Annotated in this window: 52 protein-coding genes (1 of these 52 running past the window's edge); 25 read left to right on the top strand and 27 right to left on the bottom strand. The window is 72.1% G+C overall.

The features are described 5' to 3' along the window. The 6 genes from ACIHEJ_RS32105 to ACIHEJ_RS32080 form a co-directional block, all read left to right on the top strand. On the top strand, positions 1-90 hold the end of the coding sequence (locus ACIHEJ_RS32105) for an asparagine synthetase B family protein (protein ID WP_400140714.1). 1755 nt of this gene lie to the left of the window's left edge; the window shows 90 of its 1845 coding nt (coding positions 1756-1845); its start codon lies beyond the left edge, outside the window; its stop codon occupies positions 88-90. Next, positions 29-1129: a hypothetical protein gene (locus ACIHEJ_RS32100; RefSeq protein ID WP_400140712.1), complete on the top strand. Its 1101-nt coding sequence runs from the start codon at positions 29-31 to the stop codon at positions 1127-1129. Before ACIHEJ_RS32105 ends, ACIHEJ_RS32100 begins: the two co-directional genes overlap by 62 nt. Next, a complete protein-coding gene (locus ACIHEJ_RS32095; RefSeq protein ID WP_400140710.1) occupies positions 1126-2529 on the top strand; it encodes an aldehyde dehydrogenase family protein in 1404 nt (467 codons plus the stop codon). The genes ACIHEJ_RS32100 and ACIHEJ_RS32095 overlap by 4 nt, the downstream gene beginning before the upstream one ends. A gap of 6 nt (positions 2530-2535) precedes the next feature. Next, positions 2536-3594 (top strand): threonine aldolase family protein, encoded by a 1059-nt coding sequence (locus ACIHEJ_RS32090; RefSeq protein WP_400140709.1) that lies wholly within the window; start codon positions 2536-2538, stop codon positions 3592-3594. An 80-nt stretch (positions 3595-3674) separates the two neighbouring features. Continuing rightward, positions 3675-4130: a pyridoxamine 5'-phosphate oxidase family protein gene (locus ACIHEJ_RS32085; RefSeq protein ID WP_400140707.1), complete on the top strand. Its 456-nt coding sequence runs from the start codon at positions 3675-3677 to the stop codon at positions 4128-4130. Between the two features lie 150 nt (positions 4131-4280). Beyond that, on the top strand, positions 4281-6032 hold the full coding sequence (locus ACIHEJ_RS32080) for an FAD-dependent monooxygenase (RefSeq protein WP_400140705.1): 1752 nt from the start codon (positions 4281-4283) through the stop codon (positions 6030-6032). Between the two features lie 170 nt (positions 6033-6202). On the opposite strand, the gene hemG is transcribed toward ACIHEJ_RS32080, so the two are convergent. The 3 genes from hemG to ACIHEJ_RS32065 form a co-directional block, all read right to left on the bottom strand. Beyond that, positions 6203-7693: a protoporphyrinogen oxidase gene (gene hemG / locus ACIHEJ_RS32075; protein WP_400140703.1), complete on the bottom strand. Its 1491-nt coding sequence runs from the start codon at positions 7691-7693 to the stop codon at positions 6203-6205. A gap of 131 nt (positions 7694-7824) precedes the next feature. After that, positions 7825-9282 carry an FAD-dependent monooxygenase gene (locus ACIHEJ_RS32070; protein WP_400140701.1) on the bottom strand — a complete coding sequence of 486 codons (1458 nt, stop codon included), beginning with the start codon at positions 9280-9282 and terminating at the stop codon, positions 7825-7827. 44 nt (positions 9283-9326) lie between these two features. After that, entirely contained in the window at positions 9327-10811 is a 1485-nt protein-coding gene (locus tag ACIHEJ_RS32065; protein ID WP_400140700.1) for an FAD-dependent monooxygenase, read from the bottom strand. Between the two features lie 240 nt (positions 10812-11051). Here ACIHEJ_RS32065 and ACIHEJ_RS32060 point away from each other — a divergent pair, with 240 nt between their 5' ends. The 3 genes from ACIHEJ_RS32060 to ACIHEJ_RS32050 all read left to right on the top strand — a co-directional run bounded on the left by ACIHEJ_RS32060 (position 11052) and on the right by ACIHEJ_RS32050 (position 13054). Continuing rightward, on the top strand, positions 11052-11780 hold the full coding sequence (locus ACIHEJ_RS32060; protein WP_400140698.1) for an SDR family oxidoreductase: 729 nt from the start codon (positions 11052-11054) through the stop codon (positions 11778-11780). Between the two features lie 35 nt (positions 11781-11815). Continuing rightward, positions 11816-12085, top strand: a complete 270-nt coding sequence (locus tag ACIHEJ_RS32055; protein WP_400140696.1) for an acyl carrier protein — start codon at positions 11816-11818, stop codon at positions 12083-12085. A 90-nt stretch (positions 12086-12175) separates the two neighbouring features. Beyond that, positions 12176-13054 (top strand): NmrA/HSCARG family protein, encoded by an 879-nt coding sequence (locus ACIHEJ_RS32050; protein WP_400140694.1) that lies wholly within the window; start codon positions 12176-12178, stop codon positions 13052-13054. Between the two features lie 9 nt (positions 13055-13063). Here ACIHEJ_RS32050 and ACIHEJ_RS32045 read toward each other — a convergent pair whose 3' ends face one another. After that, a complete protein-coding gene (locus tag ACIHEJ_RS32045; RefSeq protein ID WP_400140692.1) occupies positions 13064-13681 on the bottom strand; it encodes a DsbA family protein in 618 nt (205 codons plus the stop codon). A 35-nt stretch (positions 13682-13716) separates the two neighbouring features. Next, on the bottom strand, positions 13717-14502 hold the full coding sequence (locus tag ACIHEJ_RS32040; RefSeq protein ID WP_400140690.1) for an SDR family NAD(P)-dependent oxidoreductase: 786 nt from the start codon (positions 14500-14502) through the stop codon (positions 13717-13719). Positions 14503-14763: 261 nt separating this feature from the next. Between ACIHEJ_RS32040 and ACIHEJ_RS32035 the strand changes: the two genes are divergently transcribed. From ACIHEJ_RS32035 to ACIHEJ_RS32010, 6 genes are all read left to right on the top strand, one after another. Next, entirely contained in the window at positions 14764-15792 is a 1029-nt protein-coding gene (locus ACIHEJ_RS32035) for a methyltransferase (RefSeq protein ID WP_400140688.1), read from the top strand. Positions 15793-15842: 50 nt separating this feature from the next. After that, positions 15843-17318, top strand: coding sequence for an FAD-dependent monooxygenase (locus ACIHEJ_RS32030; protein ID WP_400140686.1), 1476 nt, complete (start codon positions 15843-15845; stop codon positions 17316-17318). Between the two features lie 128 nt (positions 17319-17446). After that, positions 17447-18406: an aromatase/cyclase gene (locus ACIHEJ_RS32025; protein WP_400140684.1), complete on the top strand. Its 960-nt coding sequence runs from the start codon at positions 17447-17449 to the stop codon at positions 18404-18406. Further along, positions 18403-19554, top strand: coding sequence for an FAD-dependent monooxygenase (locus tag ACIHEJ_RS32020; protein WP_400140682.1), 1152 nt, complete (start codon positions 18403-18405; stop codon positions 19552-19554). The genes ACIHEJ_RS32025 and ACIHEJ_RS32020 overlap by 4 nt, the downstream gene beginning before the upstream one ends. Before the next feature lie 33 nt (positions 19555-19587). Then, a complete protein-coding gene (locus ACIHEJ_RS32015) occupies positions 19588-21078 on the top strand; it encodes an FAD-dependent monooxygenase (RefSeq protein WP_400140680.1) in 1491 nt (496 codons plus the stop codon). A gap of 95 nt (positions 21079-21173) precedes the next feature. Then, positions 21174-21917, top strand: coding sequence for an antibiotic biosynthesis monooxygenase family protein (locus ACIHEJ_RS32010; RefSeq protein ID WP_400140678.1), 744 nt, complete (start codon positions 21174-21176; stop codon positions 21915-21917). 65 nt (positions 21918-21982) lie between these two features. Here the strand turns inward: ACIHEJ_RS32010 and ACIHEJ_RS32005 are convergent, their stop codons facing one another. From ACIHEJ_RS32005 to ACIHEJ_RS31980, 6 genes are all read right to left on the bottom strand, one after another. After that, complete coding sequence (locus ACIHEJ_RS32005; RefSeq protein WP_400140676.1) at positions 21983-23863, bottom strand: hypothetical protein; 1881 nt, start codon at positions 23861-23863, stop codon at positions 21983-21985. Next, positions 23860-24195: a 4Fe-4S dicluster-binding protein gene (locus tag ACIHEJ_RS32000; protein WP_400140674.1), complete on the bottom strand. Its 336-nt coding sequence runs from the start codon at positions 24193-24195 to the stop codon at positions 23860-23862. The genes ACIHEJ_RS32005 and ACIHEJ_RS32000 overlap by 4 nt, the downstream gene beginning before the upstream one ends. Before the next feature lie 29 nt (positions 24196-24224). Continuing rightward, entirely contained in the window at positions 24225-25019 is a 795-nt protein-coding gene (locus ACIHEJ_RS31995; RefSeq protein WP_400140672.1) for a DUF3050 domain-containing protein, read from the bottom strand. Positions 25020-25093: 74 nt separating this feature from the next. After that, positions 25094-26596, bottom strand: coding sequence for a glutamine synthetase family protein (locus tag ACIHEJ_RS31990; protein WP_400140670.1), 1503 nt, complete (start codon positions 26594-26596; stop codon positions 25094-25096). A 2-nt stretch (positions 26597-26598) separates the two neighbouring features. Further along, positions 26599-26877 (bottom strand): hypothetical protein, encoded by a 279-nt coding sequence (locus tag ACIHEJ_RS31985; protein WP_400140668.1) that lies wholly within the window; start codon positions 26875-26877, stop codon positions 26599-26601. Positions 26878-26879: 2 nt separating this feature from the next. After that, on the bottom strand, positions 26880-28184 hold the full coding sequence (locus tag ACIHEJ_RS31980) for an amidase (RefSeq protein WP_400140666.1): 1305 nt from the start codon (positions 28182-28184) through the stop codon (positions 26880-26882). 279 nt (positions 28185-28463) lie between these two features. Between ACIHEJ_RS31980 and ACIHEJ_RS31975 the strand changes: the two genes are divergently transcribed. Genes ACIHEJ_RS31975 through ACIHEJ_RS31965 form a run of 3 tightly spaced genes read left to right on the top strand, consistent with a single transcriptional unit; the run spans position 28464 to position 30218 of the window. Continuing rightward, entirely contained in the window at positions 28464-28904 is a 441-nt protein-coding gene (locus ACIHEJ_RS31975; protein ID WP_400140664.1) for a carboxymuconolactone decarboxylase family protein, read from the top strand. Between the two features lie 18 nt (positions 28905-28922). Further along, positions 28923-29585 carry a sulfotransferase family protein gene (locus ACIHEJ_RS31970; RefSeq protein WP_400140662.1) on the top strand — a complete coding sequence of 221 codons (663 nt, stop codon included), beginning with the start codon at positions 28923-28925 and terminating at the stop codon, positions 29583-29585. A gap of 18 nt (positions 29586-29603) precedes the next feature. Further along, on the top strand, positions 29604-30218 hold the full coding sequence (locus ACIHEJ_RS31965) for a dTDP-4-dehydrorhamnose 3,5-epimerase family protein (protein ID WP_400140660.1): 615 nt from the start codon (positions 29604-29606) through the stop codon (positions 30216-30218). 101 nt (positions 30219-30319) lie between these two features. Here ACIHEJ_RS31965 and ACIHEJ_RS31960 read toward each other — a convergent pair whose 3' ends face one another. Next, complete coding sequence (locus ACIHEJ_RS31960; protein ID WP_400140658.1) at positions 30320-31318, bottom strand: Gfo/Idh/MocA family protein; 999 nt, start codon at positions 31316-31318, stop codon at positions 30320-30322. 199 nt (positions 31319-31517) lie between these two features. Here ACIHEJ_RS31960 and rfbA point away from each other — a divergent pair, with 199 nt between their 5' ends. Together rfbA and ACIHEJ_RS31950 are read left to right on the top strand one after the other, a co-directional pair. Next, on the top strand, positions 31518-32387 hold the full coding sequence (rfbA, locus tag ACIHEJ_RS31955; protein ID WP_400140656.1) for a glucose-1-phosphate thymidylyltransferase RfbA: 870 nt from the start codon (positions 31518-31520) through the stop codon (positions 32385-32387). A 41-nt stretch (positions 32388-32428) separates the two neighbouring features. Further along, positions 32429-33505 (top strand): nucleotide disphospho-sugar-binding domain-containing protein, encoded by a 1077-nt coding sequence (locus ACIHEJ_RS31950; RefSeq protein ID WP_400140654.1) that lies wholly within the window; start codon positions 32429-32431, stop codon positions 33503-33505. Positions 33506-33675: 170 nt separating this feature from the next. Here ACIHEJ_RS31950 and ACIHEJ_RS31945 read toward each other — a convergent pair whose 3' ends face one another. Then, entirely contained in the window at positions 33676-34851 is a 1176-nt protein-coding gene (locus ACIHEJ_RS31945) for a glycosyltransferase (RefSeq protein ID WP_400140652.1), read from the bottom strand. Positions 34852-35088: 237 nt separating this feature from the next. Here ACIHEJ_RS31945 and ACIHEJ_RS31940 point away from each other — a divergent pair, with 237 nt between their 5' ends. From ACIHEJ_RS31940 to ACIHEJ_RS31930, 3 genes are all read left to right on the top strand, one after another. Next, a complete protein-coding gene (locus tag ACIHEJ_RS31940; protein WP_400140650.1) occupies positions 35089-35352 on the top strand; it encodes a hypothetical protein in 264 nt (87 codons plus the stop codon). Positions 35353-35417: 65 nt separating this feature from the next. Then, positions 35418-36689 carry an adenylosuccinate lyase gene (purB, locus tag ACIHEJ_RS31935; RefSeq protein WP_400140649.1) on the top strand — a complete coding sequence of 424 codons (1272 nt, stop codon included), beginning with the start codon at positions 35418-35420 and terminating at the stop codon, positions 36687-36689. Further along, a complete protein-coding gene (locus ACIHEJ_RS31930; protein WP_400140647.1) occupies positions 36673-37074 on the top strand; it encodes a GNAT family N-acetyltransferase in 402 nt (133 codons plus the stop codon). Before purB ends, ACIHEJ_RS31930 begins: the two co-directional genes overlap by 17 nt. Positions 37075-37127: 53 nt before the next feature. On the opposite strand, the gene ACIHEJ_RS31925 is transcribed toward ACIHEJ_RS31930, so the two are convergent. The 14 genes from ACIHEJ_RS31925 to ACIHEJ_RS31860 form a co-directional block, all read right to left on the bottom strand. Further along, positions 37128-39140: a multicopper oxidase family protein gene (locus ACIHEJ_RS31925; RefSeq protein WP_400140645.1), complete on the bottom strand. Its 2013-nt coding sequence runs from the start codon at positions 39138-39140 to the stop codon at positions 37128-37130. A gap of 80 nt (positions 39141-39220) precedes the next feature. Continuing rightward, a complete protein-coding gene (locus ACIHEJ_RS31920) occupies positions 39221-41014 on the bottom strand; it encodes an ABC transporter ATP-binding protein (protein ID WP_400140643.1) in 1794 nt (597 codons plus the stop codon). 47 nt (positions 41015-41061) lie between these two features. Next, a complete protein-coding gene (locus ACIHEJ_RS31915) occupies positions 41062-42282 on the bottom strand; it encodes a ketosynthase chain-length factor (RefSeq protein WP_400140641.1) in 1221 nt (406 codons plus the stop codon). Continuing rightward, positions 42279-43553, bottom strand: coding sequence for a beta-ketoacyl-[acyl-carrier-protein] synthase family protein (locus ACIHEJ_RS31910; RefSeq protein WP_400140639.1), 1275 nt, complete (start codon positions 43551-43553; stop codon positions 42279-42281). The genes ACIHEJ_RS31915 and ACIHEJ_RS31910 overlap by 4 nt, the downstream gene beginning before the upstream one ends. After that, entirely contained in the window at positions 43550-43876 is a 327-nt protein-coding gene (locus ACIHEJ_RS31905) for a TcmI family type II polyketide cyclase (RefSeq protein WP_400140637.1), read from the bottom strand. Before ACIHEJ_RS31905 ends, ACIHEJ_RS31910 begins: the two co-directional genes overlap by 4 nt. A gap of 31 nt (positions 43877-43907) precedes the next feature. Beyond that, positions 43908-44123 (bottom strand): hypothetical protein, encoded by a 216-nt coding sequence (locus tag ACIHEJ_RS31900; protein WP_400140635.1) that lies wholly within the window; start codon positions 44121-44123, stop codon positions 43908-43910. A 210-nt stretch (positions 44124-44333) separates the two neighbouring features. Continuing rightward, positions 44334-47015 carry an FAD/NAD(P)-binding protein gene (locus ACIHEJ_RS31895; RefSeq protein WP_400140633.1) on the bottom strand — a complete coding sequence of 894 codons (2682 nt, stop codon included), beginning with the start codon at positions 47013-47015 and terminating at the stop codon, positions 44334-44336. Further along, positions 47012-48367: a sulfate adenylyltransferase subunit 1 gene (locus tag ACIHEJ_RS31890; RefSeq protein WP_400140631.1), complete on the bottom strand. Its 1356-nt coding sequence runs from the start codon at positions 48365-48367 to the stop codon at positions 47012-47014. The genes ACIHEJ_RS31895 and ACIHEJ_RS31890 overlap by 4 nt, the downstream gene beginning before the upstream one ends. Positions 48368-48369: 2 nt before the next feature. Then, on the bottom strand, positions 48370-49308 hold the full coding sequence (gene cysD / locus ACIHEJ_RS31885; RefSeq protein ID WP_400140629.1) for a sulfate adenylyltransferase subunit CysD: 939 nt from the start codon (positions 49306-49308) through the stop codon (positions 48370-48372). Beyond that, on the bottom strand, positions 49305-49883 hold the full coding sequence (gene cysC, locus ACIHEJ_RS31880; protein ID WP_400140843.1) for an adenylyl-sulfate kinase: 579 nt from the start codon (positions 49881-49883) through the stop codon (positions 49305-49307). Before cysC ends, cysD begins: the two co-directional genes overlap by 4 nt. Before the next feature lie 111 nt (positions 49884-49994). Continuing rightward, positions 49995-50771 carry an alpha/beta fold hydrolase gene (locus ACIHEJ_RS31875; RefSeq protein ID WP_400140627.1) on the bottom strand — a complete coding sequence of 259 codons (777 nt, stop codon included), beginning with the start codon at positions 50769-50771 and terminating at the stop codon, positions 49995-49997. Positions 50772-50883: 112 nt separating this feature from the next. Beyond that, positions 50884-51498 (bottom strand): DNA-binding response regulator, encoded by a 615-nt coding sequence (locus ACIHEJ_RS31870; RefSeq protein WP_400140841.1) that lies wholly within the window; start codon positions 51496-51498, stop codon positions 50884-50886. 67 nt (positions 51499-51565) lie between these two features. Then, positions 51566-53608 carry a histidine kinase gene (locus ACIHEJ_RS31865; RefSeq protein WP_400140625.1) on the bottom strand — a complete coding sequence of 681 codons (2043 nt, stop codon included), beginning with the start codon at positions 53606-53608 and terminating at the stop codon, positions 51566-51568. A 173-nt stretch (positions 53609-53781) separates the two neighbouring features. Then, entirely contained in the window at positions 53782-55986 is a 2205-nt protein-coding gene (locus tag ACIHEJ_RS31860) for a TOMM precursor leader peptide-binding protein (protein ID WP_400140623.1), read from the bottom strand. Positions 55987-56322: 336 nt separating this feature from the next. On the opposite strand from ACIHEJ_RS31860, the gene ACIHEJ_RS31855 reads away from it, so the two are divergent. Together ACIHEJ_RS31855 and ACIHEJ_RS31850 are read left to right on the top strand one after the other, a co-directional pair. Continuing rightward, positions 56323-57207 carry a BTAD domain-containing putative transcriptional regulator gene (locus ACIHEJ_RS31855; RefSeq protein ID WP_400140621.1) on the top strand — a complete coding sequence of 295 codons (885 nt, stop codon included), beginning with the start codon at positions 56323-56325 and terminating at the stop codon, positions 57205-57207. Positions 57208-57371: 164 nt separating this feature from the next. Continuing rightward, a partial coding sequence (locus ACIHEJ_RS31850) for a glycosyltransferase family 2 protein (protein ID WP_400140619.1) occupies positions 57372-57671 on the top strand: 300 nt, incomplete at its 3' end.

Here is a 57671-nt window from a genome sequence, read left to right as displayed (position 1 = left end):
GCGGAGCTGAGAACCGACCCGAGGAGTCATGGTGAGCAGTACCGTCCCTCCGTGGCGCTGGCAGATTCTGGCCGGCGCGGCCGACCTTGACCCGGTGCCCCCGGCGCTGACGGAGGCCGAGGCCCAGGACTGGTGCAACTTCGTGCTGTGGCGGCCCTCCGCCCTGCCCGAGGGCTGCGACACCAGCGTCGGCACGCTGCGCCGCGAGGCTCCTCCGGGACGCGTCGACGCCGTGGGCCGCACCCCCTGGAGCGACGCCAACCCGGCCGGCTACCGCACCGAGATCTCCGGCGGCGGCCGTCGGCTGCGGCTGAAGCAGTTCCTGTACGACTGGGCGTTCCCGGCCGCGGACCACCCGTGCCTGTGGGGCAGCGAGACCCGGCCGTTCGAGATCGGCGAGGGCCGCGTGGCGTGGCTCGGCACCGACTACCTGGGCCACCCGGCCGGCAGCGCCCGGCTGGCCCGCACCACCGTCGAACTGTCGGTGCTGGAGGGCGAGTTCTCCGACGAGGAGATCGTCGCCCTGTTCGCCGCGCTGCGCCCGGCCGTGCCGGAGGCGGTGCCGCGGGTGCTGGGCACGCCGTTCGCCGAGCTGAGCTACTGGGCCCGGTACCCGGCCGACATGGTGTCGGTGCCCACCGGTGTCTTCTCCTTCCACCGGCGCGGGAGGCAGCACGAGGGCGACTGGGTCCCGTCGGCGGACGTCACCGCGTTCCTCACCCGGCAGGGAGTGCCGGTGTCGGTGGGCGGATTCCGTGCCGAGAGCGCCGCGGTCTTCGGCGACGGCGCCGCCGTACGCGAACTGGACGTCGTCTATCTGTCCGCGTCCGGCGACGAGGTGCGGCTCACGGCGCAGCGGACCGGCGGCGGTCGTCTGGAGTTCCCGCCGCAGCGGGACAAGCACCCGGCGAGCGACGAGCTGCGCGACCTCGACGGCCGCCCGGTCCATCTCGGTCACCTGAGCGCCGAGTTCGGCGCCTGCGACGCCTGGTGGCAGCACCCCGACGGGTACGACCTCAGGCTGCTCGGCAGCGCGGGCGCGGGCCTCGGACGGGAGGCGTTCCTCGGCCTGGTCGCCGAGCTGGACGCCGGGCTGCGGCTCGCCGGCCGCGCCGAGGTGCTGGGATGAGCGCGGCGGGACGGCCGGTCCTCGACCCCGCCACCGGCCGCGCCCTCACCCAGGTGCCGGACACCGACGGGCCCGGCGTCGCGGACGCCGTGGCCCGGGCGGACGCGGCCTTCCACGAGGGCTGGGCGGACACCTCCCCGGCCCGCCGCGCCGGCCTGCTGCGCGACCTCGGGCAGCTGCTGCGCGAGGACCGTGACGAGCTGGCCGCGCTGGAGCGGAGCAACGCGGGCAAGCCCACGGAACGCGCCCTCGGCGAGGTGGACTTCGCCGCCCAGGTCGTCGACTGGTTCGCCGCGGCGGCCAGGTACCCGGTGGGGGAGACCCATCCGGCCGGGCCCGGCATGCGCACCTACACCGACCGGGTGCCGGTCGGCGTGTGCGCGGCGATCGTGCCGAACAACTACCCGCTCCTGCTGGCCGTCTGGAAGATCGCCGCGGCGCTCGCGTACGGCAACACGGTCGTCGTCAAACCGGCGCCCGAGACCCCGCTCTCGCTCGGCCGCCTGGTCGACCGGGCCACCGAGGTGCTGCCCGAGGGCGTGCTCACGGCCGTCCACGGCGGCGCCGAGCCCGGCCGGCTGCTCTGCGACCACCCGGCCGTCGGCATGGTCTCCTTCACCGGCTCGACGGCGGCCGGCCGCGAGGTCGCGCGCCGCTGCGCCGACGGCCTCAAGCCCGTCTCGCTGGAGCTGGGCGGCAAGAGCCCGGTGGTGGTCTTCCGCGACGCCGACCTCGACGCGGCGGCGCGGGCGGTCGTCACCGGCTTCACCGGCAACACCGGCCAGGTGTGCGTGGCGGGCAGCCGCCTGATCGTCGACCGGGCGGTGCACGCGGAGTTCGTGGGCCGCGTGGCCGAGCTGGCCGGTGCCCTCCGGGTCGGCCGGCCCGCGGACCCGGGCACCGATCTGGGGCCGCTGATCAGCCGGGCCGCCGCCGACCGTACGGCCGAGGTGGCCGAGGAGGCGGCGGCGCGGGGCGCGCGGATGATCCTGCCGCCCGGCCGCTCCACGGTCCGACACGACCTCGACGGCGGGTTCTACGTCCATCCGGTCGTCCTGGACGACGTGCCGTACGACAGCCGTGCCTGGCGCGAGGAGATCTTCGGTCCCGTGCTCTCCGTCGCCTCGTTCGACGAGGACACGGAGGCCCTGGCCCTCGCGCACGACACCGCGTACGGCCTGTCCGCCTCGGTCTGGACCTCGGACGCCGACCGCGCCGAGCGGTTCGGCCGGGCCCTGCGCGCCGGCATGGTGTGGGTCAACACCTGGGGGGACACCGAGGAGACGGTCAGCGTCTCGGGGCTCGGCCAGTCCGGATACGGCCGTGAGCTGGGCATCCACGCGGTGGAGGGCTACACCAGGCCCCGCGCCGTCTGGGTGGCCCATCGGACGGGGAGGTAGGCGGCGATGGACCAAGGCACGTTCCCCTGGCTCGACTTCCGCAGCGACACCCGTACCGTGCCGGACGCCCGGATGCGGGCGGCGATGTCCGGCGCGGAGGTCGGCGACGACGTGTACGGCGACGACCCCACGGTCACCGCCCTGGAGGAGCAGGTCGCCGAACTGCTCGGCGCAGAGGCGGCGTTGTTCGTCCCCACCAGCACGATGGCGAACCTGCTCGCCCCGCTCGCCGTACCCGGCCCGGGGGCGCCCGCACCACGGGTGATCGCCGGTGCCGACACCCACATCGCGTTCCTGGAGGCGGACGGGCTGCGCCGCTTCGGCGGGGTCGACCTGCTGACGGTGGAGCAGCTCCCCGACGGCCTGCCCGACCTCGACGCCCTGGAGGCGCTGCTGTCCGCCGGTGCGGACGCGCCGACCGTGGTCTGTCTCGAGAACACGAGCATGATGCGCTCCGGCAACGCGCTCGACGCCGAGGCGACGCGCACCGTGGCCGCGCTGGCCCACCGGTACGGCGCCCACCTCCACCTGGACGGCGCCCGGCTCGCCAACGCGGCCGTGGCCCTCGGGGTCCCGCTCCGGGAGCTGGCCGAGCCGGCGGACAGCGTCACCTTCTCGGTCTCCAAGGGGCTCGGGGCGCCGGTCGGCGGACTGCTGTGCGGCACGGCCGAGTTCGTGGCCCGGGCCCGCGGGTCGAGGACGTGGCTGGGCGGCTCGCTGCACCAGGCGGGGGTCGTCGCGGCGGCCGCGCTGGTCGCCCTCGGCCGGCTGCCCGACCTGGCCGGCGACCATGCGACGGCCGCCGCGCTCGCCGCCGGCCTGGAGTCGGTGCCCGGCGTGGAGCTGCTGCGCCCGCCCCGGCCGACCAACATCGTCATGGCGCGGATCGCCGGGCTCACCCCGGACGCGTGCGCGGAGCGCCTGGCCGGCCACGGGGTCCGGGTGCTGCCGCTGCCGAACGGCTGTGTGCGCTTCGTGACGCACCGGTCGCACGACCTGACCGGCGTCCGCGAGGCCGTCAGGGCGCTGGCGGCCGTGGCGGAAACGGCGTCCACGTTCAGGTGACATGAGTGCCCGACGTGCTTGTCTGGCCCGAGACATGACATGAACTACCGCATGGCACAACCGACATGGATGGAGGAAACATGACGGAGGCAGCACCACCGCGCAGCCTGGAGGAGCGGCTGCGGGACACCCGCGCCCGCCTGGAGAAGGACGTCGACCTGTGGGTGGCGACATCGGGCGGCTCGACCGGCGTCCACCTCGTCCCGCTCTCGTACCTCTGGGACGGGACCGCGATCCTCATCTCGACGCCGCGGACCTCGGTCACCGGCCGCAATCTGCTGGCCGACGGCCGGGTGCGGCTCGGGGTCGGACCGACCCGTGACGTCGTGATCATCGAGGGGACCGCGGAGCCGGTGGACGTCGCCGAGCTGGGTGCGGACACCGGTGACGCGTTCGCGGACAAGACCGGCTTCGACCCGCGCAAGCTCGACGACTACCAGTACTTCCGGATCGTGCCGCGCCGCATCCAGGCCTGGCGCGAGGCGAACGAGCTGGCCGGGCGCGGCCTCATGCGCGACGGCGCCTGGCTCGGCTGATCCCCGGGCCCGGGCCTCACGACGCCCGTGCCGGCCGGTCACGCGGGTGACCGGCCGGCACCGGCGGAGTCCACCCGTTCTTGACCGGAGCTGAAGAGGGCTTTGCCACGCTGCGAGCGCTAGGCATCCGTCTTTTCTGGAAGGGCGAACATGGGAGCAATCGAGGTTCCGGTCCTGATCGTCGGCGGCGGCGGATGCGGTCTGTCCGCCTCCGTCTTCCTGTCCGACCAGGGCGTCGATCATCTGCTGGTGGAGCGGCACCCGGAGACGTCCAGGATCCCGAAGGCGCACTATCTCAACCAGCGCACGATGGAGATCTACCGCCAGCACGGGATCGCCGAGGACGTGCTCGCCGAGGCGGCACCGCTGGACAAGTTCGGCAAGGTGCGCTGGATGACCACGCTCGCCGGCGACGGACCGCTGGACCGCCGCCTGATCCATGAGATGGACGCCTTCGGCGGCGGTGAGCTGGAGGAGACCTACGCGGCGGTCGGACCCGTCCTGCCCGCCAAGCTGCCCCAGATGTGGCTGGAGCCGATCCTGCGCCGGCACGCGGAGGACCGCAACCCCGGGCGGATCCTCTTCCACCACGAGGTGACCTCCTTCTCCGACGAGGGCGACCACGTCCTCGCCGAGGTGCGCGACACCGAGACCGGGGAGATCACCACGGTCAAGGCGCAGTACCTGATCGGGGCCGACGGCGGCCGCTTCGTCGGCCCCGCCGTCGGCATCAAGATGCAGGGGCCGCCCGGGCTGGTCAACACCACCACCGCCTACTTCTCCGCCGATCTGTCCGAGTGGTGGGAGGAGGGCACGCTCATCACGCACTTCCTCAGCCCGGAGGACCCCGACCTGTCCAGCAACCTCATCGAGATGGGGCCGAGCTGGGGCAAGTCCTGCGAGCAGTGGGGCCTGCACTTCGCCCCCGGCCCGCCCGGACGCTGGGACAACGAGACGGTCGTCCCCCGGATCCGTGAACTGCTGCGCATACCGGACCTGGAGATCACCGTCCACAAGGTGACGGACTGGATCGTGGACTCGCTCCTCGCCGACCGCTACCGGGTCGGCCGGGTGCTGATCGCCGGTGACGCCGCGCACAAGCAGCCGCCCGCCGTCGGCCTCGGCCTCAACACCGGTATCCAGGACGCCCACAACCTCGCCTGGAAGCTGGCCGCGGTGCTCGGTGGCTGTGCGCCCGACAGCCTGATCGACACCTACGAGGCCGAGCGCCGGCCCGTGGGCCGGCAGAACGTCGACTGGGCGGTGTCAGCCGCCGTCCACCACCAGGCGGTCATCGACGCCGTCGGCGTCGGCCACAACATCCCGGCGGGGCGCCGCAAGCAGCGGCTGGAGGCGTACTTCGACCCGTCCCCGCTCGGCGACACCGTGCGGGCGCGCGCCCTGGAGATCTTCCACACCCACCGGGGCGGCTGCCAGTCGCTCGACATGGAGATCGGCTTCCACTACGAGGACGGCGTGGTCCTCCCCGACGGCACCGAGCCGCCGGCTCTCGTCCCGATGCGCAACGAGCACACGCCGACGTCCCGCCCCGGGCACCGGCTGCCGCACGCCTGGCTCACCCGGGACGGCCAGCGCCTGTCCACCCTCGACGTGGCGAGCCGCACCGACTTCACGCTGATCACCGGCCCGGAGGGGACGCCGTGGTGCGAGGCGGCGGCGCGGGTGGCGGAGAAGTTCTCCATCCCGGTCGTCACGGCCCGCATCGGCGCCGGCGAGGAGTACGCCGACGTGGACGGCGGGTGGGAGGCCGTCCGGCAGATCGGCGACGCCGGCGCGCTCCTGGTCCGCCCCGACCACCACGTCGCCTGGCGCAGCACGGACGGCGCCGCGGACGCCGAGCAGGTCCTGGTGGAGGCGTTCCGCTCCCTGCTGGACCGCTGACACCCGGCCGATCGACGCCGGCTCGTCCGAGCCGGCGTCGATCGCTGTGCGCACACACGGACGCGGGCAGCGGCACGAAGGCGTGGGGAGCAAAGAGAAGTGGCCGTGCCCGGTCGTCGGGCACGGCCACCGGTGTGCCCGGAACGACGGACCGTTCCGGGCGGGCTCGCTCAGACGGCTGCCGCGACCGTACGGCCGGCGGCGTCCCTGTCCTTGTCCTTCTTCAACCAGGTGAGCACCTGGTCGGTGGCCTTGCGCGCGGTGGCCATGCAGACACCGACGCCCACGCCGTCGTACAGCGCACCGCACACCGCGAGGCCCGGCTGGGCCGCCACCGCGTCCCGGATCCGCTGCACCCGGTCCAGATGGCCGACGGTGTACTGCGGCAGGGCGTCGGCCCAGCGGCTCACCCGGCTCGCCACCGGGGCACCGGTCACACCGGTGGCCTCGGCGAGCTCGGCCGTCGCCAGTGCGACCAGATCGGCGTCGTCGCGCTCCAGCAGGTGCTCCTCGCCGAGCCGGCCGAGCGAGCAGCGGACGATCTCCACCTCACCGGCCAGGTGCGGCCACTTCACCGTCGTGAAGGTGACCTCCTTGACCGCCTTGCCCTCCACCGCGGGCACCCGGTAGGCGGCGTAACCGCGGCCGGAGAGCCCGCCGGGGAACGCCGAGCGCGGGTAGGCGAGGGTGACCGTCGCGACACTCGCGTACGGCACCTCGGCGAGCGCCGAGACGGCGGGCGAGGTCCCGGGGACCTGGCCGAGCAGCCGGCTCGCGGGGCCGGCCGGTACGGCGACGATCACGGCGTCCGCGTCGATGTACTCGGGGTCGCCTGCCGTGCCGACGGTCACCCGCCAGCCGTCCGCGGTGCGCTCCAGCCCGCTGACGGGGGCCCCGGTGCGAAGCGACGCGTCCGGCGCCGCCGCAAGGACCTCGCGGACCAGCACCGGAGGCAGCGAGCCGAAGCCGCCCTCGAGCGTGGCGACGCTCACGGGCGGCAGCTTCTCGCCCTCCTGCAGCTGCGGCGTCAGCGAGCCGGCCGCGTCCGCGAGCGAGACGTGGCTACGGGCCGCCATGGCCAGCGGGGTCAGCGTGGCCTCGAACGACAGATCCTCGGCACGGCCGGAGAACACACCGGCGAGGAACGGTTCGACGAGACGGTCCACGACCTCCTGACCGAGCCGCCCTCCGACGAACGACGCGACCGAGACGTCACCGTCCCGGTCGAACGAGGGCAGCACGAGGTCCTGCCGTGCGCGGTCGAGCCCTTCCGCGGACAGCACGCCGGACCGGGCGAGGTCGTCCATGTCGCACGGCACGCCCATGAACTGGCGGTTGGGCTGCTCGCGGATCTCGCCCCTGGTCCAGATCGCCGACGCGGTGACGCCGGCCGACATGATCCGCTCGCCGAGCCCGGCGTCCTTGATCAGCCCGGTGGTCTTGCGGCGGTTGGCGTACAGCGACTCGGCGCCCTCGTCGACCGCGACCCCCGCCACCTCGGAGACCAGCAGTTTCCCGCCGATCCGGGACGACCCCTCCAGGAGCGTCACCCTGACCGGCGCGTTCCGCAGATGGAACGCCGCCGACAGTCCCGCGATACCTCCACCGACGATGACCACATGAGGCTTCCCGCTCACCTGATCCCGTTCGCTGCCAGCCATTCCACCAGCTCCTTCATGGTTACGGTGTCGTAGGGCCCGCCTCGGCGCCGACGGTCGACGCCGAGACGGGCGTTCGCAGTGTGACCGGGGGCTCCGGAACCCCGGTCGAGGGCGACTGGACCCCGGCAGCCCTAGGTCCGCGGGGTGCCGAACCAGCGGCCGAGCGCCTCGCGGAGGTCTTCGGTGCTGCCGGGGGAGGTCCAGGCGACGTAGCCGTCGGGGCGTACGAGTACTGCGTCCAGGGGTGCGTCGGCGTCGGTGGTCCAGGTGCCGGTGACGACGTCGAGCCGGTCGTCGAGGCCTTGGGCCTGCCGGGCGAGGGTGGTGTCGGTGGTGAGGAGCAGGCCGTGTCCGGCGTGCAGCAGTTCGGCGACGTGGGTGCGGGTGCCGTCGGGCCGGGTGAGTTCGGTGTGCGGCGGCATGCGCAGGCCGAGCAGCGGGTGGTCGCCCTTGCCGACCTCGTAGCGGATGCCGAGGTTGCTCAGCATGCCGGCCAGGTACGCGGCGGCGTCCGGGTGCGCCACCAGCTCGGTCATGATGCCGCGGACCGGGTCCATGTCCTCGCCGGTGAGCCGCAGTTCGATCGCCGCGCGGGCGTTGCGGGCCAACTGGGCTCCCACCGGCCGGCGTTCGGCGTCGTAGGTGTCGAGCAGGCCCTCCGGGGCCCAGCCCTTGATCGTCGCCGCCAGTTTCCAGCCGAGGTTCACCGCGTCCTGGATGCCCACGCTCAGCCCCTGCGCCATGGCAGGCGGCTGCACGTGCGCGGCGTCGCCGGCCAGGAACACCCGGCCGCGCCGGTACTCCGCGGCGGCCCGTGAGGCGTCGGTGAAGCAGCTGATCCAGCGGCACTGTCCGTGGTGGATGGACTCACCGGTGAGCCGCTGCCAGGCGTCGGCGAGGTCGTCGTAGGTGAGGGAGGCGCGGTCGCGCGGCGCCGTCCCGGCCTCGTGGACGACGACCCGGGTCACGCCGTTCTCCAGGTCCATCGCCATGATCATGCTGCCGCCGGGCAGGTTCTCGCCGATGCGCCGCTTACGGGTCTCGATCCCGGTGACGTCGGCGGTGAGGAAGCCGCGCGTGCCCTCGGTGCCGGGGAAGCCGATCCCGGCCAGCTTGCGCACCGCACTGCGCCCGCCGTCGCAGCCGATCAGATAGCCGGCGCTGTCCTCGCGGGTGCCGTCGGGGCCGTCGACGCTCACCACGACGCCGTCGGCGGTCTCCTGGAAGCCGGTCACCTCGTGGCCGCGCAGGACCGGCACGCCCAGCTCGGTCACCCAGTCCTCCAGCATCCGCTCGGTGCGGAACTGGGAGACGCCGCGGTGGCCGTAGTGGTCCTCCGCCAGCATGCCGAGGTCGATCCGGACCCCGCCGAAGTGGCTGTCGGCGCGCTCGGTCTCGCCGAGCCGGCCGAGCAGGCCCCGCTGGTCGAAGCACTCGGCGGTGCGCTTGGTGAAGCTCGCGCCGCGCGACTCGCGGGGCGGGGTGGGAAGCCGCTCGTACACGACGACGTCCACGCCGCGCAGCCTGAGTTCGCCCGCGGCCATCAGCCCCACCGGGCCGGCGCCGACGACGATCACATCCCTGGCCATGTGTAACGCTCCTCTTCCGATGGGGTTCTCGTCGATGCCGCCGGTCACCGGCCGGCGGGCTGGGGGACGCGGGGGGTGCCGAACCAGCGGCCGAGCGCCTCGCGGAGGTCTTCGGTGCTGCCGGGGGAGGTCCAGGCGACGTAGCCGTCGGGGCGTACGAGTACTGCGTCCAGGGGTGCGTCGGCGTCGGTGGTCCAGGTGCCGGTGACGACGTCGAGCCGGTCGTCGAGGCCTTGGGCCTGCCGGGCGAGGGTGGTGTCGGTGGTGAGGAGCAGGCCGTGTCCGGCGTGCAGCAGTTCGGCGACGTGGGTGCGGGTGCCGTCGGGCCGGGTGAGTTCGGTGTGCGGCGGCATGCGCAGGCCGAGCAGCGGGTGGTCGCCCTTGCCGACCTCGTAGCGGATGCCGAGTCCGCTCACGATCCCGGCGACCTGCTCCGCCGCGTCCTTGTGGGCCAGCAGCTCGCCCATGACCTCGCGGACCGGGTCCATGGCCGAGTCCCCGAGGTAGACCTTCGACGCGGCCTGGGCATTGCGGATCAACTCCCGCCCGACCGGGTGCCGTTCGGTGTGGTAGGTGTCGAGCAGGCCCTCGGGCGCCCAGCCCTTGACGGTCGCGGCGAGTTTCCAGCCGAGGTTGGCGGCGTCCTGCAGTCCGGCGCTGAGCCCCCACGCCGCCAGCGGCGGGATCTCGTGCGCGGCGTCGCCCGCCAGGAGCACCCGGCCGCGCCGGTACTCCTCGGCCAGCGCGGCGGAGTTGCCGGTGGCCCACAGCCACTGGGGCTGCGCGTGGTCGATGGACTCACCGGTGAGCCGTCGCCAGGCGTCGGCGACCTCGGCGAACGTCAGGGCGCCCGGGTCGGGGCGGGTGGGCAGGGACAGGTCGTGGACGACGATGCGGAAGCGGCCCTCGCCCACCGGGGTGCACACCACCATGCTGCCGCCGGGCAGCCGCTCGCCGATCGGCCGGGGCCGCAGGGCGACGCCGGTGATCTCCGCGGTGTACATGCCCCGGGTGGGCTCCCAGCCGGGAGCGGGGATGCCGGCCAGGGTCCGCACGGCACTTCCCGCTCCGTCGCAGCCGACCACGTACGCGGCGCTCTCCTCACCGGGTCCGTCGGGGCCGGTGAAGGAGACCACGACGCCCTCGGCGGTCTCGCGGAGCCCCGTCACCTCGTGGCCGCGGCGCACGGGCACGCCGAGGTCGGCCAGCCAGCCGCTCAGCGCCTCCTCGGTCCGGGCCTGGGACAGGCCCAGCACCCCGCTGTGGTCGTCGTCGAGCATGCCGAGGTCGAAGCGGACCCCGCCGAAGTGCCCCATCGGGCCCCAGCGGAACTCGCCCAGCCGGGCCAGCAGCCCGCGCTGATCCAGCGTCTCGGCGGCCCGCCGGTTGAACCCGAGGGCACGGGACTCCCCGGACGGGACGGGCAGCCTGTCGTGGACGACGACGTCCACCCCGGCCAGGCGTAGCTCGCCGGCGAGCAGCAGGCCGACAGGCCCGGCACCGACCACTATGACGTCAGTATTTCTCATATTCAGGCCCTCTGCGCTGTGGCAATGGTTGGCCATTGTGAAGCTACCGAGGGCCATGTTCGACCGCAATGAAAGGGAATGCGGGAACGCCGTCTAGCGTTCGACCGCGGATTCAGCACGCTTGAACGCGGATTCTGAACAGTTGAACGCCGGGTTCAATGGCAATGTCAGAGGTGCCTCCGGCTTTCGCCTCTTACTACCGTGAATGCGAGAGCAATTCGGACCGCGAAAGGAAAAGACGTGCCGGCTCAGAAGGTCGCGCTCATCACGGGCGCCAACAAGGGCATCGGCTTCGCCGTCGCACGACAGCTCGGTGAGCAGGGGATCGTCGTCCTCGTCGGCGCGCGGGACGAGGTGCTCGGCAAGCAGGCAGCCGAGGCGCTCACCGCTGACGGCATCACGGCGGAGCCGCTCCGGCTCGACGTGACGGACCCGGCCTCCGTGGCCGCGGCCGCCGCCGAGATCGAACGGCGCCACGGCCGCCTGGACATCCTGGTCAACAACGCGGGCGTCGCCGGCGGCTTCACCGGGGCGCCGAGCGAGGCGACCGCCGCCGATCTGCGGGAAGTGTACGAGACCAACGTCTTCGGCGTGGTCACCGTGACGCACGCGCTGCTGCCGCTGCTGCGCCGCTCCCCGGCCGGCCGCATCGTCAACCTGTCCAGCCACACGGCGTCCCTGACCCTGACGACGACCCCGGGATCCCCGCTGGCCGGCCTCAACATGATCGCCTACCAGTCCTCGAAGACCGCGCTGAACGCGGTCACGGTCGCCTACGCCAAGGAGCTGCGCGACACCCCGGTCAAGGTCAACGCCGCCCTCCCCGGAGTGGTGGCCACGGACATCAACCACCACCGCGGTCACCGCACACCCGCCGAGGGAGCGGGGATCGCGGTCCGGCTCGCCCTGCTGGACGAGGCCGGCCCGTCGGGCCAGTGCCTGGCGGACGAGGGACCCGTTCCGTGGTAGCGCGGGACGGTACCGACTAACAGAGAGGCACGGCATTGCTCCAGATCACGATCAGCGACCTGCAGACCATCATGCGCGAGTGCGCGGGAGAGGCCGAGGACGCGCTGCCGCTCGAGGAGGCGCCCGACCGTCCTTTCGAGGAGCTGGGCTACGACTCCCTCGCGCTGCTCGAGACGTACAGCAGGATCGAGCGGGACTACGGCATAGAGCTCTGTGAGGACGAGCTCGGCGCGATCAACACCGCTCAGGCACTCGTCGACCTCACCAACTCGCTGCTGCAGCTGAAGGTGATGTCGGCGGCCTGATCCCGCACGGGCCCGGGGCCGTTCGCGGCCCGCACATCTGATCGCCGGGCCGGGCGAGGACCCGGCGGACACAAGACATGGAGACGGAAAGTGGCGGTTGAAGGAACGATCCTGGTGCTGGGCGGTACCGGCCGGCAGGGCGGGGCGGTGGCCCGTGAGCTGCTGCGGCGCGGGCACACCGTGCACGCCCTGGTCCGCGACCCGGAGAAGGCCGAGGCCAGGGAGCTTCAGGAGGCGGGCGCGCAACTGGTCCGCGGTGACATGGACGACGAGGCGTCGCTGGCGGCGGCGATGGAGGGCGTCCACGGAGTGTTCAGCGTCCAGACGTTCCGGGGCCCCGGCGGCGTCGAGGCCGAGGAGCGGCAGGGCCGGGCGGTGGCCGACGCGGCGGTCCGGGCCGGCGTACGGCACTTCGTGTACAGCTCGGTCGGCGGCGCGGACCGGGACACCCGGGTGCCGCACTTCGAGAGCAAGCTGAGGATCGAGCGGTACCTGGAGACCCTGGACCTGCCGACGACGGTGCTGCGGCCGGTCATGTTCCACGACATTCTCCTCGACATCGCTCCCCGCCCGGTGGAGGGCGAGCTGGTGCTGGCCATGTGGCTGGACCCGAACACCCCGGTGCAGCTCATCGCCACCAGCGACATCGGCGCGTTCGCCGCGGACGCCTTCGACGACCCTCGGGCCTGGATCGGACGGGTGGTGGAGATCGCCGGTGAGGAACTGACCGGACCGCAGATGGCCGCGGCGTTCGAGGCCGCGTCCGGGGTCCCGACCCGCTTCCAGCAGCTGCCCATCGAGCCACTGCGCGCCGCCCGCCCGGACCTCGCCAACATGTTCGACTGGTTCGAGCGCGACGGCTACCACGCCGACCTGCCGGAACTCCGCCGGAACAGGCCGGACCTGGTGTCGCTGGAGACCTGGCTGAGCGCCAACTGGACCGCCCCCCTGGTCGGTTCCCGGAACTGACCGCGGTGGTCAGGTGAAGATCGGGTCGCGGGTGCGGGTGCGCTTGAGTTCGAAGAAACCGTCGGTCCCGGCCACGGCGAGGAAGCCGTCCCAGAGCCGCAGCGCGGCCTCGCCGCGCGGGGTCGGGGTGACCACGGGCCCGAAGAACGCCACGTCCCCCACCGCGATGACAGGGGTGCCCACGTCGGTGCCGACGCGGTCGATGCCGTCGTTGTGAGAGGCGCGCACCGCGCCGTCGAACGCGTCGGAGCCGGCCGCGTCGGCCAGGGCGGGATCCAGGTCCGCGGCGGTCAGGGCCGCCGCGTACGTGGACCGCTCCTTGGGCGCCTTCTGAAGATGGAACCGGGTGCCGAGCTCGGTGTAGAGCCGTCCCAGCACCTTCGAGCCGTAACCCTGCTCGGCGGCGGCGCAGACCCGCACCGCCTCCATGCGCAGGGCCAGGTCCCGGTGCCAGCGCTCGGGCAGGTTCTCGCGCCCTTCGTTGAGCACGGTCAGGCTCATCAGGCGCCAGCGCACGTCGAGGGGCCGCTGCCGCGCGACCTCGAGGATCCAGCGGGAGGTCAGCCAGGCCCAGGGACAGGTCGGGTCGAACCAGAAATCCACCGGGATCGGGGTGTCGTGCGGCAACGTCGGCCTCCTTGATGGGTCCGGTCGGATCGCGATCAGTAGTTTCCGAGGCCGCCGCAGACGTTGATCGCCTGCGCGGTCACCGGCGCCGCGGCGTCGGAGACCAGGTAGGAGACGAGGCCGGACACCTCCTCGGGGGTGGAGTAGCGGCCGAGCGGGATCTTCGCCTGGAAGCGCTCCAGGATCGCCGCCTCGGTCGTCTCGTGGTGGGCGGCGTACCCCTGCCGCACGCGCTGCGCCATCGGCGTCTCGACATAGCCGGGGCAGACGGCGTTGACCGTCACGCCCGTCTTGGCGAGCTCCAGCCCGAGCGCCTTGGTGAAGCCGACGACACCGTGCTTGGACGCCGAGTAGGGGGCGCCGAGCACGACACCCTGCTTACCGCCCGTGGAGGCGATGTTGATGATGCGACCCCAGCCCCGCTCGACCTGCCCGCCCGCCTTGAGGACGGCGCGCGTCATCAGGAAGACGCTGTTCAGATTGGTGTCGATGACGTCGTACCAGAGCTCGTCGTCGATCTCCGAGGTCGTGCCGCCGCCGCTGCGGCCGGCGTTGTTGACCAGGACGTCGACGCGCCCGTAGCGCTCCACGACCGTGTCGACGAGCGTGGCGACCTCGGCCGGCCTGCGGACGTCGGTGGCCAGGCCGTCGGCGTCGTGACCGTCCGCCCGCAGCTTGTCGACCGTCTCCCGGACGGTCTCGGGGTTCCGCGCGCACAGGAAGACCCTGAGCCCCTGGCCCGCGAGCTGCTCGGCGATCGCGAGGCCGATTCCGCTCGTGCCGCCGGTGATCAGCGCCACCTTCTGTCCGTTGTCCGCCATTCCGCGTGCTCCTTCTCGGGTGTATGCCGGGCCCGAACAACCTGGCAACGAGGGCCGGATTCCCGGTCGAGGGCCGGTGGAGGTGCTTTCCGTTCAACCGCCCGGATTCGCCACTTGAACGTTCGAGAACCCTTGAGAACGGCCGGAAACGTTCGAGAACGTTCGAGGTGGCAATTTCCAATAATTCACGCGGTTGCGGGGCCGAGAAGTGGCCACCTATCGTCGGGGAATACGTGAAAAAGGCGCTCTGAAGGGAAAGCAATGTCCGTATCGCCCGAGGTCCGCGACCAGTCCGACTCGTACGCGCTGCTCAATATCATTCAGGGTGCCGTGATTACCCAGGCGATTTTCGTCGTCGCCAAGCTGGGTGTCGCGGACGTGCTCACCGACGGGCCGCTGTCCGCCCGGGACATCGCCCAGCGGGTCGGCTCGGACCCCAAGGCGACCCACCGGATCCTGCGCGCGCTCGCCGGCCACGGCGTCTTCGCGGTCCGCCCGGACGGCCGCTACGAGAACACCGCGCTGTCCGAGAAGCTCCGCGAGGACGCGCCGGACTCGATGCGCGGCTTCGGCCTGCTGATGGGACACCCGCTGCTGTGGGAGGAGTTCGGCCACCTGATCACCACCGTGCAGACCGGTGAGGCCAACCTGCCCAAGCTGCGCGGCAAGGGCGCGCTGGACTTCTTCCACGCCACCCCGGAGTACGCGGCCGTGTTCTTCCAGGCGTTCGGGCAGCTCTCCGAGTCGGAGACCGACCCGATCCTGGCCGCCTACGACTTCTCGCAGTTCGGCACGGTCGTGGACGTCGTCGCCGGCCGCGGCAACCTGCTGGCGGGCATCCTCAAGCAGGCGCCCGACGTCAAGGGCGTGCTGTACGACTCCGAGATCGCCACCGTGGACTCGCAGGCCTACTTCGAGGCGGCCGGTGTCGCCGACCGGCTCACCATCACGCACGGCGGCTACCTCGACAAGCTGCCGGCCGGCGGTGACGCCTACCTGTTCAAGCACATCATCCACGACTTCTCCGAGGAGGACGCCGTGACGGCCCTGCGCAACGCGCGCGAGGCGATCGGCCCCGACGGCAAGCTGCTCGTCATCGAGTACGTGCTCCCGGAGAACAACGAGAACCACCTCGGCCACACCATCGACCTCTGGCTGATGCTCATGCTCGGCGCCCAGGACCGCACGCTCGCCGAGTACACCGAGCTGTTCGCCAAGGCCGGCTTCAAGGTCACCAGGGCCGTCCCCACCTCCGCGCCGATCTCGATCATCGAGGCGATCCCGGTCTGATCCCCGACGGGCCCCCGTCGCGGAAGTCGAGGCTCAGGACAGGAAGAATCATGGATACCGATGTCATTGTGGTCGGGGCGGGTCCGGCGGGACTGACGCTCGCGGCCGAGCTCCGCCTCGGCGGCGTCGACGTCATCGTCTTCGAGCAGCGGGCCGAGCGCAGCTGGGAGTCACGGGGCATCGGCTTCACCGCGCGCGCCACCGAGATGTTCCACCAGCGCGGGATCCTCGAACGCCTGGAGAACATCGAGATCACCCGGCGGGGGCACTTCGGCGGCCTTCCGATCGACTACGGGGTGCTGGAGGGCTCGCACTTCGGCGTGCGCGGCGCACCCCAGTACAAGATCGAGGAGATGCTCGAGAACCGGGCGCTGGAGCTGGGCGCCTCCCTGCGCCGGGACCACGAGCTGACCGGTCTGACCGACACCGGGGACGGCGTCACCGCGCTCGTGCGGGGGCCGGACGGACCCGAGGAGTGCTCCGCCCGCTACCTGGTGGGCTGCGACGGCGGCCGGAGCACGGTCCGGCACCTGGCGGGCTTCGAGTTCGCCGGCTCCGACGCCACCCGCGAGATGTATCTGGCGGACGTCCGCGGCTGCGACATCAAGGCGCGGATGATCGGCGAGCTGCTGCCGAACGGCATGATCATGGCCGCGCCGCTGGAGCAGGGCTACACCCGCATCATCGTCTGCGAGAACGGCACCAGGCCGGACCCCCAGCGCGAAGTGACGTTCACCCAGGTCGCCGACGCCTGGCAGCGGTTGACCGGTGACTCGATCCACCACGGCGACGCCCGCTGGGTGAGCCGCTTCACCGACGCCACCCGGCAGGCCACCGAGTACCGGCGTGGCCGGGTGCTGCTGGCCGGGGACGCCGCGCACATCCACCTGCCCGCCGGCGGCCAGGGGCTGAGCGTCGGGGTGCAGGACGCCTTCAACCTCGGCTGGAAGCTGGCGGCGACGGTACGCGGCCGGGCGCCCGAGGGCCTGCTGGACACCTACCACGCCGAGCGCCACCCGGTCGGCGCGCGCCTGCTGCGCAACACCCTCGCCCAGGGCACGCTCAACCTCACCGGCAGGTCGGTCCAGCCGCTGCGGGCCGTGCTGGCCGAACTCATCGAACTCCCGGCGGTGGCACGCCATCTGTCCGGCATGGTGAGCGGTTTCGACATCCGCTACGACCTGGGCGGAACCGACCCCGGCCGGCCGGCGCACCCGCTGCTCGGCACCCGTATGGCCGACCGGGAGCTGGACCTCGCCGACGGCGGCCACGACCGGATCGCGCGGCTGCTGCACCCGGCCCGGGGCGTCCTGATCACCTCCGACGCCTCGACCGGGACGGCCGCCTCCGGCTGGACCGACCGGGTGGACGTGGTCCGGGTGCGCGGCTTCCCGCCCGGACCGGAGGAGGGCGGAGCCGCGACCGAGTCGGTGCTGCTGCGTCCCGACGGCTACGTGGCCTGGACGGCACCGGACGGAGGCGACCTCACCGCGGCGCTGCGGCGCTGGTTCGGCGAGCCCGGCTGAAAGCGCCCCTGAGGGGCGCGGGGCCGTACCGACATGCGGCTCCGCCGCGTGAGCGCGACCAGCCACGACGGACGCGCAGACGGTCGACGCGCCATCGCGGCGACCCCCTTACCGATTGGAGAAGAGACGTGACCGAGACCCCGGTCCGTGAAACCGAACACGCCATCGACGTGGCCGCCCCCGCGGAAACGGCGTACGCCCTCGTCGCGGACGTCGGCAGATGGCCCGAGATCTTTCCCCCGACCGTGCACGCCGAGGTCGTCGAGAAGGACGGCGACGCGGAGCTGATCCGGCTCTGGGCGACCGCCAACGGTGCCGCCAAGACCTGGACCTCCCGGCGCGTGCACAACCCGGCGCGGCTGAGCGTGTCGTTCCGTCAGGAGCGCTCGCAGCACCCGGTCGGCGGCATGGGCGGCGAGTGGGTGGTGGAGCCCGTCTCCGCGACCTCCTGCCGGGTGCGCCTGCTGCACGACTTCCACGCGGCGACCGACGACCCCGCCGACCTCGACTGGATCAGCCGGGCGGTCGACCGCAACAGCGCCTCGGAGCTGCAGGCGCTGAAGGCGAGCGCCGAGGCGGCCGGCTCGGACGAGCTGCTCACCTTCGACGACACCGTGACGGTCGACGGCAGCGGCAAGGACGTCTACGACTTCCTCAACGAGGCGAACCTCTGGCGGGAGCGGCTGCCGCACGTCGCCCGGGTGTCGCTGGAGGAGGACGAACCCGGCCTGCAGATCCTGGAGATGGACACCCGCACCAAGGACGGCAGCACCCACACCACGCGGTCCGTGCGTGTGTGCCGGCCGGCGACGAGCATCGTGTACAAGCAGATCGTCCTGCCCGCGCTGATGACGCTGCACACCGGGCGCTGGCTCATCGAGGAGCGCGCCGGCGGCGGGGTGTCGGTGACCTCCCGGCACACCGTGCGGATCAACACGGAGAACATCGCCGGGGTGCTCGGCGCCGACGCCACGGTCGAGACCGCGCGGCAGTTCGTCCGTACCGCGCTGAGCGGCAACAGCCTGGCCACCCTGGGCCTGGCGAAGGCCTACGCCGAGAGTGCCGGCGGCGGGCGCACGGAGTCGTGAGCCCGACCCGGGCGGCGGCGCCGGTCGTGGTGGTCGGCGCGGGCCCCGTCGGGCTGCTGCTGGCCTGCGAGCTGAGGCGGGCCCGGGTCCCGGTGGTCGTCGTGGAGCGGCTGGCCGAGCCGATGACCGAGTCCCGGGCCAGCCAGCTCACCACACGTACCGCCGAGCTGCTGCACGAGCGCGGGTTCGACGCGCTGCTCGCCGAGGCCGCGCACGAACCCCGGACGCACTTCGGCGGGCTGGGGTTCGCGCTGTCCGAGGTGGACAGCGCCTACGCGGGCCACTGGAAGGTGCCGCAGTACCGCACCGAGGCCGCGCTGGGCGCGCGCGCCGCGGAGCTGGGCGCGACGGTACTGCGGGCCCACGAACTGACCGGCCTGGACCCGGACCCGGACCACGTCCGCTGCGCGGTCCAGGGGCCCGACGGCCCGCTGCGGATCCGGGCGCCGTACGTCGTGGGCTGCGACGGCGCGCACAGCACCGTACGCCGGCTGGCCGGGTTCCCCGTGACGGCCACGGCGGCGACCAAGGAGCTGCTGCGGGCCGACCTCACCGGCCTCGGCATCCGCGACCGCCGGTTCGAACGGCTTCCCGGCGGCTTCGCGGTGGCGGCGACCCGGAACGGCGTCACCCGGGTGATGGTGCACGCGTTCGGCACCGACGTGCGCGACCGTCCGGGACCGCCCGCGTTCGAGGAGGTCGTCCGGGCCTGGGCGCGGGTGACCGGCGAGGACATCTCCGGCGGCACGCCCCGGTGGCTGGACGCCTTCGACAACGGCAAGGGCCAGGCCACCGAGTACCGGCGCGGCCGGATCCTGCTGGCGGGCGACGCCGCCCACTGGCATGCGCCGGTCGGCGGCCAGGCGCTCAACATGGGCCTGCAGGACGCCGTCAGCCTGGGCCGGCACCTCGCCGCGGCCGTGCACGACCGGACGGCACCCGGATCTCTGGACGCCTACCACGACGAACGGCATCCCGCCGCCGCCCGGGTGCTCGACCATGTCGCGGCCCAGGAACAGCTGATGTTCGGCGGCCCCGAGGCCGAGCCGCTGCGCGCGGTGCTCTCCGAGCTGATCGGCCTCGACCAGGTCCGCGCCCATCTGACGGCGCTGGCGAGCAACCTCGACCACCGGTTTCGACAGTTTTGACGGACAGATACGGACAGATACGGACACCCAGGGATGGCGGGACAGACAGTGCAGGACTTCGACACAGACGTGATCATCGTGGGGGCCGGCCCCACCGGGCTCATGCTCGCGGGCGAACTGCGCCTCGCGGGCATCGAGGCCGTCGTACTGGAACGGCTGACCGAGCCGATGCGGCAGTCGCGTGCGCTCGGCTTCTCGGCCCGGACCATGGAGGAGTTCGCCCAGCGCGGGCTGCTGGAGGACTTCGGTGACCTCGGTGTCATCCCGATCGGTCACTTCGGCGGTATGCCGCTCGACTACACCATCGTGCCGGGCGGCAACTTCGGCGTGCGCGGGGTGCCGCAGGCGCTCACCGAACGGATCGTCCACAAGTGGGCGGCCGGCCTCGGCGCCGAGATCCGCCGCGGCTGGGAGCTGACCGGGCTGACCGCCACGGACGACGGCGTGGAGGTGCAGGCCGACACCCCGGACGGGCCGCGCACCCTGCGGGCCGCCTACGTGGTGGGCTGTGACGGCGCCCGCAGTGCGGTGCGCGGCCTGGCCGGCATCGAGTTCCCCGGCTACCCGGCCACCCTCGAGATGCTGATGGCCGACGTCACCGACGTGCAGGTACGGCTGCGTCCCACCGGTGAGCTCGGCGAGGCGGGCATGGTCGTCGTGCTGCCCGTCGGCCCGGACACCACCCGCGTCGTCGTCTTCGAGCGGGGCGCCGGCGTACGCCCGACGTCGGAGCCGCCCGCCTTCCAGGAGGTGGCCGACTCCTTCAAGCGGGTGACCGGCGACGACATCAGCGCCGGCACCCCCGTGTGGCTCAGCTACTTCACCGACGCCAGCCGTCAGGCCGCCCAGTACCGCAAGGGACGGGTCTTCCTGGCGGGCGACGCGGCGCACATCCACATGCCGATCGGCGCGCAGGGCATCAGCGCGGGCGTCGGTGACGCCGTCAACCTCGGCTGGAAGCTAGCCGCCGAGATCCGCGGCCACGCCCCGGAGGGGCTGCTGGACACGTACCACACCGAGCGGCACCGGGTCGCCGACCGCATCCTGGCCAACACGCTCGCGCAGCGCAGCCTGTACCTCGGCGGCCCCGAGATGGAGCCGATGCGGGCGGTCTTCGCCGAACTGCTGGGCTACCAGGACGTCCAGGAGCACCTGGTCGGCCTGGTCTCCGGCCTCGACATCACCTACGACGCCGCACCCGGCGACCACCCCCTGCTCGGCCGGCGGCTGCCGGACTTCCCGCTCGCCGGCCCGGACGGCGGGACGACCGCCTACGCGCTGCTGCACGGCGGGCGCGGTTACGTCCTCGACCTGCGCGGCGACGGCGACGTGCGCGCCGCGGCCGAGCCGTGGACGGACCGGATCGATGTCGTCACCACGGCCTCCCGGCCCGAGGGCGCGCTCGCGGACGCCGAGGCGGTGCTGGTCCGGCCCGACGGCTACATCGCCTGGATCGGCTCCGGCGGATCCGGGGCGGCCGGGCTGACGGACGCCCTGAGCCGCTTCTTCGGCGCCGCCCGCTGACCTACGGCGCCCCTCGACCTACGGCGCCCCTCGACCGGCGCCGCTCGCCGACCAAGCCCGACGCAAACCGAGCAACTGCCAACCCAGGAGAGACCATGCCGTTCATCAACCCCGAGGACGGGCACCTGACCGTCCTCAACCTGTTCAAGACCGACACCCGCCCCCGCGTGGACACGCTGGTCAAGGAGATGTCGAAGATCGTCGACACGGCGGCGTTCCCCGGCTGGATCTCCAGCACCGTGCACCGCGGCGAGGAGAAGCCGGGCACCTTGAACTTCATCCAGTGGCGGGGCATGCAGGACCTGGAGTCGCGTTACAACGACAGCGAGTTCAAGCACCACACCGTCCCGGTGTTCCGGGAGATCACGACGTACGTCCGCCTGATGCAGACCGAGGTGGAGTCCAGCCTGCGCCACCCCGCGCTGGGCGACGTCACGGAGGTCTCGCCGGCCCGCGACGACTACACGGTCATCGAGGTCCTCGGTGTGGACCCGGCCGAGCAGGGCGCGCTGGTCGCCGCGCAGGCCGGCGCGCACGACTGGCTGGTGGACGTCCCCGGCTACCGGTCGCAGACCGTGCTGCGCGGCATCCGCTCGCGCAACCTGGAGGGCGGCGACCGCACCCTGGCCACCGTGGGCACGGACCGTGACTTCGTCGTGGTCTACTCCCAGTGGGACGGCAAGGAGGCCTACGACGCCTTCCGCACGCAGGCCGAGTCCGAGTGGTCGGCCGTCCGGCGCACCTTCCGGGCCAAGCGCGACTCGCTGACGACGAGCGCCGACTGGAACAGCTACCGCGCCGTGCACACCCGCTCCGCGACCGAGCCCGCGGCGGTCTGACCCGACGGACACCGGCACACACGAGGGCCCCTGGCGGAACGCCAGGGGCCCTCGGTGTCGTCCGCTCAGCCGGCGATCTTGTCGCGGTGCCAGGCGGAGTCGAACGCGGTGACCTCGATGCGCGCACCGCCGGCGACCAGCGTGGCGGCCAGGCTCGTCGCCTTCGCGACGAACGCGGACACCCGGTGCGCCGCCAGCAGGTCCTGTTCGTCGAACGGCAGCCCCTCGCAGCGCAGCAGCCGCAGGTCCATGAAGCCGTTGAACGTGCGGCCCAGCACCTGCACCGCCTGCGGGCTGCGGACGGTGAAGCGCACCCGGGCCGCGACATGGCCGTTGTGGTGCTGGTCGGAGTAGTACGCGATGTCCGGGATCACCGGCGGCACGAAGTGGTCGCGCGCCGCGATCTCGGGGATCTTCGGCAGGTTGCCGACCAGGAAGTGCCACGAGTTGTACTGCATCCGCGAGGAGATGGCCCACGAGGTGTCGGCCAGCCGCGCGGCGGAGCCGCCGAAGAGCCGGCGGGAGTCCTGCGACGGGACGACACAGCAGAAGAAGTGCGGGATCTCCCACCCGGCGATCGTGGCGTACTCCTCCGCGCGCAGCGCCTCGATCAGCGCGGGCAGCGACCGCATCCCCCGGCTCATCGCGAAGTCGGCGTCGAACACCGCCGTCGCCGCGCGCACCGTCTCGTAGACCAGGGACTCCAGGCCGGTGCCGAACTCGCCGTGCGGCTCGGCCAGCCAGCCGGGGGACGCCGTGAGCTGCGCGGTCAGCCCGGCGAGATCGGCGCCGGTGACCGGGAGCCGCTCGCGCAGGCGTGCGCACAGCGCGGCCTCCAGCCGTGCCGCGTCGTCCTTGACGGGCCCGGCGGTCCGCTCGATCTTGTGCATCAGCGGGCCGTAGATCTCCCGGTAGAGCTGCACGCTCCCCATGAGTTCCCGGCGTCGCACCGCCAGCGCGCCCGCCAGTTCGTCGAGCGCGGCCACCGTGTGCGCGGCCGCGGCCGGCACCGGGGGCAGCGTGCCGGAGGCCGCGTTGTAGGCGGTGCGGGTCCGCTCCAGCAGCAGGGCCACATGGTCCGGTGTGAGCTGTGTGCCGTTGGCCTCCTCGATCCGGGCGTACCCGGCCGACCGCACCAGCAGCGTCAGGCACACCACCAGGAGCACGTCGCTGTCGGACCACAGCTCCAGCGGCACGGAACCCAGGGTGCTGAGCACGCAGTCGGGGTGGCCCGGCCGCAGCGTCTTGCCCGCCAGGGTGTTCCGGTCACGGAAGTTGGTGTACTGGCGGTCGCCGGCGTACAGGATGAACGGCGCCGTCCTGATCGCCGCCTCCGTCAGATCCCGCAGCAGGGTACGGCGGCCGTCGGCGCCGGCGGTCAGCAGCCACTGCCGGCAGTCGGCCACCGACTCCTGCAACCGGTCTGCCGCCAGGGCGAGTTCGACCTGGAAGTCGGCGAGGTCCTCGGCGGTCCAGGGCACCCGCAGCACGCCGTCGACCAGGTCCGCCGCGCCGCTCAGCGGGGGCTTGGACGGGACCCGGACGACGAGCCGGCCGCTGCGGTCCAGCCCGATCTCGCCGAGGAACGCGGTGGCGGCGCCGGCCCGGTCGGGGGACCGGCCGTCTGCCCGCCACGACCGGCCGACCAGGACCTTCAGCGCCGTCTCGTCCTCCACGGGCAGCGCCCGCAGCTGGATGTCCGCCGGGACGTGCCCGGCGAGCGTGAGCAGCGTGTCCACGGCCGTGGCCAGGTCCGGCGCCGCGAGCGCCTGCTGCCAGGTCTGCCTGAGCAGCGTCGGGAACCCGGCGTCCTGCGCCATCGGATAGTCCGGCTCGCCCGCGGCACCGGCCGGCCGGCCGAGCCTGCTGGGTCTGCGGCTCTGCCGGGCCTTCGCCAGCGCGGCCCTGCGGGAGAGCGTGGCGTCCGGCTCGGTGGGGAGAGTCATGCGCTTCCCCCGACCGTCAGGTCGATGTGGTCCCACATCCGGGCTTCCGTTGCGGTCCAGTCCTCGTCGACGTAGATGCAGTCGACGGGGCAGACCATCACGCACTTCGGGCAGCCCGAGCAGAGCTCGGGCACGATCACGACGTTGAGACCGTCGTCGAAGATCGCGCCGAACTCGGACGGGCAGCTGCGCAGGCACGTGTCACACGTGATGCACTCCGACGTCTCGATCCGGCGCGGTGGCTTCTTCCAGTTGTCGTCGCGGGACCGCCGCGCGATCCGCTCCGCGCGTCCGTCGGCGGCCACGGACGGCGTGTCCTTCACCTTCGACATGGTGTTGTCCCCTCCCAAGTGACGTCTCCTCAGCGGGTGTTCTCGGTGATGGCGTGCGAGATGCCGTCCCACAGCCGGGCCCGGGCCGCGAGCGCGCGGTCGATGGTGTCCCGGCACTCGGCCCACTTGGTCTCGTCGTCGCCGCACAGGTCGGCGAGCATCTGCATCGCCATCGGCGTGTGCTCCTCGGCGTCCACCTGGATGTGCCGGCGGAGGTAGTCGACGAAGGTGGACAGCGAGCCGTGGCCGGCGTCGAGCGCGGCGACCTGGTCGAACATGTCGGGGATCAGGTCCTCGCGGCCGAAGGCGAACGCCGCGGCCTGGCAGTGCACGGGCGCGTTGTCGATGAAGTCCCAGGTGGTGCCCACGAACGCGGCCACCGGCTCGGGCACGCCCGCCTCCCGGAGCGCGGCCGGGACGTCACGCCCCGCACGCAGCAGGCCGATGAAGGCGTCGATGCGCGCGGTGTCGGCGCCCGACTGGCGCATGCCGTCGAGGTACAGCTCGAAGTGACTGATGAAGCCGTCACCGAGTTCGTCGCTCTCCTCGACGAGCACGATGTCGTTGATGAGCCGGCGGCTGCCGGTGGCGGCGGACGGCACCCACGGCACCTCCACGCAGGTCAGCTGCCGCTGCAAAGCCTTGAGCAGCGACATGAAGTCCCACACGGCGAAGACGTGGTGCTCCATGAAGGTGACCACCGCGTCCACGCTGGTCAGCTGGGAGTAGATCGGGTGGCTGAGCACCTTCTGCCGGGACGGCTCGATGGCGTCCTTGAGCGTCTCGATGGCGGGGTGGGTGCCGTCCCATTCGTACCTGGACATGTCAAACATCGCCTCTTCTCGGGGTCGGTTGTGCGGGGTGGGCTGGGTGTGCGGTGCGGGTGAAGCGGGTGGGGCTAGAAGGCACCGAAGTACTCGCGGTGCTCCCATTCGGTGACGTCACCTGCGGCGGCCTCCGGACGCTCGGCCGCGCACCAGGCGTCGAACCGGGCGGCCTCGCTCTCCTTCAGCTTCGCCAGGCAGGACTTGAGCGGCGCGCCGAGCAGCCGTTCGGCGCTCTCGCTCGCGCGGAACGCCTCCAGCGCCTCGCGCAGGGTGCGGGGCAGGGCCGGGTACGGGCCGCGGCCGGCCGGAACTCCGGCGAGCAGCCCTTCGAGGCCGGCGTGCAGCTGGGCGGCGATCAGCAGGTAGGGGTTGGCGCACGGCTCCCCGACCCGGTTCTCGACATGGGTCGAGCTGCCGCCGGCGAGCACCCGGACCATGGCGCTGCGGTCCTCGAAGCGCCAGTCGACGGAGGTCGGGGCGAGCGAGAACTCCGGGGCGAGGCGCCGGTAGCCGTTCACCGTCGGTACGGACAGCAGACAGAACTCCCGCGCGCGGGACAGCAGTCCCTCGATGTAGGCCTGGCCCTGCGCGGAGACGGCGTCCTGCAGCCCGTCGCCCTCGGCGAACAGGTTGCGGCCGGTCTTGGTGCCGGCGACGGACTGGTGCAGATGCCACCCGCTGGCGTCGAAGCTGTCGAGCCGCGGCAGGGTCATGAACGAGGCGTGGTAGCCGCGCCGCCTGCACTCCTGCTTGAGCTGGGTGCGGAACAACAGCATCGCGTCGGCGGCGTCCTGCGCCAGCATCGGGTTGAAGGTCGTCTCCAGCTGACCGGGGCCCGACTCGTGCTCGAACGAGCGCAGCGGCAGGCCGAGTCTCAGCAGCATCGCGGCCAGCGGGTCGGCGACGTCGGCGACCGAGTCGTAGTAGCTGTCGAGGTTGAACTGGTAGCCGGGGTTCACGGCCGCCACCTCGGGGGCCGGCCCCTGCAGACCGAACCCGTTGCCCGCGTTGCCCACCGGGCCGCCGGTCAGCCGGGTCAGGTACCACTCGACCTCGAGACCGATGACCGGGGACAGCTCGTGCCGGTCGTACTCGGCGCACACCCGGCGCAGCACGCCTCGGGGGGAGAGCGGGTGCGGGGTGCCGTCGCGCAGGTACTCGTCGCCGAGCACCCAGGCGGTCCTCGGCTCGCTCCGGGGCAGCACCTGGAAGGTGCGCGGATCGGGGACGAGCACGAAGTCCCCGGCGCCGAGCAGTTCACCGACCCCTACACCGGCGTCCTCGAGGAAGTCGACGGCGACGGCGTGGCCGGTGTCGAAGAGGAACGGACCGGCGCTGAAGTCCATGCCGTTGCGCAGCACCGAGCGGAAGACGTCCGCGGGCACCGTCTTGGACCGGGCGAGACCGTGCGGGTCGCAGAAGGCCACCCGGACGAGGTCGACCTCGGCGAGCTGCAGTTCGACCTGCTCGGCCGCGGCGGCCTGCCGGTCGTCCCAGAGCCCGAACTCGGCGACGAACGAGGGGCGTCCGACGCCGCTCTCGCCGCCGTGCAGGGACCACGACCTGGACACCATGATCAGACTTCCTTTCGCTGTGCTGCCGGGGGAGTCAGGCTGAGGCCGAGCACCGTGCCGAGCAGCCCGGCGGCCGACAGCACCAGGTCGTCGGCGCCGGCCGGGGCCGGGAACTCGGCGGCGGACGGGGGCCGCTGCGGGGGGACGAGGCGGAGGCCGAGCGTCGTCTCGAGGAGTCCCGCGACGGAGAGCGCGAGATCGCCGTGGCCGTCCCGGCCCACGGGCTCGCCGAGGGTGTCGCCGAGCGTGTCGCCGTGCAGGGAACGCGACCTGAGCGCCATGATCATGTTCCTTCCGTTGTGCTGCCGGGGGGAGTGAGGGTGAGGCCGAGCGCCGTCTCGAGGAGGCCGGCGGCCGAGAGCACGAGGTCGTCGGCGCCGACGGCGCCCACGAGTTGCAGCCCCACAGGGAGCCCGGCCGGCGTGAGGCCGACGGGCAGCGACAGGGCGGGCTGACCGGTGAGGTTGAAGGGGTGGGCGGCCGGGGACCACGACAGCCAGCGCAGGTCCGCCGGGTCGGCGGCCCAGGGCGGGCCGATCGCGTCGGCGGCGAAGGGCTCGATCGGGACGGTCGCCATGGCCAGCAGGTCGTAGGACTCCATCACCATGGCGAGCCGCGCGCGCAGGGCGAGCCGGGCCTCCTCGGCACGGGCCACCGCGGCTGCGCTCAGCGAGCGCCCGTACCGCACGATCGCGAGCCGGCCCCGGTCGCAGCGCGAGTCGTCCGCCGGTGGGGTGCCGTGCGCGTCGGCGGCGGCGAGGATGTCCACCAGGGCGCCGTACGGGTCGGGGAACGGGACCTCGATGCGGTCGACGCGGTGCCCCAGCGCGGTCAGCACGGGCAGCACGCCCTCGGTGACGTCGCGGACCGGGTCCGCCGTGCCCGGGAACTCGATCCAGCCGATGCGCAGCGGGGCGGGCGGTGCCGTGGGCGGCGGTGGCACGGTCCCCGAGTCGGGGTCGCGGTGGTCGGGGCCCGAGAGCACCGGCATCAGCTCGGCGACGTCCGCCACACTGCGCGCCAGCGGCCCGACGTGGGACAACCGCTCGGCGCACGGCGGCACATAGGGGATCCGCCCGTAGGAGGGCTTGAACCCGACCACGCCGCAGAACGCCGCGGGGATGCGGACCGAGCCGGCTCCGTCGGTGCCGAGCGAGACGGTGCACAGACCCGCCGCCACGGCGGCCGCCGAACCCCCGCTGGAGCCGCCGGCGGTCCGGTCCGGCGCCCAGGGGTTACGGGTGGGGGCGGACACCCGGCTGACGGTGGACGCGCTCCAGCCGTACTCCGACGTCGTCGTCTTCCCCACGACGATCGCGCCGGCCGCCCGCAGCCGGGCCACGGCGGGAGCGTCGGCGGCGGTACGGCGGTTCGGCAGCAGCGATCCCCGCCGGGTGGGCAGGTCCTCGGTCTGGACGAGGTCCTTCACCGACACCGTGACGCCGAGCAGCGGCCGGTCGCGGAAGGCGGCCTCGCCGACGGCGGCGAGGAGGCGGTCGGCCGCCTCGGCCTCCCGCAGCGCACGGGTGTGCGCGACCTCGACGTACGCGCCGATCCCCGGGTCCGTCTCACGGATGGCGGTGAGCACGCCGGACACCTGCTCGACGACCGTGGAACGACCTTCGAGAAGAAATTGCCGTGTTTCATGAATGCCGCGGCGTACCGGCTGCCTACTCTTCGTTGTGGTGGAGTCTGACACGAGACCACTACAAGTCATCGCCCGAATTCAACGCAACTTACGGATTGCGGGTGTTGCATCTGCGCGCAATCCGCAGTTGAACAAGATTTCTTGCCGATTGGTCCGCGTGCGGAGCAGCATGTTTCCGAGGTAATTCAGACGCTTCTTAATCGCACAGGAGAAGACCCGATGACTCCACGGATGGACAACCCTTCCCTGGTCGTTCCCGGCGCCCTGCAGCCCCTGCTCGACCTGACCGAGGTCATCGGCAAGGTCGGCGTGCCGCAGACCACCCTCGACCTCGTCCGGCTGCGCGTCAGCGAGATCAACGGCCGTGTCTACACCTTCGACGACGAGGCGAAGGGGAAGCTCGACGAGCGCCTGCTGCGGGTGACCGGCTGGCAGACCGAGACCTGCTTCACCGATGCCGAGCGGGCCGCGCTGGCCATGGCCGAGGCCGTCACCCTGATGACCGACCCGCAGGACATGGCGTCGGACGAGGTCTGGGAGGACTCCTCCCAGTACTACACCGACGAGCAGCTCGGCGCGCTGGTCATGCACATCGGCCTGGTCAACTTCTGGAACCGCGTCAACGTGGCCACCGACCAGGAACCCGCGGCCTGGCGCTGACGAGGAGGACACCGCACCGTGTTGAAGCTCATCAACGCCGGCCTGGGCAGGACCGGCACCACGTCCCTGCAGGTGGCCCTGGACCGGCTCGGTCTCGGCCCCTGCTTTCACATGTTCGACATCGTCGGCGACGAACGGCGCCTCGAGCAGTGGGAGAAGATCGTCTGCGCGGGCGAACAGCCCGACTGGGCCGCGATGTTCGACGGCTACACCTCCGCGGTCGACGGCCCCTGCGCCGTCTACTACGAGCAGATCAGCAAGGCGTTCCCCGAGGCCAGGGTGATCCTGACGGTGCGCGACGCCGAGCGCTGGTACCGCAGCACCTACGACACGCTGTACCAGTTCGCGCTGCGCAGCAAGGAGCACCCGCCGCAGCCCGGATCCCGGCAGGACCGCCTGTTCCGTGTGGTCAACGCGATGGTCTGGGACGGCCTCTTCGAGGGCCGGTTCTCCGACCAGGAGCACGCCGTCGCCGCCTACCACCGGCACAACGAGGAGGTGGTGCGCGCCCTCGGTGCGGACAAGGTCCTCGTCTACGACGTGAAGCAGGGCTGGGAGCCGCTGTGCGCCTTCCTCGGCGTCGAGGTCCCCGACGAGCCGTTCCCGCACGCCAACGACTCCGAGGCCATGCGCCGGCGGATCGCCGAGGCGGCCGGGGCCGCTCCGGCCTCCGCCGGCTGAGCCGGCGAGGAGAATTCGGTGCTGATCTCGGAAATGAAGGTACCCGGCGCCTATCGCGTCGAACCCGAGCCGCTGAGCGACCGCCGGGGATATTTCTTCGAAGCGGTGAAGGCGAGTGCACTGCTGGCCGAGAGCGGCTGGGAGTTCACCGTCCGCCAGGTCAATTACTCGGTGTCCAAGCGAAACACCCTGCGCGGAATTCACGGCACCAAGGTCCCGCCCGGACAGACGAAGTTCGTCACCTGTGTCCGGGGGGCCGCGCTCGACATCGCCGTCGACCTCCGGGTGGGTTCGCCGACGTTCGGCCAGTACGACGTCACCCACCAGAGCCCGGAGTCGGGAACGGCCGTGTACCTGCCCGACGGCGTGGGACACGCGTTCCTCGCGCTCACCGACGACACCTGCATGAGCTACCTCTGCGGGCAGGAGTACGTGCCGGGCACCATGATCGACGTCGACGCGCTCGATCCGGAGCTGGCCCTGCCGTGGGACCTGAAGGAACCCCCGATCCGCTCGGACAAGGACGCCGTGGCCCCCACCCTGGCCGAGGCGGCCGCGGCCGGCCTGCTGCCCACCTATGAGCAGTGCCTGCCGCGTTCCCTGCCCGCTCTGCTGAACGGCTGCGTCAAGTAACGGCCCCCCGCGCTTCCCCGGGGCCCACGAGAAGAAACGGCAGCCGGCGTCCACCGACGCCGGCTGCCGTTCTCGTCCTGCCGGGGCCTGTCGGACAGGCCCTAGAGGGCGTGTGCGCGGATCCGGGACATCAGTCCGGCCTGGCGCACCAGCTCCCGGTGGTGCACCGTACGCGCCGCCGGGTCGCGGACGGCGTCGTGGAACGTGCGGAACACGCCGAGGAACTGGTCCGACGCCGCGGCGACGATCCTGGTCTCGCGGTCCCGCTGCTCCAGCCGCAGCACCGGCCGGGCGTCCCGTGAGGGGGTGAACGCCCACTCCAGGGTCAGCCGTCCCTCGCTGCCCCAGAGGTCGTACGTGGACCGGTAGCTGTGGGACAGGCCGAAGGAACAGTTCGCGGTGACGCCGTTGTCGCCCCGCAGCAGCGCCACCCCGGAGACGTCCACGCCCAGCTTCGGGTCGAACTCCAGGGCGGCGCCCAGCACCTGTGCCGAGGAGCCGAGGTACTCCTGGGCCGCGCGCACCGGATAGCAGCCGACCTCCCACAGCGCCCCGCCGCCGAGCTCCGCCTGGTACTTGATCCCGTTCGGGTCGGTCGGCGGGATGCCGAAGGCCCCGTTGTAGGCGCGCAGTTCGCCGATGGCCCCGTCGGCCAGCAGGGACCGCGCCTGCTCGTGCTGGGGGTGCCGGAGGAACGCGAAGTTCTCCATGACGGCCAGGCCGCGCTCCTCGGCGAGCGCGACGAGGGCCCGGGCGGTCTCCTCGCTGGGCACCGCCGGCTTCTCGATCAGGACGTGCTTGCCCGCGCTCAGCGCCCGGCGCGCCCACTCGGCGTGCTCGCTGTTCGGCAGCGGGATGTAGACCGCGTCGATCCCGGGCAGTTCCAGGAGCCGGTCGTACCCCGCGACGGCTTGGCAGCCGTACGGGGCCGCGACGCCCTCGGCCTTCTCCGGTGACCGGCTCGCCACCGCCACCAGACGGAACGGCGACTCCCGGATCGCCGGGAGGGCGCGCCGTACGGCGATGTCGGCGCACCCGATGATGCCGAGACCGGCCCTCCGCTCGGGTTCCTGAACAGATGTCAGTTCTTCGATATTCACAGGTCCACCTAAACGACAAGAGGAATTCGCGTGCCTGAACCGGGATGATGTCAGCTTGGGCGGGCGGTGCTTCGTTCGTCAATACCCGCCGATTTACACGGCTCTTGTGAAGGTAAAGGCAGCTTTCGGTCCAGCGTTCTCCCGCTATAAAGTGCGGGCATCCGCCCATTGGGCACGAATCCACTGAGGAGGCGCCAAGGTGAAGGGCATCATCCTGGCCGGCGGCAATGGTACGAGACTTCATCCGATCACGCTCGGTGTCTCGAAGCAAATGCTCCCGGTCTACGACAAGCCGATGATTTACTACCCCTTGTCGGCCCTGATGCTGGCGGGGATCACCGAGATCGAGATCATCACCACCCCCGATGACCGGGAGATGTTCCGCAGGCTGCTCGGTGACGGCTCGTGGCTCGGTATATCCCTGACCTACGCGGAGCAGGACAAGCCCCGGGGACTCGCCGACGCGTTCCTGGTGTCCGCGGACCACATCGGGGACGACTCGGTCGCCCTGATGCTGGGGGACAACATCTTCCACGGCTACGAGTTCGGCCCCATGGTGCAGCGGGCCGCGCAGGACATCGAGGGCTGCGTCCTCTTCGGCTACCCGGTGCGCGACCCGGAGCGCTACGGCGTCGGCACGCTCGACGCCCGGGGCCGGCTCGTCGCGCTCGAGGAGAAGCCCGCCAAGCCGCAGACGAACATGGCGATCACCGGGCTCTACCTCTACGACAACAAGGTCGTGGACTTCGCGCGGGAACTGAAGCCGTCGGAGCGCGGGGAGCTGGAGATCACCGATCTCAACCGCGTCTATCTGGAGCGCGGCGAGGCCACCCTGATTCCGCTCGGCCGCGGTTTCGTCTGGCTGGACACCGGAACCCATGACGCCCTGATGGAGGCCGGCGACTACGTGCAGGTCCTGGAACACCGACAGGGCGTGCGCATCGCCTGTCTCGAGGAGATCGCCTGGCGTATGGGCTACATCGACCGGGAGACCTGTTACCGGCTGGGCAGCCGCATCGCGAATTCGGCCTACGGCAAATACATCATGGAGATGGCCGAGGCCGGCTGAGCGTCCCCGACGTCTCCCTCACCGAAAGGAGTTCAACCGCCGTGAAATTCCTCTTCACCGTCGGCGGCAGCCAGGCGGCCGTGTTCGGCGTCGCCCCGCTCGCCGCCGCCGCGCGGAACGCCGGCCACGAGATCCTGGTCGCCGCCGACGAACCGCTGATGGCCGCCGCCGCTTCCGTGGGGCTTCCCGCGGTCTGCATCACCCCCGAGCGCATGCGCTACGGCCAGGAGGCCATGACGGCCGGCGTCCGGCTCGACGCCCTGCTGGAGCTGACCCGGGTGTGGTCCCCCGACATCGTCGTCGGCGGGCTGTCGCACGTGCCGAGGGTGCTCGCCGCCCGGCTCAAGGTCCCCTACGTCCGGCACATCTGGCACATCGCCCCGATGGCGCGCCGCGACCGCAAGGCCGTCGAGGAGCTGCAGCCGGAGCTGGAGCGCCTGGGCGTGACCGAACTGCCGGAGCCCGACCTCTTCATCGACCTGTGCCCGCCGTCCCTGCGCCCGCCGGGCGCCCCCGCCGCCCGGTCGATGCGCTGGGTGCCCCGGGTGAGCCAGCGCCGGGTCGAGCCCTGGATGTACACCCGCCCCGAGGGACGCCACCGGGTGCTGATCACCGCGGGCACCCGCAACCTGATGCTCGACACCGCCGGCAGCTCGCTGCGGACGCTGGTGGACGAGCTGACCGGGGCCGGGGCCGAGGTGCTGATCGCCGCGCTGCCGGAGGCCGCCGAGCGGTTCGGCGCGGAACTGGGCGACGTCCGCATCGGCTGGATCCCGCTGGACGTGGTCGCCCCCACCTGTGACCTGGCGGTCCATCACGGCGGTGCGACCACCGCGATGACGCTGGTCAACTCCGGCGTGCCGCAGCTGATCGTCCCCGACAACGGCTACGGCAAGGCCGTCGCGGAGGCCGTCCGCGACGCCGGCGCCGCCCTGATGGTCGACAAGCACCGGCCGCAGGACGGCCGGAACCCCGACGAGCTGATCACCGAGGGCTGCCGGGAGATCCTGTCCGACCCCCGGTACGCCGAGCGGACCCGGGCCGTCGCCGCGGAGACCGCGTCGCTGCCCACCCCCGCCGAAGTGCTGCGCGAGCTGGAGGCCGTGGCCGCGCGCTGACCGCCCACGGGCCGGCCGGTGCCACCGGCCGGCCGGCACGACGCGAATCGCCCTGAGATCCACGGGGAGTTCTCCGGGGGTCTCAGGGCGATTCGCGTCGCGGGCCGACGCAGAAAGGGAACCGGCGCTGCGGGGGAGCGCCGGTTCCCTTTCTGGAGCCGGACCTGCGGTCAGACCAGCGCTTCGAGCTTCGGCACGATCTCGCCCGGCGTGGGCAGGGTCGAGATCTCCTTGGCGAGGAACTGCGTCCGCTCGGTGTAGCTCGGCGTCTCCAGCAGCTCGCGGCAGGCGGCGGCGATGACCTCGCCGGGCGCCTTGTCGGGCTGCTCCGCCTGCGGCCACAGCGTCTTGGCGGCACCGAAGTCGCTGATGACCTTGGCGATGGCCTCCCGGTGGTAGTTCGGCGGGAACTCCGGGGGGTTCTCCGGGATGATCAGCTGCGGCACGCCGTTGGCCATGAAGGTCGTGGCGGTGGTCGCGCCGCCGTGGTGCACCGCCAGGTCACAGGTGGCGGCGGCGACGTCCATCGGGATCCAGCCGACGCGCGCGTCGCCCAGCTCCGAGCCGAACCGCTCGGCGGCACCGGGCGAGGCCGCGATCAGCACTTCGGCACCCGCCTCGTTCAGCTCGCTGACCAGCAGCGGCATGGACCAGCCCGGGTCGCGGAACATCAGGCTGCGGAACCCCGAGGTGATGACCACGCGGCGACGGCCCTCGGGGCGGGTGTACATCCAGCGCTCCAGGCGACGCTGGGGGTTGCTCGGGATCCAGCGCATGGGCTGCGCAGCGGGGTCGTGGGCCGGCCGCAGCGACGGCGGGGTCGAGTCGATGAACAGGTCGGGCTTCAGCAGCCCGTCCAGGCCCAGGCGCTCCAGCTCGGGCTGCAGCTCCAGCTCGGCGCCCGGGTCGATGCCGGTGACCGGGATGCCCAGGTACTCGACGTGGCGCACGTACGGGACCTTGAGGTGGGCGGCGAGCAGCATCGCCGCGTAGCTCTGCGAGCTGCCGACGACCACGTCCGGGGTCCAGTCCTTGGCCAGCTCCAGCAGGGACTCGACGCCGGCCAGGCCCATCCGGGCGAAGCCGCGGCCCTGGCCGATCATCTCGTCGTCGCCCAGCTCGCGGGGGAAGCGCAGGCCCCGGCCCGGGTTGGTGATCCGCATGAAGTGCCGGATCGGGTCGACGGTGTAGCAGAACGTGGGGAGTCCGATGGCCTCCGCGGTTTCCACCCACGGCTCGTGCGCGGCCAGGATGACCTGGTGGCCCGCGTTCCGCGCGGCCGTCGCCAGCGGTGCGGTCGCGTAGTAGGTGGCCTGGCTTCCCGTGGTGATGAACAGGATTTTCATGGCACTCCGGATGCTTTAGTGAGACGCGGCCTGACACATTTACGAACACCATCGAGGGCGCCGCCTTTTTCTGTCAATCACCCTCAATTGGCGACCCGTTCGATCGCGGATTTCCCGCAGTTGAACGGGTTGAACGGCAACGTCGGAGATGACGTCGGCCGGGTGGCTGGCCACCATGGGACAGAAGCTGTGGCGAGAAAGCCGCAGCAAAGCGGATATCGAAAGTCGGTGGCCCATATGAACACCCTGATCTACAACGCCCGTATGGCTCTCCGGGACATCATGGAAGTCAACATCTTCTCGCAGGGCAACGACAAGGTATTTCTCACCGTTTTCCCCGACCTGGTCTGGGAGGGCACCGAGGACACGCAGACGGAAAAGGTCATCCGCAACGTCATCGGCCGTCTTCACGACATGGACCTGGACGTCGCCGGCGGCGAGGCCGCCGTCCGCACCCTGCTGGACGCCGGTTCCGTGGAGATCGTCCGCAAGGCCGCCTGAATTCCGGTGCGCCGTGCCTTCGCGTCCCGCGGGCCGGTGGTCATTCCCGAGGAGGTTCGACGTTCGTGATACCCCGTTATGCACGGCCGGAGATGGCGGAACTCTGGACCGACCAGGCCCGCTACACCACCTGGGCCGAGGTGGAGGTCCTGGCCTCCGAGGCGCAGACGCTGCTCGGCCGGGTTCCCCAGGGCGCCCTGGAGGACATCCGGCGGGCCCGGGTGCCGTCGGCGGCGCACGTCGCCGAGCTCGAGCGTGAGCGGGACCACGAGATCCTCTCCTTCCTCGCCGCCTTCTGCGAGGACATCCCGGATGACTCCGCCCGCTGGGTGCACCTCGGCATGACGAGCTACGACCTGGTGGACACCGCCCTGGGGCACACCCTCGCCCGCGCCTGCGACCTGCTGACCGGTGCCACGGCGCAGCTGCGCGGCGCGCTGGTGGACAAGGCGTTGGAGCACTGGGACACGGCGTGCATCGGGCGCACCCACGGCATGCACGCCGAGCCCACGACGTTCGGCCACAAGCTCGCCGGGTTCGCCTTCGCCGTCGACCGCTCGGTCCGGCGGCTGAAGCAGGCTCGTGAGCAGGTCGCGGTGGGCACGATCTCCGGCTCCGTCGGGACGTACGCGCTGATCGACCCCTTCGTCGAGGAGCACGTGTGCGCGCGGCTCGGCCTCGGCGTGGAGCCGGCGCCGAGCCAGGTCGTGGCCCGCGACCGGCACGCCCAGCTCGTGCAGGCGATCGCGACGCTCGGTGCCTGCGTCGAGCAGATCGCCGTCGAGGTCCGGCTGCTGTCGCGCAGCGAGGTCCGCGAGGTGGAGGAGCCCCGGACGGCCGCCTACCAGGGGTCCAGCGCCATGCCGCACAAGCGCAACCCGACGACCAGCGAGCGCCTGTCCGGGCTGGCCAGGCTGCTGCGCGGGTACGCCGGGACGATGCTGGAGAACGTGGCGCTGTGGCACGAGCGGGACCTGTCCCACTCGTCCGTCGAACGGGTCGTCCTGCCGGACGCGTTCACCGTCGCGCACTACCAGGTGACCGCGGCGGCCGACCTGGTGCGCGGACTCCAGGTGTTCCCCGACCGGATGCGTGAGGCCATCGACCACACGGGCGGGCTGGCCTACAGCTCGGCGGTGCTCGCCGACCTCCTGGAGAGCGGCAGCGAGCGCGAGCGGACGTACCGGATGATCCAGGACGCCGCGAACGGGGAGGACTTCCTCACCCTGCTCAGGACCGAGGGGGTCGAGGCCGGTCTGCTGGGCCCCGAACGCTTCCTGGTGCACCATGACGTCATCCACAAGCGACTGGAGAACCTTCGTGAGCTGGACCATTGAGCGGGAGAACGGCGCCGATCTGGACCTCGGGGAGGTGCTGAGGGTCTACCGGGAGTCGGGCCTCGGCGAGCGCCGGCCGGTCGAGGACACCGCGCGCATGGCGGCGATGGTGCGGGGCGCCAACCTGGTCGTCACCTGCCGCGTCGACGGAGAGCTGGTCGGCATCGCGCGCAGCGTCTCGGACTTCTCCTACGTGACCTACCTGTCCGACATCGCGGTCGTCCGCGCCCACCAGCGCTCCGGCATCGGCAGGGAACTCATCGACGCGACCCGCAAGGAGGCGCCGCAGGCGAAGATCGTCCTGCTGTCGGCGCCGGCCGCGACGGAGTACTACCCGCACATCGGCTTCACCGCGCACCACTCCGCCTGGGTGCTGAACCCCTGACGCCCCGTCCGCAGTGCCCGCGCCGGTCCCCGGCGCGGGCGCTCTGCGTCCGGTCAGTGATGGCTCATGCCGCCCATGTCCATGCCGCCCATGTCCATGCCGGCCATGGGCATGACCCCCATGTGGTCGGCGGGCGTCACCACGAGGGGGCGCGTCATGTTCTGCTCGTGCTCCAGCATGTGGCAGTGGTGGACGCCCCTGCCGACGGCGGGGAACCGCACCGCCACGGTGACCAGTTCACCCGGGGTGCCGTTCGGCCCGGTCGTGATCTGGCCTGCCGTCCCGACCCGGATGATGTCCTTCTCGCCGGTCTCGTGGGCTTCGAGCACGGACGTGGCCTTGAACGTCATCGGGGTGGCCGAGCCGCGGGTGGCCCGGTCGAACCCGGTGACGTCGTACGTCTCGCGGGAGAGGACCTGGAAGTGGGCCAGGTGGATGTGCATGGGGTGCGGGGCCCCGGTGAGGTTGAGGTACTTCCAGACCTCCACGCCGTCGTGCGTGGCGGTGAACGTGCCGCCGTCGTCGTAGTCCATGGCCTTGCGGCGCAGGGTCGTGAGGGTGCCGTCGGCGTCCTTGACCTGGACGACCCCGGCGGAGGGGAAGGTGATCCCGGCCGCGTCGACCTCCTCCATCTCCCACATCTCGGGCATGTTCGCCGAGCCGGGGCCGACGATCAGCACCCAGCGCCGGCCGGCGTCCTTCGGCAGGTCGTCGTGGGTGACCCGCCGGAAGGTGGGCGAGAGCGCCGAGGGCAGCTTGAACCTGGTGTTCGGCCGCCGGTCGGCGACGCGGAACTGCATCACGTCCGGCTCCAGCAGGTCGTTGCGTCTGCTGGAGGTGCCGGGCACGACCCCGTCCAGTGTGTTGACCAGCTTCAGGGCCTGACCGGGGAACGCGCTGAAGTCGACGAGCACCTCCGCCCGTTCACCGGGGGAGAGGTTGAGTGCGCCGTCGGCCGCGGCCGGCTTGCCGATCAGGCCCTGGTCGGTACCGACGACCGTGAGCGCGCCCGGGACGGGCTTGCCGTCCGCCAGCAGCATCAGCCGGTAGAGCCGGGAGTTGGCGGTGTTGACGATCCGGAACCGGTACCAGCGCGGATCGACCTCGAGGTACGGCCAGACCACGCCGTTGACGAGGGTGTACGGGGCCGCGTGTGCGCGCATCAGCCGCTGCGCGCCGACCATCTCCACCTTGTGGACCAGCCGGCCGGTGAGCGCGCCCTGCGCGTCCAGGCCGAAGTTGCGGTCGCTGAGGATCAGCGGCACCTCGTGCTCGCCCTTGGGCAGGTCCAGGTCCCGTTCCTCGGGGCCGCGCGCGACGAACAGGCCGGTGAGCCCGGCGAACACGGTGAAGCGGCTCACGTGGTGGGTGTGGTCGTGGTACCAGAGGGTCGTCGCGGCCTGGCCGTTCGGGTACGCGCACAGCTGTACCTCGCCGGGTGCGATCAGGTTCTCCATCCAGCCGTCGCTGCCGCCGCCGGCCAGCATGCCGTGCAGGTGCACCGCGGCCCACGGCCCGAGGCCCGCAACCCCGGCGACCTCCTGGCAGCCGTCCGTCCCGGGGTAGTTGGAGAGCGGGTCGGCCATCGGGCCCTTGGCCTGGCCGAAGTCGACGGCGGTGACCGGTATGTTCCCGGTCAGCCGGTTCTCCCAGGCCACCCGGAGCGGACGGCCGCGGGTCGTCTCGATCGTCGGACCCGGATAGCTGCCCTCGTAGGTCCACATCGTCACCGGCGGCAGATCCGAGTGCACGGTGACGTCGGCGGTGCGCATCCGCACGGTCAGCTCGTCGTGGTCGCCGTGCTCGTGGGGCCGCAGCACCGGCGGGATCCGCAGCGGGTCCTTGAACTTGGTCAGCTTCAGCTCGGGCGCCGACGGCTCGGGTCCGCCGGGGGCCGGTGCCGCCTCGGCCCGGGTCCGGGCGAAGAAGGGGGTTCCGGCCACCAGGGCGCCGAGCCCGGCGACGGTGCCGCCGCGCAGCAGCGTGCGGCGCTTGAGGGACGCGACGTCCGAGGGGCCGGCGTCCGGCGCGGGAATGTCTGACTTGTCGTCATATCTTCGTTCCATTTGCCAGACGCTAGGCACGCCCGCTCTCGGCGCCCTCGAGTCCGGCTCCAGTGCGCCGCCCACCTGCGGAGCCGTCGGATTCAGGCCACGGGGCCGGCCGCCGCCACCATCTCGCCGTCCCGGTGGACGAGCGTCGCGTAGTGGCCACCGAGGGCGAGCAGCTCCTCGTGGGTGCCGCGCTCGGCGATCCGGCCCCGCTCCAGCACGAGGATCTCGTCGGCCTCGCGGATGGTGGACAGCCGGTGGGCGACCGTGATGGTGGTACGGCCCGCGCTGGCCGCGTCGATGGCCTTCTGGACGGCCTGCTCGGTCTGGGTGTCCAGGGCGCTGGTGGCCTCGTCGAGCACCAGGACGGGCGGGTCGCGCAGGATCGCGCGGGCGATCGCGAGCCGCTGTTTCTCCCCGCCGGAGAACCGGTAGCCGCGCTCGCCGACCACCGTGTCGTAGCCGTCGGGCAGGGACGTCAGATAGTCGTGGATGCGCGCGATCCGCGCCGCCGCGACCAGTTCCTCGTCGGTCGCGTCGGGCTTGGCGAACCGCAGGTTGTCGGCGACCGAGGCGTGGAAGAGGTACGTCTCCTGGGAGACGACGCCGACCGCGGCGGTGAGCGTGGCGAAGGACAGGTCGCGGACGTCGACGCCGTCGATGGTGACGGACCCGGACGTGGCGTCGTACAGCCGCGGGATCAGATAGCTGAGGGTGGTCTTGCCCGAGCCCGTCTCGCCGACGATCGCGAGACTGCGTCCGGCGGGCACGGTCACGTCGATGTCCCGCAGCGTCGGCCGCTCCGCCCCCGCGTAGGAGAAGCCGACCCCGCGCAGGCACACCTCGCCGCGCAGCTCGGCCGGCTCGACGGGGGACTGCGGCTCGGCGACGTCGACGGGCAGGTCGAGGTACTCGAAGATGCGGCCGAACAGCTCCAGGGAGCTCTGGATGTCCAGCCCGATGCTCAGCAGCCGCTGCGCCGGCCGGAACAGGGCCTGCTGGAGGGTGGTGAAGGCGACCAGGGCGCCCAGGGATATGGACATGTGGCCGCCTGACCCGGTCAGCCCGGCCACCCAGTAGATCACCGCGGGCATGGAGGCCATGACGACCCAGATCGTGGACTGGTACCACAGGCCCGCCGTGCTCGCGCGGACCTCGATCTCGGTGAGCTTGCGGGACTGCTCGGCGAAGGTGTCGGTCAGCGACCGGGAGCGGCCCATGGTGTGGCCGAGCATGATCCCGCTGACCGACAGGGACTCGTGCACGGTCGAGGAGAGCACGGCGAGCTGCCGCTGCCGGTCGCGGCTGATCACCCGGCGCTCGTCCCCGACATGGCGGCTGACCCAGACGAACGCCGGGAGGATGATCATCGAGGCGATGGTCAGCCGCCAGTCGAGCGTGGCCATCGCGGTGACCGTGGCGACGACGATCGTCAGGTCCGACACCAGTGCCGTGGCGGTGGTCGTGACGGTGACCTGCATCCCGCCGATGTCGTTGGCGATGCGCGACTGCACCTCGCCGCTGCGGGTCCGGGTGAAGAAGGCCAGCGACATGCGCTGCAGATGGGCGTAGACGGCGGTGCGCAGATCGTGCATGACGAGCTGGCCGACCTTGGCCGAGACATACGTCTGCCAGACGTTGAACGTGCTGGTGGCGACCGAGACGACGATCATGGCGAGCGCGAGCAGGGACAGCAGTCCCCTCCTGCCCTGCGGCAGCGCCACGTCCATGATCTCCCGGATCAGGAAGGGGTTGACGAGGGAGACCAGGGATGAGACCACGACCAGGAGCGCGACGAACAGCAGGCTCCTCCAGTAGGGGCGGAACAGTCCGAGGATGCGTCGCTTCTGTACGGGGAGATGAGCGGTGGCCGAGCCGGAGGGTCTCACCCTGGTCTCCTTTCTGTGCGTTCGGTTCTGTGCGTTCGGCTGTGCGTTCAGTTCCAGTCGACGGAGCGCAGGACGACGGCGGAGTTGAAGCCGCCGTGGCCCCGGGCCAGGACGAGCGCCGTGGTCACGGGGGTGTGCCGGGGTGCGGTGACCAGATCGAGGTCGTAGTCGGGGGAGAGGGTGACGTTCGCCGTCGGGGGGATCACCCCGTCGCGCATGGCCAGCAGGGCGGTGGCGACGTCCAGCGGGCCGGCCCCCGAACCGAGCCTGCCCGTCATGGTCTTGGGCGCCGTGACGGGCACCGCCCGGGATCCGAAGACCTCGGTGACGGCCGCCGCCTCGATCCGGTCGCGCTCGGGGACACCGGCCGCGTCGGCGAAGACGACGTCGATCTCGCCCGGCGGCACTCCGGCGTCGTCCAGCGCGATCTCGATCGCCTTGCGCAGCGCCGGCTCACGCCCGCTGTCCGCGGCCGGGTCGAACGTCGAGCCGTACCCGGTGATCTCGCCGTACACCTGGCGCACGCCGCGCCGGCGCGCGGCCTCGGCGTCCTCCAGGATCAGCAGGGCCCCGCCCTCACCGGGCACATAGCCGGCCGCGTCGGCGTCGAAGGGCAGGTACGCCCGGTCGGGGCGCTCCTCGGTGCTCAGCTCCCCGGTGGTGAGCTGAGCCACCCACCCCCAGGGGCAGACGGCCGCGTCGACACCGCCGGACAGGATCAGATCGCTGCCCTTGCGGACCAGACGGCGCGCGTGCGCGAGGGCGTCGAGGCCGCCGGCCTGGTCGCTGACGACCACGCCGCTCGGGCCCTTCATGCCGTGCCGGATGGAGATCTGGCCGGTGTTGACCGCGTAGAACCAGGCGAAGGACTGGTAGGCGCTGACGTACTGGCTGCCCTTGCTCCACAGGTTCTGGAGCTGACCCTGGCCGAACTCGAAGCCGCCCGAGGTGCTGGCGGTCATCACGCCCATGCCGTACTCGTCCGCTTCCGCCGTGCTCACCCCGGCGTCGGCCAGGGCGTGCTCGGCGCCCACGAGCGCGAGCTGGGTCATGCGGTCGGTCTGCGGGATGAGCCGGCTGGGCAGGTGCTCCTCGACGGCGAACCCGTCGACCTGCCCGGCCAGCTTCGAGGGATAGCGCTCCGGGTCGAAGCGCTCGATGCGGCCGATGCCGCTCCTGGAGGCCCGGGTGGCGTCCCAGTAGTCGTCCACGCCGAAGCCGTTGGGGGACACGATGCCGATGCCGGTGACCACGACCTGGGCGCTCATGCCGCGGTCTTCCTGTCCGGCCGGGCGAGCACCATCGCGCTCTGGAAGCCGCCGAAACCGCTGCCGACCGTCAGCACGGTGTCGGTGCGCCAGTCCCGCGCGGTGAGCGGCACGTAGTCGAGGTCGCATTCGGGGTCGGGCCTGTGCAGGTTCGCTGTCGGGGGCACCACGTTGTTCTCCATGGCCAGGATTGAGGCGGCGATCTCTATCGAGCCGATCGCGCCGAGCGAGTGGCCGACCATCGACTTGATCGAGCTCACGGGGGTACGGCGGGCGTGGTCGCCGAGGCTGCGCTTGAAGGCGCTGGTCTCGTGCCGGTCGTTCTGCTTGGTGCCGGAGCCGTGCGCGTTGATGTAGTCCACGGCCTCCGGGCCGAGCCGCGCCTCGTCCAGCGCCGCACGGATGGCCTCCGCCATCTCCAGGCCGTCGGGACGCAGTCCGGTCATGTGGAAGGCGTTGCACCGGCTGGCGTATCCGGCGATCTCGGCGTAGATGTGGGCACCGCGCCGGCGGGCGGACTCGAGCTCCTCCAGGACGAACATCGCGGCGCCCTCGCCCAGCACGAAGCCGTTGCGGGTGAGGTCGAAGGGCCGGGAGGCGTGCTCGGGGTCGTCGTTGCGCGAGGTGGTCGCCTTGATCGCGTCGAAGCACGCCACGGAGATCGGTGAGATCGGCGCGTCCGTGGCACCGGTGATCATCACGTCGGCGGAGCCGTCGCGGATCAGCTCGGCCGCGTAGCCGACCGAGTCGATGCCGGAGGTACAGCCGGTGGAGACCACCGTCGAGGGCCCCTCGGCGCCGACCGCCCAGGCGACCTCGGCGGCGAAGGAACTGGGCACGAAGTAGTTGTAGAGGTGCGGTACGGCGTACTCGTGGTCGACGACGTCGAGCCGGCCGCCGTCGCTGACCACCCGGTACTCCTCGTCGAGTCCCGTGGTGGCGCCCACCGCGCTGCCGACCGCGACCCCGACCCGGTGCGGCGCGAAGCCGCTCAGGTCCAGCCCGCTGTCCGCCGTCGCCTCGCGCGTGCCCACGAGGGCGAACTGCGCGGCCCGGTCGGTGCGCCGGATCTGCTGCGGGCCGAGTCCGTGCTCCTCCGGATCGAAGTCGATCTCGGCCGCTACCCGGGAGCGGAACGGCGCCGGATCGAAGAAGGTGATCCCCCGGGTCGCCGTCCGGCCCTCGCTGAGCAGGCCCCAGAAGTTCTTGGTCCCGATGCCTCCCGGGGCCACCACCCCGACCCCGGTGACGGCCACCCGACGGGCGGTCACGCCGACTCCCAGGTGTAGAAGCGCTGCGCCATCGCGTCCGCGGGGGACCGCCAGGTCGCCGGGTCGTACGCCTCGATGAACGGCTTGAGGTCGTCACTGATCCGGACGAAGCGCGGATCGGCCTTCGCCTCCTCGATCAGCTCCCCGCCGTTGTCGTCGTCGAAGTCCTGAAGATGGAAGTACAGGCCCTTGTACATGAAGAGCTGGCGTCGCCGCGTCCCCATGCGGTGCGGCATCTCGGTCGCGTCGAAAGCGCCGAAGAGCCGGGCCACCTCCGCACTCGAACGAGCATCCATTCTGGCCACTATCAGATTGCTGTGCATTCGACCGCCTCCTCTGGGTGTGCTGCTGCGCCTATCGCAGGTTCTTGACGAGTGCCGCCCATTCGGTCAGCTCCTCTTCCGTCAACGGCGGGAGGCAGGGCTGGTCGGACGGTGGAAAACGGAATTCCCCCCACTCGTACCATTCGTGCGGTGGACCCATTCCGCTCCACGCCCGCCCCATCCACATCAGGCCATCGCTGAAGTTCTTCCACAGGGATCTCATGACGGAACTGAGCAGCGCGCCCATGTACTTCTCCATTCGCCGGGGAACCGCCCGTCGTCACCATGTAGGAATCCCCTCAAGAAGTGGTCGTACAAGGGTCAATGAAGCGTCGCATTCCGCTGGAGCAGGAAAGGACGGCGGAAGCGGGCAGCGGAAAAGGGCAGCGAAAAGGGCGGTTCCCGGTGAGGAACCGCCCTTTCGGCCGGCCGTACGGCCGGGGGTCTCAGGTGTGTCTCACACCCGCGCCGCGCGCAGATCGCTCAGCGCGGTCAGCCGCCGGCGGTCCAGCGGCGCCGGACGGCGGTCCAGCCGGGCCGCGAGCAGGTCCGCGGCCCGGTCGTGCTCGCCGCCCGCGATCAGGGCGTGCAGCAGGGTCTCCTCGACGACCCCGAGCTGCGCCCTGCTGCCGCCCACCCGGCCCAGCTCGGGCAGCAGCGGCCACAGCCGCAGCGCCGCCTCCCGCCAGCTCTCCCGGAGCACCGCGGCCAGGGCCTCGCAGAGCGGCGCGATCACCAGCGCGAAGGCCTCCTGGTGGTGCGTCACGGCATGGGCGCGCAACCGCCCCAGACCGTCGAGGTCGCCGGCCGCGGCGAGGGCGAGCGCGCTGTGCAGGGCGGCGAAGGACGTCGCAGGGGCGTCCAGCCAGTGCGCGGGGGCCGCCTCCAGCAGGCCGGTGAGCGGCAGTTCGCCGCTCCAGCTGCCCGTCATCCGGGCCCGCCACAGCATCGAGACCGAATCGACCAGCACCCGGCCCCCGCTCACGCCGGAGCCGGCCAGTTCCCGGTGGAAGCGGCGGCGCACGGCACGCCGGTCGTCGAGCATCAGCTCGTGCAGCGCGGCGTGCCAGGAGAAGTGGGCGCAGTGGCTGGAGTCGGCCCCGTACCGGCGGATCCAGTCGTCCAGCCAGGCCAGTCCGGCGCGGTGCTCGCCGGTCTCGTAGAAGACATGGCTGCGGGCATGGACGGCGTGGCCGGCCGAGGGCCTCGCGGTGAGCGCCTGCGCGGCCAGCGCCTCGGCCTCCTGCCAGCGTTCCTGCTCCTGCCGGACGAAGGCGAGCTGCCCCAGGTACCACCAGTCGGCGCCATAGGTGCCGGACAGGCCCTCGATCAGGGCCCAGGCCTCCTCGGCGCCGGTGACGCCGTTGAACGAGATGGTGGGTACGGCCGCGCTCACCACCAGCGCTTCCCGCGGATGGTCGGCGATGTGCCGCAGCAGGGCCGTCCTGCCCGCCTCCTCGGTGCCGTTCAGCCGCGCGTCCAGCGCGGCGATCAGGCTGCGTTCGCGGTCGTTCGCCCGGCGCGCCGCGGCCCGTCGCGCGGCCTCGAGCGCGGCGGCCGGGTCCGGGACGGCCCCGCACTCGTGCCCGAGCAGCGCCAGCGCCGCATGGCCCGCGGCGAAGTCCGGGTCGGTGGTGACCGCCTCGGTCAGCAGCGCCTCGGCGCCGCGTTCGCCGGCCAGGATCCGGTCGAGGGCCTCGTTGTAGAACTCGGCCGCGTCGAGGGTCGTGCTCAGCGTCTGCCCGTAGCGGTCGGTGGCCCGGGGGCCGCTGCGGCGGCCGAGCACCGTCAGCACGCTGCCCGCGACCTCCGCCGCCTGGGCGCGGATCTCCGGAATCGCCGTGCTCTCCAGGAGGTTGCCGCGGCGCAGCACCCCGAGCGTCCACAGCCGGGAGACCGAGGTGACGACGGCGGGCACCAGCCGGCCGTCGCTCCAGGTGTCGAAGCCCAGGCCGGCGGGGCCGGTACGGGCGTGCCCGCGGTCCAGCAGGCAGCGCACCAGGGGGTCCGCCGTGCGGCGCAGGTCGGTCTGGGCCCCGGTGCAGTTGATCACCGCGCCGACCCGCAGCTCCCTGCCGTCGCTCAGCCGTACGGTCACCGCGTCCGCGCCGGGCACGGCCCGCACCGTCTCCGCGCACGCCACCCGCAGCCGGCCCGAGTCCCGCAGTGCGCGGACCATGGCCGCCGTGCCGGGAGCCATCCGGTGCCGGTGCACCTCCCACAGCCGCAGGTCCTCCCGGAGGAAGCGGCTGCGGTCGGCCGTGGACAGCTGCTGCCACAGCGCCGCCGTCAGCGGGCGCAGCCCGTCCATGCCGGGACGCCAGTCGCCACAGGCACGGCGGCTCGCGGCGAGATAGTGCCGCACGTCCCGGCGCAGGGCGTCGAGGCCGCGCGAGCCGTCGAGACGCGGCGGCTCGGCGGCCGGGGCGGGCTCGGTCAGATGGTCGCGGGGCACGAGCCCGTTGCGGGACACCGCGTGCAGCACCCGGCCGGGACGGGCCAGGCTGACGGCCAGGTCCGCCATGGTCAGCCCGGTGCCGACCAGCAGGACGTCGGCGTCCTCGGGCACGTCGTCGAGCGCGCCGGGCTCCCAGGGGTCGGCGACGAAGCGGCGGGACTCCCGCAGCTCGGTGCCGGCCCAGTCCTGGCCCGGCGCGAAGTTGCCCAGCGCGAGCACGGCCGCGTCGACGCGCAGTTCGGTGCCGTCGGTGAGCCGCAGCGCGACCCCGGCGCCCTGGGCGCGGGCGCCGACGACCCGGTCCCGCACCCGGTGCAGCCGGGCCCGGCGGCTGCCCGCCGCGGTGGTGTCGAGCACCTCGGTCAGATAGCGCCCGTACTCCTGCCGGGGCAGGTAGTCACCGGGCCCGGCGCCGGGGTGCCGGGCGGCGAACCAGCGCAGGAAGTGCTCGGGGTCGTCGGGGAAGGCGCTCATCCGGCCGGCGGCCACGTTGAGCAGATGCCGGGGGTCGGACGTGCCGTAGGCGACGCCCGGGCCGGGCTGTCCGGCCGGGTCGATCAGCCAGATCTCGGCCGCCCGGCCGAGGCGTTCGCTCTGCCGCAGCAGCTGCACCGCCGTCAGGGTCCCGGCCGCGCCGGCGCCGACGACCGCGATCCGGTGCGAGGACGAATTCCAGCTCACGTGGGGACCTCCTGGTTCCTTCGGCCTGTTCGTTCGGCGTCGTCCGGCCGCCGGTCGGCGGCTTCGCGCGGGGCGGCCGCGGCGGTCGCGAACGCCTCGCCCGCCATGCCGGCGGCGAGGGTGGTGCCGTCGGCCGGGTCGATCAGCAGGAACGAGCCGGTACGGCGGTTGTCGGCGTAGGCGTCGAGGGCCAGCGGCTCGACGGTGCGCAGCACCACGCGGCCCAGGTCGTTGACGTCCAGCCGTCCGGTGCCGGAGCGCTGTTCGAGGGTGTCGGTGTCGATCCGGTAGGTGATCTCCTCGACCCGCGCGCGCACGGTACGGGTGGTGTGCTTCAGGAGTACCTTGGCGCCGCTGAGCAGCGGACGTTCGCTCAGATGACAGACGGTGGCCGCGAAGTCCGTCACGGGGTCCGGGGCGGGACCGGAGGCGAGCAGGTCGCCGCGGGAGACGTCGAGCTGGTCGGCGAGCCGGACGGTGACCGACTGGGGTGCCCAGGCGATGTCCGTCCGTCTGCCGAGCGCGTCGATGGCCGTGACGGTGCTGGTACGGCCGGAGGGCAGGACGGTGACGGCGTCCCCGACCCGCAGCACACCGGACGCCAACTGCCCGGCGTATCCCCGGTAGTCGCGGTACTCCTCGCTCTGCGGGCGGATCACGTACTGCACCGGGAAGCGGGCGGGCCGGCGGCCCGGGTCGCTGCCGACCGGCACGGTCTCCAGGTGCTCCAGCAGGGTCGGGCCGCCGTACCAGTCCATGTGCGCGGAGGGCTCGACCACGTTGTCCCCGGCCAGCGCGGACATCGGGATCGCCATGACGTCCGTGACCCCGAGGGAGGCAGCGTAGGCGGTGAACTCCTCGGCGATCGCGGCGAACGCCTTCTCCTCGTACCCGACCAGGTCCATCTTGTTGACGGCGAGGACGGCGTGCGGGACCCGCAGCAGGGCGGCGATGGCCGCGTGCCGCCGGGTCTGCTCGACGACACCGTTGCGGGCGTCGACGAGGATCACCGTCAGCTCGGCCGTGGAGGCGCCGGTGACCATGTTGCGGGTGTACTGCACATGGCCGGGGGTGTCGGCGAGGATGAACCGGCGGCGCGGGGTCGCGAAGTAGCGGTACGCCACGTCGATGGTGATGCCCTGTTCGCGCTCGGCCCGCAGGCCGTCGGTGAGCAGGGCGAGGTCCGGCGCGTCCTGGCCGCGGCTCGCGGAGGCCCGCTCGACGGCCTCCAGCTGGTCGGCCAGGACCGACTTGGAGTCGTGCAGCAGGCGCCCGACGAGGGTGGACTTGCCGTCGTCGACGGAGCCCGCGGTGGCGAAGCGCAGCAGCGAGGCGGCGATCTCGATGGTCATGATCAGAAGTACCCCTCGCGCTTGCGGTCTTCCATCGCGGCCTCGGAGAGCTTGTCGTCGGCCCGGGTGGCGCCGCGCTCGGTGAGGCGGCTGGCTGCTATCTCGGCGATGATCTCCGCGTTGCCGGCGGCGGTGGACTCGACGGCGCCGGTACAGGACATGTCGCCGACGGTGCGGTAGCGGACCAGCCGGCGCTCGGGCGTCTCGTGCTCCTTGGGGCCGCCCCACGCCCCGGCGGTCAGCCACATCCCGCCGCGCCGGAACACCTCGCGCTCGTGGGCGTAGTAGATCTCCGGCAGCTCGATGCCCTCGCGCTCGACGTACTGCCACACGTCCAGCTCGGTCCAGTCGGAGAGCGGGAAGACCCGCACGTGCTGGCCCGGCGCGTGCCTGCCGTTGTAGAGCGACCACAGCTCGGGGCGCTGCCGGCGCGGGTCCCAGGCGCCGAACTCGTCGCGCAGCGAGAAGACCCGCTCCTTGGCGCGGGCCTTCTCCTCGTCGCGGCGCCCGCCGCCGAAGACCGCGTCGAAGCCGTGCGACTCGATGGCGTCGAGCAGCGGCACGGTCTGCAGCGGGTTGCGGGTGCCGTCCGGACGCTCGCGCAGCCGGCCGTCGTCGAGGTAGTCCTGCACGGAGGCGACGTGCAGGCGCAGCCGGTGACGGCCGACGACGCGGTCGCGGTAGGCGATGACCTCGGGGAAGTTGTGCCCGGTGTCGACGTGCAGCAGCGCGAAGGGGACCGGCGCCGGGTGGAAGGCCTTGAGCGCCAGGTGCAGCATCACGATCGAGTCCTTGCCGCCGGAGAACAGGATCACCGGCCGCTCGAACTCGCCCGCCACCTCGCGGAGGATGTGCACCGACTCGGCCTCGAGCGCGTCCAGGTGGCTCAGCGCGTACGGGTCGTCGTCGGTGGCGACGGGGCTGCGGGTCGCGGTCGTCATGCGAGGTCCCTCTCGGTCAGAAAGGCGTGCAGCTCGGCGGCGGAGTCGGCCGGCGAGCTGCCCTGCGTCTGGATGCGGAGATCCGGGTTCTCCGGTGCCTCGTACGGGTCGTCCACGCCGGTGAGCCCGGAGATCTCGCCGGTGGCCTGCCGGGCGTACAGGCCCTTGACGTCGCGCCGGGAGCAGACCTCGACCGGGGTGGCGACATGGACCTCCAGGAACGCGGTGCCGGCTGCGGCGTGCCTCGCGCGTACGGCGGCACGGGAGTCGGCGTAGGGGGCGATGACCGGGACCAGCACCGTGACGCCGTGGGAGGCCAGCCTCTCGGCGACGAATCCGATCCGGGTCACGTTGGTGTGCCGGTCCTCCCTGGTGAATCCCAGTCCCTCGGAGAGGAACGCGCGGATCTCGTCGCCGTCGAGCACCTCGACCCGCCGGCCCTCGCCGCGCAGGCGCTCGGCGAGGGCGAGGGCGAGGGTGGTCTTGCCCGCGCTGGGCAGCCCGGTCAGCCACACGGTGGCGCCGCGCTCCCCGGGGACGGCCGCGGAGGCCGGCGCTGCGGGGTCCCCGACGATGAGGGGGTGAGCTGTCGTCACGGTGAGGGTCTCCCGGAAGTGAAGTGACGGCCTGTCGGAGGTGACGTACGCGGGCTCGGACCCGGGTCGCGGCCGGGCCGGCGGGACCTCTCAGGTGGTGGCGAACTCGACCAGGGTGCGGCCGAGCACGTCCATGTCGATCCGGTGCCAGGAACCGGGCAGCTCCAGCGAACGGCCGTTCGGCAGCGCGTCGGCGGTCGCCTGTGCCGCCGCGCGCAGCCAGGCGCTGGTGTGGTCGCTGTTGAGGACCAGGGCCTCGGTCGGGTAGTCCGCCAGCCGGTCGGCGGGGACCTTGTAGTCGCCGCAGATCGCGGTGTCGTAGACGAGGGTGTGGGCGTTCGCCTCGTTGATCGCCCAGATCGGGCCCTTGCGCCAGTCGGCGACCGTGTCGGGGGTGAGGCCCAGCAGGGCGCCGAGGAAGTACTCGACGGCCTCGGTGCGCCGCTCCTCCGACAGCAGGACACGGAGCGTCTTCGCGACGTTCCACGGCGGCATCGGATAGTCGCCGACGCGGTAGAACGGCTCGTGCAGCGCCAGCTTGCTGATCGGGGCGCCGGCGAGCGCCGCCTCGACCGCCAGGTTCGCACCGGTGGACCCGGCGAAGACCACCGCCGAGCCGCCGGCCGCCTCGATCACCGCCTCGAGGTCCTCGATCTCCCGCTGGACGGCGTACTCGGGGGAGTCACCGCTCTCGCCGCGTCCCCGGCGGTCGTACACGAAGGTGGTCAGATGCGGCGACAGCTCGGGCACGAGCGCGTCGAAGATCGTGTGATCGCGGAACGAGCCGTTGAGAAGCACGATCGGCGGGCCTTCGCCCGCCTGCTCATAAGCGATCGTCGTGCCGTCCCGGGAAACGACCTTGCGCATCACGCTCTCCTCATGCCGACCGGAGGTGCTCTCACCTCGCCTTATGTCGGCATCGTCGAACGCGTCGGTGGACCGCCGGTCGAGGACCGGTCGCGGGGGGCCCGCGCAAAGCTCAGGAGAGCCAGCCGGCCTCGGTGGCGATGCGGACGGCGTCGATCCGGTTGCGGGCGTTGAGCTTGACCACGATCGTCGTGAGGTAGTTGCGCACCGTTCCGATCGACAGGTGCAGCTTCTCGGCGATCTCCCGTGGCTCGTCTCCCTGCGCGGCCATGCCGAGCACCTCGGTCTCGCGCTCGGACAGCGGGTTGTCGCCGATGTCCCAGGCGCTCATGGCCAGTTGGGGGTTGATCACCCGGCGGCCCGCGGCCACCTCCCGGACGGCCTGCGCGAGCTGCTCGGACGGGGAGTCCTTGAGCAGGAAGCCGGCGACGCGCGCGGACATCGCGCGGCGCAGATAGCTGGGACGGCCGACCCCGGTCATCATCAGGGCCCGGCACTCCGGGAGCTGCTGGTGCAGCAGCTCGGCCGCGGTGAGGCCGTCCATGTTCGGCAGATCGACGTCCATGATGGCCACGTCCGGCCGGCACTTCAGTGCGGTCGGGACGATCAGGTCACCCTTGTCCACGACGCCGACGACTTCCAGATCGGGCTCCAGCTCGAGCAGCGTGACCAGTGCCCCCCGCACCATGTGCATGTCCTCGGCCAGGAGAATTCTGATCCGCCGAATCTCCACTTGTCCCCCTCTGTACGCTGCTAAAGACTTGGTAAATGCCCCAATAATTGCACGTGAATTGTCAGAGCGCGGCGTCTGTGTCTTCACGCGTGTGCGGCGGGTCCTCGGCCACGGGCCAGGCGAATTCCGAATGTGGCCGAGAGTGTTCGGAACGGCCGAAAGTGTTCACCTGACCGCGGTACCCACGTGCCACGCGACGGACGTCGGCGAGCGCCTGGCGGGAGATGCCGAGCACGGTGGCCAGTTCGTCGCGCGCGGGCTCCAGTGCCTCGGGCAGCAGCCGGTGGATCAGGGCGCACTTCATCGTGACCGTGGAGAGGCTGGAGCCCAGCACCGCGTGCAACTCGCGCTCCACGATCAGGCGTTCGCGGGCCACGGCCAGCTGCGCGAGTGCCCCCCTGGCCTCGTGCAGTTCGGTGACCAGCCGGTACAGCGCGGTGATGCCGTAGACCACCAGGCCGGCCACCAGCGAGGAGTCGGCCAGGTAGACGATGTCGGCCAGCCGGGTGCCGAGGGCCGCCGCGAGCGGCACGACCACCAGGCCCGAGGCCGCGTACAGCACCCAGCGGAGCCTGCCCGACAGGGTGATCAGCAGCGATCCGCCGAGGAACCCGGCCATCGAGCCCCAGGGGCTGCCGAGCCACAGCAGGGGCGCGTAGCTCGCCGCGGCCTGCAGGCCCAGGGTGAGCGCCCGTACGCGCGCCGGCCAACTGCGCGAGCGGCGCAGCGAGTGGAAGACCTGGAGCGTCACGACGACGGCGAAGCAGGCGAGGAAGCCGAGCACGGTGACCCCGGAGCCCGGGCCGCCGGCGGCGTTGATCACGGTGATGAGCGTGTAGCCGACCAGAACGGCGACGAGCATGCCCCGCGCCATCCGGGGCGCCCACTGCCGGGCGGCCTGCGCGTCCTCCTCGGGTTCGGACTCGCCGGGACCGTCGTCGTCCCGGGCGGCGGCCGGGGCGCGGGCGACGACCTCGAACCAGCCGTCGTCGGCCGGACCGCTGCTCAGCTCGCCGCCGACGCCCTGCAGGCGGGTCGTCAGGTTCTTCAGGCCGCTGCCGCCGTCCGTGCCGGTGTCCGGGCTGCCCTCCCCGGCACCGTCGTTGCGGATGCGCAGGACCACCGTCTCGCCGGCCTCGCCGGCCCCGACGTCCCGGGTCGCGGTGACGGTACATCGCTGCGCCTTGCTGTGCCGCAGGACGTTGGTGACCGCCTCGCGCAGCACGATGGCCAGGACGGTGTCCACCTCGCGCGGCAGCGGACCGCAGTCCAGGCCGGCCTCGGCCGTGATCTGCGCGGCGGACAGGACGGAGAGCGCGGACTCGGTCTCGGCGGCCAGCGACATGTCGCGGTAGCCGGTGGCGACCATGCGCACGTCGGCCAGGGCGTCCCGGGCGATGCCGAGCACCGCGGCGACCTCGGCCCTGGCCTTGTCGGGCGCCCTCGGCAGCAGCCGGTGGCCGAGCTCGCTCTTCAGCATGATCGCCGACAGGCTGTAGCCGAACAGGTCGTGCAGATCGCCGGCGACCCGCAGCCGTTCCTGGACGACCGCCATCCCGGCCAGTGCGCGCCGGGTCTCGCGCAACTCGACGACCAGTCCGGCCAGGGAGCTGACGCCGAAGATGATGCCGCTGGAGAGCAGGGTGGCGCCGAGCCCGTAGACCGCGAGGCCCGGCCCCGCGACGGCGACGACCGCGGGCACGATGGCTGCGGTGACCAGCGCGTACAGCGGCCAGCGGAGCCGGCCCGGCACGGCGAGCAGGATCGATCCTGCGAGCAGCCCGGCCATCGCGCCCCACGGTGCTCCCAGCCAGGCGAGCGGCAGGTAGGTGACCAGTGCCTGGGCGGACAGGGTGAGCACGCGGCGGCGGACGGACCAGGTCCGCGGTCTTCGGGTGGAGTGCGCGAACTGCAGGCACAGTACGGCCGCGAGACAGGCCGTCAGAAGGACCAGTCGTCCGGAATCGGTGTGCTCGTCGAGGACGTTGAGGACCGTGACGACCGTGTTGCCGCCGAGTACGCCCAGGGTGACCAGGAGCGCCATGCGCGGTGCCTGCAGGCCTGACCCGTCGTCCTGGTCGTCGCCGTCGGACGAGTCGAGCATCGGCGCGTGCCTCCCGGTCCGACCTACGGTGGCTGGCAGCACAGGCAACCCCCCGGTTCTCCTGGAAACCGGGATGATCTTACCGACGAATTATCGGGTTGTCATGGCTGAGAATCTTTACTCTTTTCACTTTATTGACCGAGCCGGAAGCCACTGCGGATGATCTTACCCGGCTACAGGAACAGCGGAATCGGATTGAGATCTTCATAAGCGGTGGGAGAGGCGATCCTGCCCAGACGAACCGGCACGTCGAACAGCCGGCCCGGCGCGTAGCGCGCCCAGAAGTGCCTCAGCCCGGGGACGACGACCTTCACGACGGGCAGTCCGATGTCGGGCCGCGTCTGGTCGAGGACGAGCACCTCCAGACCGTGGCGCCGGGCCAGCGCGCACAGGTGGTCCAGGTCGTCCCGGAGATCGGCGCGCGGGACGTGGTCGTAGTCCGCCGGGGTGCGCGCGGGCTGTGCGGGGTCGGGCAGGAGGTACGGCTGGGAAGCGACCGTCTCCGTGCGCCACCAGTCGAGCAGATGGCCGGGCAGCCCCGGCGCGTAGCCGCCCGTCACGGCGGGCAGCAGCTGGCCCAGCTCGGTGACGGCACGGCTCAGCGCGACGGCCGGGTCCAGATGGGCGCCGAAGCCGAGCATGAGGTCCTCGGCCGGGCCGCCGAGGCGGCGCGAGACCGCGGCCATGACCGGGACGCCCAGGTCGGCGGTCAGGTCGAGCACCCACAGCGTGCGGTCCAGCTCGCGGAACCGGCCGGGCAGGGCGGAGATCCACGGGTCGCCGAACGCGTCCAGGTCGACCGCGGCCTGCCGGGTCCGGTTGTACCACCACAGCGCCACCGCGTCCCGCTCGACCAGTTCAAGGAAGCCCTGCAGAACGGCGTCCTCCAGGGTGCCGCCCGCGGCGTTGCCGTTGGAGTCGGCGACGACGGAGGCGATCCCGTCGCCGCGGAAGTACAGCAGGTCGGTCGGCAGGAGCCGGTGCGTCTCGCCGGTGAGCGACCACACGGGCGTCCATTCGATCTCGGCGTCCTCGTCGAACGGCTCGGGCACGTGCTGGAACGGAATGCCCGGCGCGTTCCACCGCTCGCGCTCGCGGTACTGGCGCTCGTCGTAGAGCATGCACGCGCCCGGATGGACGGCCCGGGGCGCGAGAGCCCGGTAACTGCCGCGGATCGTCGCCTCGTCACCCGAGCGCGTCCCGCTGTACCGCTCGACCGCCTCGCACAGCGCGCTGACCCGGGCGTCCAGGTCGGTGCGCCCCTTGCCCCCGCTCTGCATGCGCAGGCCGGCCCGGTGGGTGGCGAGGTCGCACTCCGTCAGCGCGAGGTTGGGACCTGCCTGGTAGCAGTGCAGGAACGACGGGCTGCGCGGATCGCGGACGACCCGCTCGACGATCCCGGTGACGGGATCGGCGAGGTGGCCGAAGCGTTCCCACATCTGCTCCGCGGACAGCGCCCGGTGCCCGTTCCCCCCGGCGACGTGCTTCGGCCGGGAGACCGGCCGGACCGGCAGCAGGGCGCGGTCGGCGACCAGCTCCGGGTCGCCGCAGTCCGGGCACTGGGGCCGCAGGGCGACCGGGTGGTGGGCGGTGGCGAGGGTCAGGGTGTCCATCGTCCAGACCGCGTTCTGGGCGTCGTCGCGCAGACCGGCCAGCCACTTGGCGGCCTGGAGCGCGGCGGTCTGCAGGCCCAGCTCGCGGGTCGCCGCCAGCGAGGCCTCCGGCGCCCGCACCGGGCCGGCCAGCCCGAGCGCCCGCCGCACCTGGTTCTCGCCGCGCCGGTGGCAGCGCAGCCGCGCGGCCAGGCAGGACCAGCAGGGCCCGGTTCCCGGCCGGAAGACCGGGCCGATCCACAGCTGTGCCCCGTACGGCTTGGCCGCCAGCCACGGCCGGCCGTCCGCGAGCCGGGCGGTGTTGAACTCGGCCAGCGCCGGATCGAGGTAGTCGTCGCAGACGACCAGGGTGAAGGTCGCCGCGGGGCCGCAGGACAGGCCCGCCGCGCGGCAGGCGCGCTCGGCCGCGGCGGCGTCGGCCCGGCCGAGTGCGACCACGCTCACCGCGGCCTCCACCGGGCCGCCCACCCCCGCCAGGTCCCAGTAGGCCGCGGCCGCGCGGTCCTCGGGGCCCGTGTGGAAGCCGACGAGACCGGCGGCGGCGAGCCGGCCGAGCATGCCGTCCAGCTCCGCCGTGGGGAGCTGGACGGCGGCGCGCAGACCATCGAGCGTCAGTGAACCGTCCAGCAGCGGGGCCACCTTCTGGATGGCCTTCCCGGACAGGGCCGTCGTCCCCCGGGGCGAGACCAGGTACACCGCCTCGCCCGGGACGATCTCGGCCCGCAGGTGCCGCCGGAATCCGATCGGCCGTTCCTCAACGCGCATCGGGGGCCGCCGGGTTACTGCGCCGCGCCGACCACGATGAAACACCAGCCGGCGGGAAGCTCCTCCACGCCGGTCGCGGCGTCGTCGAGGTTCTCGATGATCAGGTCGTCCGAGCCCAGAGCGATCTGCATGATTGTCCCCCTCCGAGTGAGGCAGCGGGTGGTCGCTGCGGTGCCGGAAGTTTCCAACTCCCCTGCTGCGCACCGCCATGCGCTGATTCATGTGTCGGGCGTGAATTCTTCACATCGGATAGATGTGCCACTCAGTGGGCAACTCCCGGCGCTCTGCGCATGCTGGTCATCGAGATCGATAGCCGCGATGCCTGGAGGAATGGAAATGTCCGAAGGCCCCACAACCTACGACTCCGTCGATGCTGGGCAGCAGCCCGGACTGCTGAGCATCGGGCTGCTCGGCTCGCTGAACCTGCACCTCGACCGCACGCCCGTGACCGCCAGCGCGCCCAAGCAGCGCCAGGTCCTGGCCCTGCTCGCGCTGAACGTGGGCAAGGTCGTCACGGTGTCGACCCTCATCGAGGAGCTGTGGGGCGACCGGCCGCCGCGCAGCCACGCCACCACACTCCAGACGTACGTCCTGCAGCTGCGCAAGGCGCTCGCGGCGGCCGACGCCGACCGCCCGGGCGCCCGGCAGATCCTCAGCACCCGGCACAGCGGCTACCTCCTCGAGGGCGACGCCTGCGACACGGACGTCGAGACGTTCGAGCGCCGGGTGCGCGCCGGCTGCACCGCCTCCGAGCGGGCCGACCACCGCCGCGCCTCCGAGGAGCTGCGCCAGGCGTTGCAGCTGTGGCGCGGCCCCGCGCTGGTCGACGTCAGGAAGGGCAGCATCCTGGAGATCGAGGCGGTCTCCCTGGAGGAGAGCCGGCTCGGCGCGCTGGAACGGCGCATAGAGTCCGACCTGGCCCTGGGGCGCCACGCCGACCTGCTGGGCGAGCTGACCCGGGTGGTGGCCAGGAACCCGATGAACGAGAACCTCTGCGCCTACCTGATGATCGCCCTGTACCGGGCGGGCCGGGTCGGCCGCTCGCTGGAGGCGTTCCACCGGCTCCGGGCCGTGCTCAACCACGAACTGGGCGTCGAGCCCTGCCCGCGGCTGCAGAGCCTGCAGACGGCGATCCTGTCGGGCGACCCGGCACTGGACGTCTGGTCCGTGTCGTGGTCCCCCGAGGAGTTCGCGGCGGGCCGGCTCGCCCGGGTCTCCTGAACCGGCGTTGAAGGCCCGGGAAGAAGCCGACAAAGCCGGAGCAAAAGGGCCGCAAAGTGAAGCGGTATCGGGTGAACCCACGGCTCTGAGGCAACATCTTGGTGAACGGCGGGCACCGCGCGGTCAGGGTGCGGTGCCGCCGTCGGCCGGATGGGGTGAGGGACGTGGTGGAGCCGAGGATCGCCGTCGCCGTGGTGACCATGGGCAACCGGCCCGCCGAGGTCGACGCCCTGCTGGAGTCCGTGGCCAAGCAGGACCTCGCCCCGGCCCGCATCGTGATCGTCGGAAACGGCTGCCGGCTGCCCGAGTTCGCCCGCCGGCTCTCCCTGCCCGGCGAGGTGACCACCATCGACGTCGAGGAGAACCTCGGCTGCCCCGGCGGCCGCAACGTCGCCCTCGCCCGGCTGCGTGAGTACGGCGACACCGACATCGTCGTGGAACTGGACGACGACGGCCTTCTCGTC

Source organism: Streptomyces sp. NPDC052301 (genome assembly GCF_044593395.1).
In the GTDB taxonomy this organism is placed as follows: domain Bacteria; phylum Actinomycetota; class Actinomycetes; order Streptomycetales; family Streptomycetaceae; genus Streptomyces.
This window is presented reverse-complemented; position numbering and strand designations above follow the sequence as displayed.

Coding starts and splice junctions, on each gene's coding strand:
- ACIHEJ_RS32100 (WP_400140712.1), top strand. CDS start 29: ATGGTGAGCAGTACCGTCCCTCCGTGGCGCTGGCAGATTCTGGCCGGC.
- ACIHEJ_RS32095 (WP_400140710.1), top strand. CDS start 1,126: ATGAGCGCGGCGGGACGGCCGGTCCTCGACCCCGCCACCGGCCGCGCC.
- ACIHEJ_RS32090 (WP_400140709.1), top strand. CDS start 2,536: ATGGACCAAGGCACGTTCCCCTGGCTCGACTTCCGCAGCGACACCCGT.
- ACIHEJ_RS32085 (WP_400140707.1), top strand. CDS start 3,675: ATGACGGAGGCAGCACCACCGCGCAGCCTGGAGGAGCGGCTGCGGGAC.
- ACIHEJ_RS32080 (WP_400140705.1), top strand. CDS start 4,281: ATGGGAGCAATCGAGGTTCCGGTCCTGATCGTCGGCGGCGGCGGATGC.
- hemG (WP_400140703.1), bottom strand. CDS start 7,693: ATGGCTGGCAGCGAACGGGATCAGGTGAGCGGGAAGCCTCATGTGGTC.
- ACIHEJ_RS32070 (WP_400140701.1), bottom strand. CDS start 9,282: ATGGCCAGGGATGTGATCGTCGTCGGCGCCGGCCCGGTGGGGCTGATG.
- ACIHEJ_RS32065 (WP_400140700.1), bottom strand. CDS start 10,811: ATGAGAAATACTGACGTCATAGTGGTCGGTGCCGGGCCTGTCGGCCTG.
- ACIHEJ_RS32040 (WP_400140690.1), bottom strand. CDS start 14,502: ATGGCGGACAACGGACAGAAGGTGGCGCTGATCACCGGCGGCACGAGC.
- ACIHEJ_RS32035 (WP_400140688.1), top strand. CDS start 14,764: ATGTCCGTATCGCCCGAGGTCCGCGACCAGTCCGACTCGTACGCGCTG.
- ACIHEJ_RS32030 (WP_400140686.1), top strand. CDS start 15,843: ATGGATACCGATGTCATTGTGGTCGGGGCGGGTCCGGCGGGACTGACG.
- ACIHEJ_RS32015 (WP_400140680.1), top strand. CDS start 19,588: ATGGCGGGACAGACAGTGCAGGACTTCGACACAGACGTGATCATCGTG.
- ACIHEJ_RS32010 (WP_400140678.1), top strand. CDS start 21,174: ATGCCGTTCATCAACCCCGAGGACGGGCACCTGACCGTCCTCAACCTG.
- ACIHEJ_RS32005 (WP_400140676.1), bottom strand. CDS start 23,863: ATGACTCTCCCCACCGAGCCGGACGCCACGCTCTCCCGCAGGGCCGCG.
- ACIHEJ_RS32000 (WP_400140674.1), bottom strand. CDS start 24,195: ATGTCGAAGGTGAAGGACACGCCGTCCGTGGCCGCCGACGGACGCGCG.
- ACIHEJ_RS31995 (WP_400140672.1), bottom strand. CDS start 25,019: ATGTCCAGGTACGAATGGGACGGCACCCACCCCGCCATCGAGACGCTC.
- ACIHEJ_RS31990 (WP_400140670.1), bottom strand. CDS start 26,596: ATGGTGTCCAGGTCGTGGTCCCTGCACGGCGGCGAGAGCGGCGTCGGA.
- ACIHEJ_RS31985 (WP_400140668.1), bottom strand. CDS start 26,877: ATGGCGCTCAGGTCGCGTTCCCTGCACGGCGACACGCTCGGCGACACC.
- ACIHEJ_RS31975 (WP_400140664.1), top strand. CDS start 28,464: ATGACTCCACGGATGGACAACCCTTCCCTGGTCGTTCCCGGCGCCCTG.
- ACIHEJ_RS31945 (WP_400140652.1), bottom strand. CDS start 34,851: ATGAAAATCCTGTTCATCACCACGGGAAGCCAGGCCACCTACTACGCG.
- ACIHEJ_RS31940 (WP_400140650.1), top strand. CDS start 35,089: ATGAACACCCTGATCTACAACGCCCGTATGGCTCTCCGGGACATCATG.
- ACIHEJ_RS31925 (WP_400140645.1), bottom strand. CDS start 39,140: ATGGAACGAAGATATGACGACAAGTCAGACATTCCCGCGCCGGACGCC.
- ACIHEJ_RS31915 (WP_400140641.1), bottom strand. CDS start 42,282: ATGAGCGCCCAGGTCGTGGTCACCGGCATCGGCATCGTGTCCCCCAAC.
- ACIHEJ_RS31905 (WP_400140637.1), bottom strand. CDS start 43,876: ATGCACAGCAATCTGATAGTGGCCAGAATGGATGCTCGTTCGAGTGCG.
- ACIHEJ_RS31900 (WP_400140635.1), bottom strand. CDS start 44,123: ATGGGCGCGCTGCTCAGTTCCGTCATGAGATCCCTGTGGAAGAACTTC.
- ACIHEJ_RS31890 (WP_400140631.1), bottom strand. CDS start 48,367: ATGACCATCGAGATCGCCGCCTCGCTGCTGCGCTTCGCCACCGCGGGC.
- cysD (WP_400140629.1), bottom strand. CDS start 49,308: ATGACGACCGCGACCCGCAGCCCCGTCGCCACCGACGACGACCCGTAC.
- ACIHEJ_RS31875 (WP_400140627.1), bottom strand. CDS start 50,771: ATGCGCAAGGTCGTTTCCCGGGACGGCACGACGATCGCTTATGAGCAG.
- ACIHEJ_RS31865 (WP_400140625.1), bottom strand. CDS start 53,608: ATGCTCGACTCGTCCGACGGCGACGACCAGGACGACGGGTCAGGCCTG.
- ACIHEJ_RS31860 (WP_400140623.1), bottom strand. CDS start 55,986: ATGCGCGTTGAGGAACGGCCGATCGGATTCCGGCGGCACCTGCGGGCC.
- ACIHEJ_RS31855 (WP_400140621.1), top strand. CDS start 56,323: ATGTCCGAAGGCCCCACAACCTACGACTCCGTCGATGCTGGGCAGCAG.